This window comes from Psychrobacter sp. 1044, assembly GCF_904846525.1.
Lineage (GTDB): Bacteria > Pseudomonadota > Gammaproteobacteria > Pseudomonadales > Moraxellaceae > Psychrobacter.
In genome coordinates, this window is the sequence record NZ_CAJHAZ010000009.1 from 115,344 (window position 1) to 172,180 (window position 56,837).

Consider the following 56,837-nt stretch of genomic DNA (forward strand, 5'->3'; position numbering starts at 1 on the left):
AACGCACAGCGCTTGCCTTTTACTCAAGCACAAGTATTCCGCTATTTGTTGGTTCCAGTCACTGATACGCTCATGCATCCTGGAAAAAAGACTGCAGCAGCTCACATCATTGATGATCAGCTGACCACGCGCTTGCGTCATGACTTGACCGAAGCTTATAACGATACTCGTCAAGCGAGCAGTACTGAACGCTTGGATATTGTCGATTGCCATATTTTATCAGTCGGTCATATGCTACGTACCCACAAGCTTGCCTGCTTTGATATGGATTCCACCTTAATCGAGCAAGAAGTCATCGTTGAGTTGGCAAAAACAGCGGGCATCGGCGAAGAAGTCGAAGCCATTACGGAAGCGGCAATGCGCGGTGAAATGGATTTTGATGAGTCTTTTGCCCAGCGTGTAGCCTTATTAAAAGGTATCTCGACCGATGTGCTGGATGATATCTGCAGCCGCTTAACGCTATCAATGGGCGCTCGCACTACCATCAGTGCACTAAAGGCTTTGGGCTACCATACCGTACTGGTATCAGGCGGCTTTACCTACTTTGCGCGCTATATCGCTGAGCAATTAGGCATTGATGAAGTTCACGCCAACGCCCTAGATATCGACGAAGGGGAAGTCACTGGTCATGTACAGCTGCCCATCGTCAATGGCGCCAAAAAAGCGGCTATCGTTGAGCATACTGCGGAGCGCTTAGGCATCGAGATTTCACAAGTGGTCTGTATCGGTGACGGTGCCAATGATTTACCGATGATGGCCATTGCAGACCTAGGCGTCGCCTATCACGCCAAGCCCATTGTCCAAGCACGTGCTGATGCCGCCATCAATGTCACAGGGCTTGAAGGCATACTTTATGCCCTTGGTTATCCAGCACTTGCGCCCACGGAGTAACGACTACACTCGCAACACCATACCATGGAGCTAGGTTAGTGTTTTTAACATTAATCTGGCTTTTACGTCTTATTACATTGCGACATTGCGACATTGCGACATTGCGACAGTCAATTTTCGCATCACTGTCCTAGCATACTTAGCGGCATCGCATTAACTTTCACTGTGTTTTCAAATAAAAAAGGATTGTCCATGACGGCATCACCATCACCGCGGCAAAATGAGCCGTCAGCGCCACAACCACTGGATAAGAGCAGCACTGCTGTATCCTCCGATAGTCCAAAGCAACTATTTGGGGTTTATATCAGAGGAATGGCCATGGGGGCAGCGGATATCGTACCAGGTGTCTCTGGCGGTACCATTGCGCTGATTGCCGGTATTTATGAGCGCTTAATTAATGCCCTGAGTAGCATCGGCCCCAATCTCTGGCAGATATTTCGACAGGAAGGCGGAATCAAAGGCTTGGTTGCGGTGTGGCGACAAGTTGATGCCACTTTTTTGTTATTTTTGTTATTGGGAATCGCCACCAGTTTTGCTACTTTAGCAGGTATCATCAAACACCTATTAGATAATCAACCGTTATTTATTTGGTCGTTCTTTTTTGGACTGGTTGTCGCAACGGTATTTATATTATTGAGTGAGATTCAGCGTTGGAATATAGGGCGGGCAGCACTATTCGTGACTGGTCTTGTTGCCGCTGTGGTCATTAGCAGCTTACCATTGCTCACGACCACACCAAGCTTGCCTTATTTGTTTTTTGCAGGGGCAGTCGCTATTTGTGCCATGATACTGCCCGGCATATCTGGGTCTTTTATCTTATTGCTATTAGGTGCTTATGACGCAGTATTAGAAGCCGTGCATAGCCTTAACTTTACGATAATCTTCACGGTCATTGCGGGTATGGCAACAGGATTGTTATTATTTACTCGCGCACTTAAATGGTTATTGTCTCGCTACTATCAGGCAACTTTGGCCTTGCTCACAGGTTTTATCGCAGGCTCGCTTGTGAAAGTATGGCCATGGAAAGTAGATGCGTTAGGCGCGCTTAATAGTAACGCGATAAACAACGTGATGCCATGGCAATATCCTACCGGTCCACATTGGCTAACCACTGTAGGACTGATGCTGCTAGGCGCGATTTTAGTTTCACTATTGTCTTGGTGGGGCACTCGTAGCAATCGCGCTTAACCCTACCTTAAACCTGCATCATTCTCTTTTTAAAACCCAAAAATCTTTCTCTCTACTCTTAATAATAAGCGCCCATCCTTGCGGCGCTTATGCTTAAACCTTGCCATACAAAACCATCAAAATGTGCTAAAAAACCAAACGTCAACGGTTGTCGCAAAGTCGCCTGTCCCCTCTTTAGCTTTGTTCCCCAAACTTTCATAATGACCCTATTGGAATTCACCTTATGAATAGCGAGATGAATGATGTTACTGACTATATTTTCGGTTATTGGTATAGAAACGTGGAGCACGGCGGCACTGCTTGGTTATAGCTTGCTGGCAGGCTTGATTTTAGCGCTTGCCTTATCCTCACAGCGCTGGCTGCTCTGGTATCTATTTGGTGGTATGGCATATTGGCTAGCGGTTGAGGCGATTCAAAGCATTGTAGCGGGTCGTCCTATGCTATCAGAGCTGTCAGAATGGCACAGCTATATCATCGCCATGGGTATCAGTTGGTTGCCTTTAGCGGGCTGGGTGCTGTATCGGGCACTACGTTACGAGGATGTCAGTCAATCCGTTCAGCAGCAGCGTCAATTGCAAGCGGCACGTTATATCGAGCACACGCCTGTTTATGATGACGACTACCAACCGCGCTTCCACTGATAGAGTCGCGCCTATATCAATAAGCGACGCTGTTAGGTTGGCTCATTCTCTACTTACGGTACTTTCACTTGCCTTTTATATAGCCTGTATTACATTATCTTTATCCGACTGTATCTCGTCCAAAAAGTACGATTAACCTGCCGTCAAATTCGCTCAATCTAGCATAAGTAGTGCGAGCATTCATTTTCGTTGCTATTCTCTTTTCTACTGTCATTTTTATAAATATTAACAACTTGTTTTAATCAAGATGAGGTCATTGGATGTTACAAGATACTTAACGCTCTCTACGTAACTCCTAAAGAATAGCAACCTCTCTATCGTTTATAATCTAGTTATATATTTGTCACAAAAATTGTTATAAAGTACGCATTATTTTGCGTCTCATTCTTTAGGAGTTCGATTATGTTTACTGTTCCTGTATTAGATATTAAATCTGATCCGTTAGATGTGCTATTGGCTGTGATTGGCTATCGTTTGTCCATGCTTGCTGATAGTGATAACGAAGATGTGAAAGCACTATTTGCTGATCGCAATGTTACGATTGAGCTTGCCAGCACTGAAGCGGATATCGCCCGTTATTTTGTTTTTGATAATGGTAGCTTCAGCCAATACAGTGGTCATGCTGAAAAAGCAGACCTCACCATCAATTTCAAAGATTCGATGACAGGTGTTAAGCTTTTGACCAAAGGCAATCTTCCTGCCTTTATGACTGCTGTACAAGAAGGCAACCTCAGCATCGAAGGCGATTACAGCCTAATGATGTGGTTCAATAAACTTGCTAAGCATATCGTGCCAGCTATTCCAGAAGAATGTAAACCTTATATCCAAAAAGCCAAGCCTTATGCTTATAAAGCACAAAAACTTGCCAACCATTGGATTGGGGTTGCTAAGCACAAACTTGGCAAATAATGACGTAAATAGATCGACATAAATAAAGAAAACAGATCACGATTATTTAGCGCTCAGTTACTTTACTCTTTCGCAGTGTTCTGATTTTCTAAAAGGTTGCGGTATACTATATCGCAGCCTTTTTTATTACCTAAAATTTTATGGCTTTACACACAACTCTTTTAACCCCTATTCTCTTAAAAATGATTGTTTTAAAAACTATTATAAAAGGAATTATATGATGGCAGGATTACTTAACATCTCAGAGCCTAATGCCAGTAGCCCCACTGACACGTTCAATAATAAAAATAACAGCCACAGCGGCTTGAATAATGACTTTTTAAACAACTTAGCAATGGATGCCACCACAGCCAGCCAACAAATGGCCCATAAGCATAGCCGCGAAGAAATCGCCGAACTGTTTGATTTGCCATTGATGGATTTGTTGTTGCAAGCGCAAACGATACATCGGGCGCACTTCACTGCCAATGAAGTACAAATCAGTACTTTGTTGTCGATCAAAACAGGTAACTGCCCCGAAGATTGTGGCTATTGCTCACAATCCGGTCACCACCGCGACACGACTAAATTACAAGCAGAGAAGCGCATAGAGGTCGATAAAGTCATTGCTGCGGCCAAACGTGCCAAAAACAGTGGCTCGTCACGCTTTTGTATGGGTGCAGCATGGAAACATCCAAGCGCCAAAGACATGCCCTATGTGGTTGAGCTGATCAAAGAAGTCAAAGCGTTAGGGCTTGAGACCTGTATGACCCTTGGTATGCTAGATACCAATCAAGCGACGCAACTGGCGGATGCTGGACTCGATTATTACAATCATAACCTAGATACCTCACGTCGTTATTATGAGCAAGTCGTTAGCACGCGAAGCTATGACGAGCGCTTAGATACGATAGATAACGTGCGTAACTCAGGCATCAATGTCTGTAGTGGCAATATCGTCGGTATGGGTGAAAGCCGTGATGACCGTATCGATTGGGTACATGAGCTGCTAAAAATGCCCAAAGCGCCAGAGTCAATTCCGGTCAACTTACTCGTCCCTATTGCTGGCACACCAATTGGCGATAAAGTCTTGGCAGAAGGTCAACTGTCAGTGATTGAGTGGATTCGTACCATTGCCGTAGCACGTATTTGCTGCCCGACCAGCTATGTGCGTTTGTCTGCTGGCCGCGAAAGCCTATCCGACTCTGAGCAAGCCTTGGCCTTTATGGCAGGTGCTAACTCATTTTTTTATGGCGATAAACTGCTGACTACTGGCAATGCAAGCCAATCAGGCGATGACAGACTCATGCGCGAGCTTGGTCTAACAAAGCAATTTGCCGCGCCAAGAGCGCCCAAAGTATTGCCTGTGATGGATGCGATGAGTGGTCATCAATCGCAAGTGGTGATGGCAGAGTAGCGTTTTTTATCGCTACCATTATTGGATAATCTGCGCTAAGCTTGCCGACATTATTGATGATAAAATATTAAATCGTAAGAGAGAATGTGATGGCAGATTATTTCAATTGGATTAAAGCGGCGCATATTATATCGATGGTCTGCTGGTTTGCTGCGATATTTTATTTGCCACGCTTGTTTGTCTATCATGCGATGAGTGACGACAGCATCAGCCACGAACGCTTTGCTATTATGGAGCGTAAGCTCTATCGCGGTATTATGACGCCATCGATGATAGCCACATGGGTCTTCGGTCTATGGATGTTGGGGCTAGGCTGGGAGGTGTATAAAACCCAAGGCTGGTTACACGTCAAGCTATTATTAGTGGTGCTACTCTCTGGCTATCACGGTGCTTGTGGCTTTTATCGTAAAAAGCTAATGGATAATCCGCATTATAAGACGCATAAATTTTGGCGCTGGTTTAACGAAGTACCAGTGTTTGCATTAGTCATTATCGTCATCTTAGTAGTAGTAAAGCCCTTCTAAAATTCAGTAAACAGGCTATTAACTGATTTTTAGATCTGAACACCTCTAAACTAAAAGCGTCCGTTACTTATTAAAGTAACGGACGCTTTTTTTAGGACATCATAAATATGAAAGCTTAAACACTAGGGCGCATGATTTGATAGACATTACTCAAATCATAAACACGGTAACGCGCAGGTTCGCGGCGGTTTTCGCCCGCATAGCTGAGGATCAGTGCTTGCTTTGCGCGCTCATCAACCCAGCCGACAAACAGTCCACTATGCTCGACGCCATTATAGCCATGATTGATATAATAGAGCCAATCCCCAACTTCAATTTCGCCACTATTGGCATACGGACCTTGACCATAAGTACCTTTATGAATGGTATCGCGTGTCACCCCGGCGCGTTTAAACACGGCATTGAGATAGTCCCAGCAGCCACCTTGAATGATCGCACGCTCGTTCAGCGCCATCTTGCGGGCGGTGCTAACCACTTCACGTGCAGCCAAACTACTCTGCATCTCCGCACTGCTCAGTAACGGTAAATACTCGCTATCGACATTATCATAATTACCCGATAAAAAAGCGGGCATCACTGCTGGTGCTTGACGCGCTACTTCAGGATAACGATAGGATGTCTGAATCACTGGTGGAGTACTGGCAGAATTTGAGCGATAAGTTCCTGCACGTTGAATGGTAGAACGCGTGCTGACTTTCGCGGAGGGCACCGCTGAGTATGATGGTGTATAGCGAGCACTAAAATCAGATTGCACAGATTTTTGGGCGATCAGCGCACTCATACTATCGGCATGGGCCTGACCTACTAGGCCAACGGTAAATAATAAAAGACTGCACGACGCGGTAACCGACGACGACATAGACAATGACACAGGCAAACGCGACATGACCAACTCCTTGTCAATAAAATATAAATGACAACATAAACCATAATAATAGGATGTTCTAATCTTACTTATAAACCATTTAGACATGACGCTGCAAGCATTATTCGGCTCAAATAGCCGATAAAAGGTATAAAAACGCAGACTAATGGTTAGATAAGAAGAGCACGTAGAAGAAAGATAAAGAGCTGGCGCTAAATAAAAAGGAAATAGAATAAGCAGTGTTTAGATTAAATACTGCGTAGATAGAGTACTGAGCAGATAAAATATTATCTGAGATAGAAGATTGCTGAAATAAAATACTGCTCAGAGAAAGCCACTTAGGTTTTTTATAGCCCAATCCAGTAGATAATCGGCTAAGAAATAAGCTAATCGTTACTCATTTTGATATTCACATGGCGCTTGCCCAATGCTTGACCTTGCAAAATAGCTTTGGCAGCGGTTGCCTCTTGGATACTATCAAAGCCGCTAATATGGTATTTGCGTATATCATCACAATCAACAATCTGTAATTGCTCACCAATAAGCATGATTTTATCACCGTCGGTTAACTGAATATGCTGACGCTTACCTTGATTGTCATGCACCAGCTCACCCGCACGCAGCCACAAGATGCCGCTACTGATAACGCCAGCCATGGCTTTTTTATGTTGTTGGCGTTTTCGATTAAAGATAAAGCTACCAATAATCAGTAGCGCCAATGCCCCTATAGCCAAGCGCTCAGGCAGCAGACTCATTGCCAAAGCAACCGCCACTGCTCCTATTAATAATGCTGAGCCAAACCAAAACATGCCATCATCAGTCGTTTTTGGCTGATCTTGTAGCGTGATTTTGGCACCATCGTCGGTCAGCTTGAGCATGCATGACTACCTGTTACAGAGTAATAAGAAAGTAAAAGTTTACTGAAAATACGATGAGCAAGTAGTCATCAATAGGACTACCAACCCAAGGCTGTTTTTTGCATAGCAATCAGCTCAGCGATGCCTTTTTCGGCAAGAATTAGCATATCGTCGGCTTGAGCACGAGTAAATGGCTTTTCTTCCGCTGTTCCTTGTAGCTCAATAAATTCGCTTTTTTGGGTCATAACCACATTCAAATCGGTATCACAGCTGGCATCTTCTTCGTAGTTTAAATCTAGATACGCTTTGCCGTCTTTCATACCAACAGAGACCGCAGCGACCAAACCAATCAGTGGATCTGCCTTGAGTTTTTTGCTTTTTTGGATACTTTCTAATGCATCGATAAGCGCAATAGCAGCCCCCGTCACACTAGCAGTACGAGTACCGCCATCGGCTTGCAAAACATCACAATCAAGATAAATGGTATTTTCACCCAGCTTACTCAAGTCAATCATTGCTCGTAAGCTACGACCAATCAAACGCTGGATTTCTTGGGTACGACCTGATTGTTTACCACGTGCCGCTTCACGTTGGTTACGAGTATTCGTCGCGCGTGGCAACATGCCATACTCAGCAGTGATCCAGCCTTTGCCTTTACCTTTGAGCCAACGCGGTACGCCAGATTCAACACTAGCGGTACACAATACTTTGGTATCACCAAAGCTGACTAACACTGACCCTTCGGCATGCTTAGTATAATGGCGCTCAAAGCTGATCGAGCGAAGTTGGTCAAGCTCACGATTGTCAATACGCATAAAAATCCCTAGTACAATGTTTTAAAGGCGGTGTAATAAAATGAGGTGTCTGTCATTATGTGGCGAACCATCATTTATCTAGCAAACTATTAACAATCTAAAATAAATAATGATTGGATGCCATAGCAGACGTAAATATTGAGATATCCTAACGTGGCAGCGGCGCAATAGCAAGATTCGTTCGAGCTATTGCGCCGCTACTTGAGCCAGTCATTGGCTTAACAAAGAAATAGCACCAACTTTATTCTAACCCTTCCATCTTACGCAATTCTTTACGCAGGATTTTACCCACGTTTGATTTTGGTAATTCATCGACGAACTGTATGTGACGCGGACGCTTGTAGCCAGTCAGTTGCTTTTTGCCAAAATCAAGCAACTCTTGCTCAGTCACATCGCCTTTTTTGACCACAAACAACTTTGGCTCTTCACCGCGGTCATCGTTTGGAATACCGATAGCGCCGCATTCTACCACAGCTGGATGCTCGCTCATGGCTTCTTCAATTTCGTTCGGATAAACGTTAAAACCAGAGACCAAAATCATGTCTTTTTTGCGATCAACGATTTTGATAAAACCTTTTTCATCCATGATACCGATATCGCCAGTTTTCAGAAAGCCATTGGCAGTAAACGTTTCAGCTGTTTCCTCTGGACGATTTTGATAACCTATCATCACCTGCGGACCTTTGACACAAATCTCGCCGCGATCACCCAATGCGACTTCATTTTCATCATCATCGATTAGTATTATATCGGTGCTAGAGGCAGGGATACCAATTTTACCCGTGAATTCAGCAATAGTCATCGGGTTAAAAGCAGCCACTGGTGAGGTTTCTGACAAACCATAACCTTCCACGATAGGCAGACCAGTGATTTTATGCCACTCTTTTGCCACGCTTGGCAAGACAGACATACCGCCACCGATAGACGCTTTTAGGTTAGAGAAATCTAAGTCTGCAAAGCCGTCTTTGTGTACTAGACCGTTGAACAAAGTATTCACCGCAGGGATAAAGGCGGGTTTGTATTTGGCCATCTCTTTAATCAAACCATCAAGATCACGAGGGTTTGGGATAAGCAAGCCTGCATAACCTCGGTACATGCCATACATGCCGCAGACCATAAATGAGAATACATGATATAGCGGTAGTGCCGTCAGGATGACATCATTGGCATCAACATCATCATCAAATGCACTGTCCATCAATGCACTAATCTGTAGCATATTGGCAACTAAGTTACCGTGCGACAGCATTGCACCTTTGGCAACACCTGTCGTACCGCCCGTATATTGCAACAATGCCACATCGCTTAAATTCAAATCAGGGCGCTTATATTTGCTGGCTGATACTGCATTTAAAGCGTGCTTAAAACTCACGCTGTTTGGCAGACTATAAGCTGGAATCATTTTTTTGACATGGCGCGCAACGAGGTTAACGACGGCTCCTTTCACTGCTCCTAGCATATCACCAATCTTACAAACGATGACATGCTCAACCTGCCCTTTGTCTTCTGCCTCTTGATAGGTGTTCGCAAAGTTCTCTACGATGAATAGGGCTTTGGTGCCACTATCATGCAGCTGATGCGATAACTCTCGGCTGGTATATAAAGGGTTGACGTTGACCAACACCATACCTGCACGGATGATCCCCAAAGCAACCACTGGATATTGCAGGAGGTTGGGCATCATCACCCCAACTTTATCACCTGTTACCAATCCTAATGATTGTAAGTAACTGGCAATTTGGCGACTGTATAAATCCAATTCCTTAAAGCTAATCGATGCACCCATACAAATATAGGCCGTTTTTTTCCCATAACGGCTAAAGTTACGCTCAAACACATCAAGTAAAGAGGTATTGTCATCAGGCATATCGATAGTCGCATCAATGCCATAACGCTCATAAGTTTTCAACCATGGGCTGTCACTATCTATCGTCGGCATAGTAGGAAATACGCTGTCTTTATTATTCATTGCAGCATTATCGTTTGTGGTCTCTTTATTGATACTGTCGGTCATAATTTTCCCTAAATGTTACCGTTAAAAACGTAGAATAATCTAATGAAAACACCATTATTTTTTGTGATTGATCAATGACAGCAGAAGCTTGTGAATAAAAAACGTGGTAACAAAAAAGGTTTATCATTCACAAGCTTTGTCAATCAAAGCGCAACGTTAAGTCCTTAATAAATAGCACGATAACTCGGCATTTCCGAATTAAAAACCCCTTTATCCCTGATAGTTTTATCAGAGATATAGCGCAAAACTAACGTCATCTCGTCGATAAATAGACAAATATGTCGGTAAGCACTATAGCAGTTTTGCTAAAAATTCTCTATCTCTACCTGACTGGGTCATAGCGACAAAAAAAGCAATAAATACAAAAAATGATAAGGCAGCATAGCAGCAACCTTATCATTTTTGGATCACGACACCCAGTATCACAACCACCACTATCACGACAACTTAGCATCCTGATAGTTTCTTACAGATTTAATTCGTAGCGTTAGTTGGTAGCTTTAGTTTTTATCATTAGTATCGTGGTGACTTATCATAATGACTTTACGAGTGCCTAACAAACAGTAGCAGACACTCATAAAAATACTCTGGCGCTGAAAGCTAGCTGATTAACCGTGGTTCTTTTCTTCCAGCACGCGCAAATCTTTGTGCAAAATCTTACCGACATTTGATTTTGGTAATTCATCGATGAACTCAACATAACGAGGACGCTTATAACCAGTTAAATTCTCTTTGCTATAAGCAAGCACTTCTTCTTTAGTCAAACTGTCATCACTACGCACGACATAAATCTTTGGCACTTCGCCGCTCTTTTCATCTTCGATACCAATGACACCGCACTCCAAAATCTTTGGATGACCTGACATCACATCTTCGACTTCGTTTGGATAGACGTTAAAGCCAGATACCAAAATCATATTCTTTTTACGATCAACGATTTTAAAATAGCCTTCTTCATCCATCACGCCGATATCACCCGTACGGAAATAACCGTCAGACGTCATGACTTCAGCAGTAGCATCATCACGTTTCCAGTAGCCTTTCATCACTTGTGGACCACGAACACAAATCTCGCCGCGCTCACCCAGTGCGACCTCATTGCCTTCTTCATCCAAGATAGCCATGTCTGTTGCTGGCATCGGTAGACCAATATTGCCTGAGAATTCGCCCGTACCTTCTGGGTTTGCTGACGCCACAGGAGACGTCTCTGACAGACCATAGCCTTGTACGATTACATTACCAGTAATTTTTTGCCATTTGTCAGCGGTGTCTTTTAATACTGCCATGCCACCGCCCATCGACATCTCAAGCTTGCTATGATCTAAAGCTTTGAATGGATCGCTATTTGCTAAAGCATTAAACAGCGTATTGACCGCTGGGAAAAACGCTGGTGGATAATCTTTATAAGCTTTGATTAAGCTTGCACCATCACGTGGGTTTGGCACCAGTAGCCCGATACAACCGCGATATAAGCCAAACATGCCGCAAACGGTAAATGAGAAGATATGATATAGCGGCAAGGCGGTCATGATAACTGGCTGCTCATCCATACCTTCAAACTTATCAAAAGCATCGCCAAGATAGGTATCACATTGAATCAGGTTGGCGACTAAATTACCATGCGTGAGCATTGCACCTTTAGCAACACCTGTGGTACCGCCGGTATATTGCAAAACGGCAATATCATCAAGGCAGATGTTATCTGGACGTTTGTAATTTTTGGCTGAGAAGCGATTCAGTGCTGTTTTGAAGTTGGTGCTGGTTTTAAGGTTATAGTCAGGTACAAGCTTCTTCACGTGACGCACGACCATATTGACGATAAAGCCTTTTAATGGACTCATCAAATCACCCATCGACGTCACGACGACATGATCAACCAAGTCCTTACCAATGTCTTCATAGGTTTTGGCGAAGTTTTCTAAAATAAATAATGCTTTGGTATCAGAGTCTGTTAGTTGATGCTCAAGCTCTTTTGAGGTATAAAGCGGGTTAACGTTAACCAAGGTCATGCCAGCACGCAGCACACCCAATACGGCAACCGGTAGCTGCAAAATATTTGGCATCATGACGCCGACTTTATCGCCTTTTTTTAACCCAAGTGATTGCAAGTAGGCAGCAATTTGTTTGCTATAACGATCTAAATCTTCGTAGGAGAGCTTTGCATCCATACAGACAAACGCTGTCTTGCCAGCGTGCTTCGTAAAATTCTGCTCAAATATATCGATTAAAGAAGTATTAGCGGCTGGCATCTCAATGTCGTATTGAATACCAAGCTTTTCGTAAGTTTTGACCCACACTTTATCGTTACGACGAATTAGGTTACTGTGATTTTCCATAATCTTTTCTCTCCTAGTAATAGTACGCTACCGTCAACCCATGCGAATCACAGTGTGATAAAAATATAAAAACTCAGAGCTCAGGCTTGTCATCGTAATGGCAGGCTTGGCTGTGAGGCAATCATATGGTGATGAGCAAAAAATATAGCGGTAAATAGCCCTCTGTTCATTAACATACACACTTTATACAGACTACTCAATATAAAAGATTGCTACTTGAGTTCGCAAACTGTCTTGACGGTCAATAATGTCATAGTTATCAAAACCTTAATAGCGATAAGCGATAATCTTTCAGCGATTTATTAGCGAACATTTATTCATTAATACTCTTTATAGTGTTTTATCGTTAACTATTTTTTACCTTTACTATCAAGGGCAGTAGCAAGCTCTGTTAAGGTCACAAAGTTACGCTGTGTACTCTCTTTATCATTACCCGGCACGTCACGACCTGTCGTCTATTCTGACTTATGCCTTTTTAATTTTGCCAATATCCTTTACGATAGCGCTATCCTATTTGTACGCTTGCACCAATTATCTATACCTATTAAAACTGATAAGTGAACCCTATTTTATGTCCGATGTTATTGATCATACGATTGACCCTATTATTCCTAATGAACCGATGGATACTCGCTCAGTCGCAGAGTTCACTGAGCAGGCCTATCTCAACTATGCGATGTACGTCATCATGGATCGGGCGTTACCAAATATCGCCGATGGCCTAAAACCTGTCCAGCGTCGCATTGTTTACGCCATGAGTGAGCTGGGGCTAAAATCAACGGCAAAAGCGAAAAAATCTGCGCGTACCGTCGGTGACGTCTTGGGTAAATACCATCCGCATGGGGACAGCGCTTGTTATGAAGCCATGGTGCTCATGGCGCAGCCGTTCAGCTATCGCTATCCGCTCATTACAGGTCAAGGTAATTGGGGTAGCCCAGATGATCCTAAATCTTTTGCCGCCATGCGTTATACCGAAGCCAAAATGTCGGCTTATGCCAATACCTTGCTTGCAGAACTCGGACAAGGCACGGTCGATTGGCAAGATAACTTTGATGGCACGATGCAAGAGCCAACTACCCTACCTGCCCGCCTACCTAACATACTATTAAACGGCACAACAGGTATCGCAGTCGGTATGGCAACAGACATTCCGCCACATAATCTCAACGAAGTGGTACGCGCGGCTATTCGTTTGCTAAAAAATCCCGAGCTATCAGTTAAACAATTAACCCAATCGATACCCGCACCTGATCTGCCAACCCCTGCTGAAATCATTACCAGTAAAAAAGACTTGCAAGCGATGTATGAGACTGGACGCGGCAGCTATAAAATGCGCGCGACGTTCCATGTTGACCCCAAAGAAAAGAATCTTGTCATCATTGACGCGCTGCCTTACCAAGTCTCCGGTAATAAAATCCAAGAGCAAATCGCTAAGCTCATGACGGACAAAAAACTGCCTTGGATTACCGATATCCATGATGAGTCAGATCACGAAAATGCTTGCCGTATCGTACTTGAGCTAAAATCAACACGGGTCGATGTGGCTCGCGTCATGAGCCATCTGTTTGCCAGTACGGATCTAGAAAGCAATTATCGCGTCAATATGAATATGATTGGCCTAAACAGTAAGCCGCAAGTCAAAAACCTAAAAGAAATCCTTGATGAATGGCTAATCTGTCGCCGCTCTGTGGTCACGCGCCGTCTGCAATATCGCCTTGATAAAATCGACAAGCGCTTACATATCCTCGCAGGTTTGCTGATTGCTTATCTTAATATCGATGAAGTCATTCGCATTATTCGCGAAGAGGACGATCCAAAATTATCGTTAATGCAAGATTATGACCTCACTGATATTCAAGCGAACGCTATCTTGGACATTCGCTTGCGCCAATTGGCAAAGTTAGAGGAGATTGAACTGCGCCGCGAGCAAGATGAGCTGGCTGCTGAACGCGCGATATTACAAGAGTATCTCGATAATCCGGATAGCTTGACCGCGCTTATGATCGATGAGCTGACAGCCGATATGAAGGAGCATGGTAATGAGCGCGTGTCACCATTGGCAGAACGCGAGGAAGCCCAAGCGTTAAAAGAGTCTGATCTCGTACCGAGCGAACCGATCACTGCCATCCTATCAAGGGCAGGTTGGATTCGTGCTGCCAAAGGTCATGACGTCGATGCCGCTGGCATGAGTTATCGTTCAGGTGACAGCTATCAAGCGCACGTCCGTGGCAAATCCAATGAGAAAATCTACGTGCTCGATAGCACTGGACGCAGCTATAGTATTGATGCGCACAATCTCGCATCGGCTCGTGGTCAAGGCGATCCTCTGACCAGTGTGTTAAAACCACCAGCAGGTGCCAGCTTTGAGCAGCTATTAACGGGTGCTGACAATCAGCGCATCATCCTCGCTAGCTCCGCAGGTTATGGCTTTATCAACACCATCGGCAATCTCGATAGCAATCAAAAAGCAGGTAAAAACATCATTAACCTAGCGGCTGATAGTCGTTTGCTCCCTGTTGCGCGTATCGATGCGCCAGTAGAAACGACTGCCAATACTGACGGTGACAATACCCATGCAAAGGTAGCGCCTGACCATATCGCCGTCGTGACCAATGCTGGATACTTACTGATATTTTCCCTCGATGATTTGCCTGAACAGGCACGCGGTAAAGGTAATAAACTTATCAAATTAAAAGACGGCGAAGAAGTGCTTACAATCACGCCACTCAGTCAGCAAGACAGCCTAATTATTACCGCTGGCAAACGCCATGTGACACTCAAGCCAAATGATTTGGCTAACTATACGGGTGTGCGCGGCAATCGTGGTGGTCAGCTACCAAGAGGCTTTCAGAATGTGACGAGTGTTGAGGTTGGTTGAGACGCATAAAGACCATTGAATATATATTGAAATGAGAAAGTAAGAATGAAAAAATTTGCCGTGCTAATTGACGCTGATAATTCATCACATCGTCATATTGAACCTATCCTAGAAGAAATTGCTAAATATGGTATTGCTAGTGTGAAGCGTATTTATGGGGACTGGAGTATCGAGGCACTACTATCATGGAGGGATAAGCTTTTACCTAACGCTATTACGCCTGTACAGCAGTTTGCCTATGTAACTCAAAAAGATGCTACAGACATGAGGTTGGTGATTGATGCTATGGATATATTATATGCAGGAGATTTAGATGGTTTTTGTATCGTATCAAGTGATAGCGACTTTACCCCACTCGCATCTCGTATCCGTGAAAGCGGTTTATTGGTGTATGGATTTGGCAGACAAAGTACGGTTAAGTCATTTGTAAATGCCTGTGATAAATTCATTTACGTCGAAAACTTATTACCTGAGCCTGAAAGTAAAACTTTAATCGCAGATAATTCATCCTATCAAGTTCATTCGGATACAATCAAAATCGATAGGAAGACAGCAACTTTACAAGCAAACTCCATTGATAACGAAAATACCGAGATTGACATACCTACTCTCAATTTAATTTATAAAGCCATTAAAGATAATTCTGATGATGAAGGTTGGGCAAGTTTAGCAGTAGTAGGAAAATACATTAACAATGTCAGACCGGATTTTGATACCCGAACTTACGGACGTACAACTTTATCAGGTTTATTAAAAAAACTGATAAAGTTTGAATGCAAGGTTGAAGATAGTCATATGTTTGTCAGAAAATTCAACTTTCCCATCTTCATTGAAATAGTTCGCACAACCGTTGATAAGATGGTTAGGAAGCAAGGTGTGAATAAAAACTGGGTTAATCTATCTGAGCTTACTGAGCAGCTAAAATCTCAGATTATTCACCATAAAATACTAATCCATCTTTCAGAACATGAAATTGAACAGAAGATTTTGGTCATTGACCCAAAGTACATTAACTTCAACCGTGATAAAAGTCTTGTCAGTATCAGTGCATGAAACAAAGCTGCTTCCTATAAAGAAGCCGCCTATACACAAGGTATAGACAGCTTCTTTACGTTAATCAGAATAGAGAACTTATCTAAGGCTTATTGGATTCAGCATCTTTAAAAATCGCTGACAAAAAGCTTTTAATCTGAGCACTTGTCATTAGATAGGGATTATAGTCAGAACCTGCTGAGAAGCTTTTGAGGGCATACTCTTCATCTTCAGCGCTTGATGTTAGATGTTTCACTAAAAACCCATTCCATTGACGCGACTCTATTTCCTCTATATTAACAATATTGGGAAAAATGGTTGAATGCTCGTCAAGTATTTTTTCTAAGGCAATATTGATAGCGGGCCTTGTCCCTTGAAAACTTTGAACGAAATAACCTTCACTAATGACTAAAGCTGAAGCTATATTGTTTTCTTCAAAATACCTTCGCCAATACTCAAGTGCGCGAGTTAGCTCGATTCCCGAATCTAGGTCGACATTTTTGGCGATATATATCATGTTGATAAGAATATGCTCGCCATTTATTTTTTTGCTTTCTGGAGTATGGCTTGTCGCTATAGTCATGAGAAACCTTATTTATAAAAACCTGATCTAATTTAAGATAAAGTATAATCAATAAAAAATTTTTTCTTAGTGGTTTTTTGTCATCTAGCATCATTGTATTTCTATAAATAAGCATTGGAATTTTAATGAGTTAGGACGCTGACACTTCTCGGAGTACAATTGTACTATAAAACTTGGCACAATGACTGCGATATCATTATTCTAATAATTAACAAGCCTAATCTTTATTTTCCTATAGCACGGTCTCAACCCTAACATACGACTGACCCACGCTTACTCATGGCTCAGACGTTGCAAACATCAATTACTCTTACCAAAAATCCGTCTATACACGCGGTATAGACGGATTTTTTACGCTCATTAAAACGACCAAGGCATCAATACCGACCCATCTCAACCGTTGTCTCAGCAAGCACACTATCGCCTTGCCATGCCTGCACATCTACCGTATACAGATGGTTTTTGCCACCTGAACAAGGTGGTTTATACGCCCCTCCCGCTTCCCCTGCACGGCTACGATATTCCGCGATCATCTCAAGCCCGACTGGCACTTCATAAGTGTGCCCAAACACACGTGGAATCTCAGCACTCGTAGCACCTTCTGGTAGGGCAAACTCTACAATGCCATGTCCACCATGTTGCATACGTTTATTGCTCACATCGCTGTAAACGAAAACCAAGCTCTCCGCACCCATCGGAATGTTTGAGACCGTCATGCTCGGCGTGGCTGGATTTTTGCCATCATAGTTTAGACACTGCTGCCCTTCAGGTATTTTTTTGCCATTCCAAGCAGCATCGTTAAACTTAACATCTATTGCAAAGGCATTGGAAGATAGTGCCAATGTTGCCAATGCCGTCAAAGTGGTGACTGATTTTAAGATAAAAATTTTCATACTAGCTCCTTTAGATAGCGGATACACTGATAGAAACCGTTCATCATTTTGTTAACTGATATTGATCGTTAATCTTAACCTTATAATAAATAGCCACTCTTAAGTTAATTATATCGTTTAAGATTTTTGTTAACCCTTCGAATAAGCGCAAATCAATCGCACCGCTAGCAAAGCGAATACTGCATTCGTAGCAAAATTTGCATCATCGCAGGTTACTCTATAGGTATTTATCTCTTTGGGTGTGTTGTAGTAGTATCTAAATCATTGGTATTGAAACGACTAAAAAACAATAGGATCATCATGTTTATCGAAGACAAAATCGCCAAAGAAAGTATGACTATCAAGACTCCGACACCCAAGATCATCTTTTTTGACATCGATGATACCTTGAGCCGCAATGGCATCATTGCCGAACACAACAAAGCGACCCTTGAGCAGCTTGCAGGTACTGATATTAAGCTGGTGATTTCAACGGGACGCTCCAAAGCCATATTGCCAGCAGATATTTTAGCCTTGCTCGAAGCTGATGTCTTAGATGCGATTATTTGTATGAATGGACAGTATAGTTTTGATAAAAAGGGTCGGATTAGCCACTATCCGTTGTCCGCTGAGCAAACGGATACCATCGTGCGTCTGTGCCAACAGAGCGAGTTGATTCATAAGTTTGACTCTGCCACCCATATCGCATGGTCAGGTGAAAATGAGCGCTTGCGCGAGTTTAATGCCATCACGCCAAACTCTATCGTTGACCCTGAATACCATAAAGGGAATACCGTCTATCAATGCTCAGTATTTTTTAACAATCAACAAGAGAAAATGCAGGACGTCGATTTTGCCCAGTACGAGTTAAAGCTCGTCCATTGGCATCAGATCGGCGCAGATATCTTACCGATAGAGGCATCCAAGGCGCGAGGCATTAAAGATGTCTGTCAATATTATGGGGTAGATGCCAGTGAGTGTATGGCGTTCGGTGATGGAATGAATGATTTAGAGATGTTTGACTTGGTCGGCTATGCGGTGGCGATGGGTGATGCCAAGCAAGAATTGATTGCGCGTGCAGACTTCGTCACGGGTACGATTGAGGAGCGCGGTATTCAGTCGGTGCTTGAGCAATTTCATATTGCGTCTTAATAATCAGACTTTGCAAATTGCTATTTCTCTAGGACGTGTCCTCATTTTTAAAATAAGGACACGTCCTAGCAAAATCTAACCACGCTTCGTCATTAAACTATAAACCCAACTACCGATTTTATAAAATCCGACAACAATCAAAATAAGCACCACCGCTGCCAGCACATAGGCCAACCAAACAGGCACATTACTCAACCAGCCAATCGTAAATGCCAAACCCATGTACGTTTCAACCGGCCAATTAACGATAGGTGTCGGCGAGCCAGCGTTAAACATAGCCATAAAGGCGACGATGCCAAGCACAGCAGTAATCAGTCCAGCACGTTTACGATTATTCATCTTTTGCCTCTTTTAATTCGAACCATTTAATTAACATTCGATTGTTTTTATTTTATCAGTAATCTTTGCATCTTATAAAAACCACGTTGTAAACTCATGCCTTAAGGGTAAAGCAGCTCTCATCATAGCATGATTATTTACGCTTATTATCTTACTCAAATTCAGCAGTAAATCTCATATTTGTGCTTTTATAGATTCTTCAGCCATTTATCAGTGCCACTTTTAGCAATATTATGAAGAACGAACTTCTTCCTTGCCCTTTAAATTCTTAACAATCATAGCCATAATAGTTTCACAACTGGCTCGATAACTTATATTCAGTATTCAGTATTTAGTATTTAGTATTTAGTATTTAGTATTTAGCTTCCATTATCTATCATTTAACTTTTTACTCATTTGCATCATTCTTATTTAGGAGAGATATTTTGACTCATTTATCATCGCCCCACAACATTGCTCGTCGCGCTCATATACTACCAAAAGCACTATTAGCCATGGCTGTTGGGCTAGCACTTGCTAGCTGTAGTAAGTCAGACAATACGGCGGCTGATGGTACAGCGGCGAGTGCTGAAACGCTCAATCTGTATAACTGGTCAGAGTATATGCCGCAAGAGATTCTCGATGGCTTTACTGAAGAGACAGGCATTCGGGTCAATTACACCACCTTTGATTCTAACGAAGCTATGTACGCCAAGCTTAAATTGCTCGATGACTCTAGCCAATATGACTTAGCCATCCCATCAACATATTATGTCGAAAAAATGGCCAAAGAAGACTTGCTGCAAGAGCTCGATAAATCCAAATTGAGCAATTTTAAGAATCTTGATACGTCTTTTACCAATACCAAGGTCGATCCAGAGAACAAATATTCGATTCCTTATATGTGGGGCAGCACCGGTCTTGCCATTAATGGTGACAAGGTCGATCCTGCAACCGTAAATAGCTGGAACGATTTATGGCGTCCTGAGTATAAAGGGCAAGTGATGCTGATGAACGATATGCGCGAAGTGTTTGGCATGGCGCTATTGACCCTTGGGCATTCAGGTAATAGTAAAAATCCTGACGAAATCAAAGCCGCTTATGAGAAGCTCACGACCTTGATGCCAAATGTGAAGACCTTTAACTCGGATGCCTCGCGTATGCCTTATATGGAAGGCGAAACCACGGTTGGTATGAGTTGGAATGGCGAGGCAATTATCGCCAACAACGAAGGCTTGACCAGCTTGGTTTATAAATATCCAACTGAAGGCGCTATCTTGTGGATGGATAATTTTGTGATTCCGAAAAACGCCAAACAAGTCGATGCAGCCCATAAGTTTATTGACTACTTGCTGCGTCCTGAGAACTCTAAAATCGTCAGCGAAGAGATTGGTTATGCGTCGCCTAATATGGCTGCGCGTGAGATGATGCCAGAAGAAGTGCGCAACAATCCAACCATCTATCCGAGCAAAGACGTACTGGCAAAAGCGGAATTCCAAGAAGATGTGGGCGATGAAGCATTGCAAGTCTATCAGCAGTATTGGGATAAGCTAAAAACTGGTCGTTAATCACTGTTTGTTGATAGCTGTTACCGCAAGAAAACGTTGACTTAATAACGTCAGCGTTTTTTATTTATTCTTTATTTGGCTGTTATTTAACTTTTATAGTCGGTTCAATACAATTTGGATACAAGGAAGGCGAGCAAAATTACTACAAATAGTAGACTAAGCGAGCCTGACACCGTATCTGATTTATATAGGATTTACTAATTTATAAGTGCAAATCGGTTTCACTACCTTTATGCTCGATACGGCGCTGCTCGCGGCGTTGATAGCGCAGACCGGAGGCGGCAAACCATTGCGGCTTAGTCGTTTGCAATAAATCACTGAGCCGCTGCAACTGTACTTGTAAGGTTTGGGTCAGCCAAAAATAGCCTTGCCACTCAAAGCCTAAGTTTTCTACACTTGGATATTCTGATACCGCGATACGCGTAATCGGTCGAAATACTTCATCATTTGGACTACGTAATACCGCCGCCATATGCTGCATCGCTTGCGTCAATTCGTGCTGATAATGAATAAGCAGAATATGGTTTTCATCATCAATCTCAATATTAGCCAAACGCGGTGCGGCACTTAACAGTAAATCAATCGTACCAATAATATTACGATGGGTACGCTGAATAGTCTCTAGTGTTTCCTTTTCAATACCCGATTCGCTAGCTGTCGCTGCGATATGCGGACGCACGGCAAGCAAACGCTTATTAATTTTTTGTAATGCTTTCACCAAGGACTTGTTGACGGGTGTATCTGGTATAGAACTGTTCGATGGATAAATAATACTGGCCGAACTGGTCGCCTGACTATACTTAAACGGCTTGGGCACTAACACTTCCGCATCAATATGATTGCCAACCCCTGCATACAAATTGCTGCACGTCTCAAGATTACTGGCCAACAAAAACCGCCACATCAACGTCGATTTAAGCGGTAAAATTAACGTCGCGGCCACCGCTACTCCTGCACCAAGCAAAATATTGAACGCGCGATATAAGCCATCTTGGGCAATATTGCTGTGGTCAGGACTCGACACAATCATCAGCATGGTAATACCTGTCAGCAGACCGATATAGCCCAATTGCTTGACCGCCACATAACCGATGATGCCACTGATAATGCCAATCAGCCCATAATACAACCACAGCCAGCCACCGATATCTTTAATCAGCCATAAGAAGCTAAGTCCCACCACCACCCCAAGCAAAGTACCCAATATCCGCTCTTTAGCCTTGGTATAAATCGCCCCTTGATATTGCAACAAACCCAAAATCACAAACACAGTAATGGTCGTCCACTCACCATGCGGCAAGTGCGTAAACTCATTTAACAAGAGCGCAATAAGTACAGCCACACCCAAACGTATGGCATGCAAAACATCTGCATGCTGATAACGGGCATAAGGCTCTACAAATGGGGCGGTAAATCGTTGCCAAAAAGTCGGTTTCACGCAGGGTATCTCTTATAAGTGAAGGAAGAAAAAATCGGTTAAATTCTAGCTACTAGCTTAACCACTGATAAAGCGCTGATAAAGTCATGACCAAAAAATAACGCCTTTTACCTATTAAAAGATAAAAGACGCTGAAGGTCAGAACATGCTAGCACATAACGACAAAAAAACACCCTAACAACATCGCATTTGGCTATTGGTAATGCTGAAGGGTGCTCACAAATACTTGCCAGCATCTCCTATATTTACAAGTGTAAATCGGACTCGCCCCCCTGCTCTTTCATTCTACGCTGTTCACGCCTTTGATAGCGCAGACCAGAAGCGGCATACCACTGCGGTTTGGTCGTTTGTAGCAGATCACTTAACTGTTGCAGTTGTGCTTGCAACGTTTGCGTCAACCAAAAATATCCCTGCCACTCAAACGTTGCATACTGTACGCTAGGATATTCTGATAGCGCAATACGCGTAATCGGTCGAAAAGTCTGATCGCTTGGACTGCGTAGTACTGCTGCGATATGCTGCATTGCTTGGGTGAGCTCGTGTTGATAGTGAATCAGTAGTGTATGATTATCATCATCGATATCGATATTCGCCAAACGCGGTGCTGCACTGAGCAATAAATCGATGGTACCGATGATATTGCGATGGATACGCTGAATCGTTTCTATCGTCTCTTTATGAATGCCGGACTCGCTTGCTGTTGCAGCGATATGTGGACGTACTGCGAGTAGTCGCTTGTTTATTTGCTGCAGCGATTTTATCAACGCTTTATTAACAGGCATATCTGCAATAGCGCTACTTTGAGGATAAGACAGGCTAGCTGAGCTTGTCGCCCTAGTATAGACAAGCGACTTGGGAGCCACTATTTCAGCATCGATATGATGTCCGACACCGGCATAAAGCGTACTACAGGCTTCTAAATTATTTGCTAATAAAAATCGCCACATCAACGTCGACATTAGAGGTAAGACCACTGTCACCATGACCGCAATACCTGTACCGATTAAGATATTGAGTGCACGATAGACACCATCTTGCGCCATATTAACTTGATTCAAATTAGAGACGATCATCAGCATAGTAATGCCAGTGAGTAATCCAGTATACCCTAGCCGCCTGACCGAAAAATAACCAATAATCCCACTAATGATACCAATAAGCAGGTACTCTATCCCTAACCAAGCACCCGTCCCTTTATTGAACCATAAGATTGCAAATGCCACTACAATACCCAAAACCGTCCCTAGTACTCGCTCTTTGGCTTTGGTATAAATAGCGCCTTGATACTGTAGCAATCCTAAAATAATAAAGACAGTAATCGTCGTCCATTCCCCATGTGGAAAACGGCTTATTTGATTGGCTAACATCGCAAGTACGATGGCTGCACCGATACGTATGGCATGCAAGATATCAGCGTACTGATAGCGCGCATAAGGTTCAATGAATGGTGCAGTAAATCGTTGCCAAATTTTTGGTTTCACGCACAGGTACTCTTATTAATTGAAGAATATATAGTCAATGAAAAGTAATATCGAACCATCATGTACTGCTGATATCAAAAAAAACGTCTCTTACCTGTTAAAAGGCAAAAGACGTTTGAGATCGAAATAGAGTGGTCAATAATTGGATGTAAACCAAAACCATTATACCTCTAAGAAGTCCAAAATACCTTCAGCGGCCTCACGACCTTCCCAAATCGCAGTCACGACCAAATCAGAACCACGTACCATATCACCACCAGCAAATATCTTGGGGTTTTTGGTTTGGAATTTAAAGGTTTGCTTTTCCGCTGCCAGCACGCGACCAGAGCTGTCCATTGCCACTTGCTGAGACTCAAACCAGTCAGCAGGGCTAGGACGGAAACCAAAAGCCATAATCACAGCATCACATGGGATAATTTCTTCTGAATTAGGAATTGGCTCAGGACGCTGACGACCACGGTTGTCTGGCGCACCCAAATGAGTCGTGACGACTTTCACGCCATTCACTTTACCATTTAAGCCAATGATTTCTGTCGGTTGACGATTGAATAGAAACTCAACGCCTTCCTCTCGAGCATTGACCACTTCGCGGCGCGAACCTGGCATGTTCTCTTCGTCACGGCGATAGGCACAGACTACTTGCTCAGCGCCTTGGCGAATACTGGTACGGTTACAATCCATCGCAGTATCGCCACCACCTAGCACCACCACTCTTTTACCCTTAAAGTCGATATATTCTTCAGGATTTTTTTCCCAATCGTTGCAGCGATTGACGTTGGCAATCAGGTAATCTAGCGCATCATGAACACCGACAAGCTCTTCACCAGCAAAGCCGCCACGCATATAAGTGTAAGTACCCATGCCCATAAATACCGCATCGTACTCGCTTAACAGTTCATCAATACTAATGTCAGTACCGATTTCTGTCTCAAGACGAAACTCCATGCCCATGCCTTCAAAGATGACACGGCGGTTACGCATGACGTCCTTTTCCATTTTGAATTCTGGAATACCAAAAGTCAGTAAACCACCAATTTCAGGACGCTTATCAAACACAACTGGTTTCACGCCGTTTCTAACGAGTATATCCGCACAGCCCAAACCTGCTGGCCCTGCACCGATGATCGCGACTTTTTTATCTGTCCAAACCACATCAGACATATCCGGACGCCAGCCAAGTGCAAAGGCGGTATCGTTGATGTACTTTTCGACATTACCAATGGTCACAGCGCCAAAACCATCGTTTAAGGTACAAGCGCCTTCACATAAGCGATCTTGTGGACAGACGCGGCCGCAGACCTCAGGCAACGTATTGGTGCGGTGACACAATTCAGCCGCTTGAAATATCTGCCCTTCGGTGGCCAATTTGAGCCAGTTAGGAATGTAGTTATGTACAGGGCACTTCCATTCACAATAAGGGTTACCACACTCTAGACAGCGGTGCGACTGCTGCGCAACGGCTTCACTCTCAAAAGGTTTATAAATTTCAACAAATTCCGTTGAGCGCGTGGCGATGTCTTTTTTGGTCGGCTCAAGCCGTGGTACATCTAAAAACTGAAAACTATTTTCTAAGCGTTTTGCCATGGTATTGTCTCTTTAATATGAGGCTTTTTATATCAAGCTTTTTTAAAGTGGGCGGTGACAGTCAACGATGTCTCATTTATCGCAAAATTAAGAGGTTTATATCGTGACCGTCACTTACCTGCTGAAAACCTTTGAGTTAAAAGGCTTTTAAAAGCGGAACATTGGATAATCCAAGCAAAGCTATTGTGGGTCAGCCATGGTGGTTTTGAGAAGGCTCGCAATGTTTGCCGCTTTAGGCTTCACCAAATAAAACTTACGAACATAGTGCTCAAAGTCAGCCAATATCGTCTGACCCCACGCGCTGCCTGTTTTATTAACATGCGCTTCAATCACTTGCTGCAAATGGATACGATGCTCTTCGGTTTGCTCACTTGAGATACGGTTAAGATCAATCAGCTCATGGTTACAACGGTCAAAGAAATCACCTTCCATATCAAGCACATAAGCGAAGCCACCTGTCATACCTGCCCCAAAGTTGAGACCCGTACGCCCAAGAATAGTGACAATACCGCCTGTCATATATTCACAGCAATGATCGCCTGTGCCTTCGATGACTGCGTGCGCGCCAGAGTTACGCACTCCAAAGCGTTCGCCAGCAGTACCAGCTGCATATAGTTTGCCGCCCGTTGCACCATATAAGCAGGTATTACCAATGATGGCGGTCTCTTGCGCCGTAAAGCTTGAGTCTTTTGGTGGATAAATAACAATCTCACCGCCAGCCATGCCTTTGCCTACATAGTCATTGGCATCGCCTTCTAGCTCAATATTTAGACCACCTGCATTCCAGACGCCTAAACTCTGCCCAGCAGTACCAGTCAGATGCAGCTTAATTGGCATATCACTCATGCCAAGGTTGCCCCATACTTGCGCAATCTCACCAGAGATACGCGCGCCGATAGAGCGATCACAGTTACCGACATAATAGCTATAATCGCCGCCATTACCTTGACGAATATTGAGCAGCATATCACTAATCATCTGTTCAGCGAGTAAGCCTTTATCAAACGGCTCATTACGCTCAACCTGACAGGTTTGGGCTTTACCACTACTGGCCGGATGGCTAAATAATAATGGCGTTAAATCCAAATGACGCTGCTTATCCGTGTTGCCTTCTAATACTTCAAGCAAGTCAGTCCGTCCGACCAACTCTTCCATACTACGCACACCAAGGGCGGCAAGCCATTCGCGCGTTTCAGTTGCTACAAATTTAAAGAAGTTAATGAGCATCTCTGCTTCACCAATGAAATGCTCATCACGTAGCTTGGCTTTTTGCGTCGCAACTCCAGTCGGGCAATTATTAAGATGGCAAATGCGTAGGTATTTACAACCAACGGCAATCATTGGCGTGGTACCAAAGCCAAAGCTTTCTGCCCCAAGAATAGCGGCTTTTACCACATCAAGACCAGTCTTTAGACCACCATCAGTTTGAATACGAACTTTATGACGCAAGCCATTTACTCGTAGTGATTGGTGGGTCTCAGCCAGTCCTAACTCCCATGGTGAGCCTGCATGATGGATAGACGATAGCGGAGAGGCTGCTGTGCCACCATCATAGCCTGAGATAGTGATTAAATCGGCATAGGCTTTTGCCACGCCAGTCGCGATAGTACCAACGCCCGGACGTGAGACTAGTTTCACCGATACCAAGGCATCTGGATTGACTTGTTTTAAATCAAAAATCAGCTGCGCCAAATCTTCGATAGAATAAATATCGTGATGCGGCGGCGGTGAAATCAACGTCACACCCGGTACAGAATAACGTAAGCGCGCAATCAAAGCATTGACTTTGCCACCCGGCAGCTGACCTCCCTCACCCGGCTTGGCACCCTGTGCAACTTTGATTTGCATCACTTCTGCTGAACGCAAATACGCTGGGGTGACGCCAAAACGACCCGAGGCAATTTGTTTGATCTTTGAGTTGCGCAGCGTGCCATAACGTACTGGATCTTCACCGCCCTCACCAGAGTTTGAACGTCCACCGATGGTATTCATCGCCATGGCAATCGCTTCATGGGCTTCGGGTGACAATGCCCCCAACGACATGCCCGCCGAGTCAAAGCGCGTCAGAATGGATGAGATATCCTCTACGTCATTCACATCGATAGAGTTATCTGTTTTTAATAGCAATAAATCACGCAAGGTCGCCACAGGACGGCTATTAACCAAATCGGCATAATGACGATAATTGTCATAATCGCCCGTACGAACTGCGGTATGTAGGCTATTAATGACATCTGGATTAAAGGCATGATATTCTTTATTGAAGACAAACTTCAGCAAGCCACCTTGATCGAGTGCCGCGCGGCGCTTGAAAGCATTCGCCGCTAGCTGTGCTTGATCGGCAGCTAAGTCAGCAAAGGTCGCACCTTTAATACGACTCTGTACGCCTTTGAAACACAGGCTCACCACCTCTTCAGAGAGACCCACTGCTTCAAATAACTGCGCACCGCGATAAGAGACAATGGTCGAGATGCCCATTTTTGATAAGATTTTTAGCAAGCCTTTATCCAAGCCTTTACGGAAATTAACCCGCGCTTGAATCGGATCGCCAAGCAGCTCGCCAGTCGCTACTAAGTCATCAATAACATCATAAGCCAAGTAAGGATAAATGCAGGTCGCACCAAAACCAATCAATACTGCCACTTGATGCGAGTCGCGCGCCAAACCAGTCTCAATGATTAAATTAGCATCAGTACGAATACCTTGACCAATCAAATAATGATGCACCGCACCCGTTACCATGATGGCGTTGGCTGGTACTTTATCGGCATCGATGTGTTTATCAGACAACACAATCAAAGTGTGACCCGCTCGGATGCTGTTAGCCACTTGCTCGCAGATAGCCATGATGGCTTCTGATAACTCAAGGGTGCGATCATAGTTTAAATCAATACGCGCCATTTTAAAGGCTGGATCACCCAAGGTCTCAAGCTGCTGCATCTTGCTGGCTGACAGTACAGGCGACGATAAGATAATACGGTGTGCATCTCGCGCTGATGGCGCAAACACGTTAGTTTCAGCACCGAGGCAGGTCTGCAATGACATCACGATAGATTCACGCAATGGATCAATCGGTGGATTGGTCACCTGTGCGAACTGCTGGCGGAAAAAGTCACCGACATGGCGGATTTGCTGCGACAGCACTGCCATAGGCGTATCATCACCCATTGAACCGACAGGTTCTTGACCATTTTCGGCGTTGGGGCGGATAATTTCAGTACGCTCTTCATTGGTGATGTGATACATTTTTTGCAGTGTTTTTAGCTCATTACCACGGCATGTTTGCGCTGCTAACTCTTCCTCTAAACGCTCATCATCACGGATACGGGTTGCTTCTTCACGCAGCCATTTACGGTACGGATGGGCTTTTTTCAGTAACGTCGCAATCGCTTTAGTATCTAAAATTTGACCCGTTAAAGTATCAATAACGAGCATTTGACCAGGGCCAACGCGTCCTTTTGCCAACACATCTTTTGGCGAGTAATCCCACACACCAACTTCAGAAGCAACGGTGATATAGCCGTTCTTAGTTGTCACCCAGCGCGATGGGCGTAGACCATTACGATCAAGCATACAGACCGCATAGCGTCCATCTTGAATCACCAAACCTGCTGGACCATCCCACGCTTCCATGTGCTGCGAATAAAACTCATAAAAGGCGCGCAAATCCATATCCATGCTATCGACATTCTGCCAAGCAGGTGGCACGAGAATCGACATCGCATGGAATAGATTCATACCACCTGACATGAGGACTTCAAGCATATTATCTAAGCTTGATGAGTCAGAGCCCGTACTGTTCACCAGTGGCGTCAATTCATTCAAATTGGGCAGTTTGTCTGATTTTAGTTTTGGCGTCCGTGCCTCAGACCAGTTGCGATTGCCTGTGATGGTGTTCAACTCGCCATTGTGGGCAAGATAACGAAACGGCTGCGCCAAGGGCCAACGCGGCAAGGTATTGGTGGAGAAACGTTGATGAAATACCACGATATGCGATGCCAAACGCGCATCTTGTAAATCCAAGAAAAATGCTGGCAAGTCTGATGGCATCACCAAACCTTTATAAATGATCGTCTGACAGCTTAATGAGCACACATAAAACAGCTCATCATCAGCCAAGCGCTGCTCTGCTTTTTTGCGTGCGACAAACAGTTTACGGTTAAAGTCATCCGCTGCCAAATCATCGGGTGCGTTGACAAACACTTGTTTGAAATCAGGTAAAGTCTCACGGCCAATGTCACCGACGATGCTCAAATCAAGCGGCACATCACGCCAGCCAGCAACCTCTAGTCCTTGGGCGACAATCTCATCGCTAAGCACTTGCTGGCTATCACGAGCTTTTGTCTCATCTAAATTGACAAAGATCATACCAACTGCAAAGTTTTCAGTAATCGTGAACCCTTGCTCAGCAGCAATGCCTCTAAAAAACTCAATAGGCGTCGCCAGTAGTAGACCACAACCATCACCCGTTCTACCATCAGCAGCAACACCGCCGCGATGGGTCATACAGCTTAGACTATGAATAGCAGTTTTTACCAAATCATGGCTGGCTTGTCCCTCAATATGAGCGATCAAACCAAAACCACAGTTATCAGAAAAATCATCTGGCGTGGCCAGGTGGGTTTGCGAGGAAATCATTGACATGGCTAGTCCTTTTAGGTGAACGGGCAATTTATGCATCCAATGCAGATCATAAACTGAAGACCGTAAGCAGAACGGGCTAATAATTAATATTCGTATATCCGAATTAATAAATGGTGTGACGCTCATAGACATCATACTTTGAGACTAAGGTGAAAGCTCTGGCACTCCCAGTCATTGAATGATGTTTCAATAGATCATTAACATGTTAAAAGATAGTAAACGGTCGCCCTTGGCAATGACATACAGCCCTGTATACCCGTTACCTAATCATCAATAACGCAATGTCGCTATCTTGAGTGTCACTTGTTATCACACCATGCCTAGCAATCCAGACTGATTGACTACGCATGTAATAACCGTGCATTTGATTAATTTTGAATATCTGACGCTCTGTAATCAAGCGCTTCATTCACTCTAAAGAGAGCGATAATAAGAGAGGTTGCGCCACTTGCGATAGCTTAATTATAGATAGCAAGTGACAACGCTTGAGACAAAAAATTTTAGTAACGTATCTTTTAAATGATAGAAGTTTACCAATTCATTGTTAAAAAACAATTTTTACGATAACTATACAGAGCGTCGCCCACAGTTATATTAGTTAATGACGGACAAAAAATCTAGTCTTTTCTATCGATTCACCCACCATATTTTGTAAGAGAACTTATTACTATTGGTTATAGGATGATTAAATGTTCTATGCAAATTTTGATACATAGTATCTGTGACAAGGCTTAGTTGAGATACTTAATTAAGATCAACTTCTTTTGGAAATGTATTTTTAGCACTAATTATATGCTTTATGATGCTCCACAAAAAACCCCACTAACCAGCTTGTCAGTGGGGTTTTTTAGTCATAGTGGTAACATAACTATCAACGATATGGTCAAAGGACAAACACACTCTAATTACTTTTGTCTTCTATCAGTGTTTTTATGCTGTCGTTATTGCTCTTAGGAGGATTGGTATTCTTGCTAGTAGCGTTTGCGCCAGAATTTGTGCTACTGGTACTACTTGGCGGCTTTGGTGTTGCGACTACTGGGGGTTTTTTAGTGGTATTTTCAGTGCCTGATGTCGCTGGTTTTTTATTCTCTGGTTCAGACTTAGTTCCACTACCTTCATTTTTAGGCGTGGTGAGAGATGAGACTTCCTCTTCATTGCCAACAATACGCTCTTCAGTGACCGATAAAGTATCAGAGGTGTCCGCTGACTGACGGATACTTTCATTGTCGCTGTTACTGGCAGTTTCTTGACTGCTACGACCAGCATTGTCCCCATTATCCGTTTCTGGTAGTGGCTGGCGCACTGGCACTTCGCGCTTAGTCGGCTTCAGATCAACAGAACGTGTGCGTCTGGTGCTCAAATCTTTAACTGGATCAGGTCGCTCATAATTATCGATGATACCGACATAACGGTTGATCTCTTCTGGCAACACACGCACATTGGCTGGCAACTTAAAATCTATCAGTTTTGCCGCGCCCACCGCTTCTTGTGGACTACTCATGAGCCCATAAGTTAACATATAGCGGACTTGATTTTCATCGTCAAGATAACGGAAATAAGCAAATTTATTACGGTCTGCGCGGCCTTCTAGATAACTGACAATCACATCGTTTTCGGCGACATTCATCACCTGCACTGTCCACTTACCTTTGTTCGCCAACAAATAACGTTTGTCTTTAAACTCAGCAGGATAATTGCGCAAATCTCGCACCGTCGTATCAAAACTAATGGGTTGCACGTCGGTATCAAGCTCGTGTAACGACTCTATTTTTAAGGGCTGCTCAAGCTCAGCACTCAATGGTTGCGGTGCTGATATGGGGGCATTTTCAATTTTGGCACCCATCGCTGGCGTTTGACTAAACATCCAAATCAGAGCCGTGACCACACCCAAAAGCAAGGTCATTATCAGCCAAATCAACGCTTGACGGCGATATGACTGGCTAGCGGTACGCGGCGTCGATCTTGAAGCTGCCATGGGAGTATCCTTGGTGAAAATAAAGTTGACCGCGTTCAAGAAATGCGCAGTAAGTAGAATGGCGGCGAGCCAGTCTGCTTTAAACCGTTGAGTTCAGTGAGTATTCACGAGCACTAAAGCTTTAAGACATTATACGCGGTGTTGTGACAATACCTCGTGCAAAAGATCTTCATCGAAATCATTGGTCAATACGGCCTGACCTAGTGATTTTAACAAAATCAGGCGGATTTGTCCGTGTTTCACTTTTTTATCATGTCCCATCAAACTTAGCGCCGTTTGTGTATCAATGCGTGGCGGGGTGATAGGCAAATTTGCCAAGGTTAAAATACGCTTAATACGAGCAACGTCTTCGACCGTTAACCAACCCATTCTTTGCGATAACTCTGCGGCTTGTACCATGCCAGCAGCGACTGCCTCACCGTGTAGCCAATTACCATAGCCTTCATGTGTTTCAATGACATGACCAAAAGTATGACCAAAATTTAACAATGCTCGCACGCCTGACTCTCTTTCATCTTGCGCGACGATATCGGCTTTATACTGACAGCAGCGTTTTACAGCATCACCAAGTACCGCTAAATCCAAATCCATCATCGCCGGCAGATTGACTTCCAGCCAATCTAAGAACGTGATATCCATAATGAGTGCATATTTAATAACCTCAGCCAACCCAGCTGACAACTCGCGCGCTGGCAAAGTCTTGAGCGTACTCATATCAGCAAGTACCATTTGCGGCTGCCAAAAAGCGCCAATCATGTTTTTGCCTTGAGGATGATTGATGCCCGTCTTACCACCAACGCTCGAATCCACTTGTGACAGTAGCGTGGTTGGAATCTGGATAAAATTTACACCACGCATAAAGCTTGCAGCAGCAAAGCCCGTCATATCGCCCACAACGCCACCACCTAAAGCAATAAGCGTAACGTCACGATTGAAATGCGCTGCCATCAATACATCGTAAATTTGATTGATACTGCTCTGATGCTTATATTGCTCACCATCTGGCAATACGCAAACACGCACAGTGAACTGCTCTGTTAACTCTTTTTCTAAAGCGTTTAGGTATAAAGGCGCAACAGTATCATTAGTGACAATCAATACTTGGCGACCACGAATGTAAGGTGTGATCAGCTTTGCCATACTGTTGCGATCTATCGCTGCTTTTTCAGTAATGACGATTGGATAGTCATGGCTTTGCGTATGAACCGTTAAACCGTCATGAAACAGTGGCGTTGCCATTAAACACTCCCTAAGCATTTTGAATGAGATAAAAGTAGCTGAGCTTAACTAGGGCGCGTCCTGATTTTTATCGCCATTTTTAAATGAGGACACGCCTTGATAAAGTTTATCATTATGGTTAATTTTCTTTATCTTCTGGTGCTATAGCAGTCGAGTCAGTAAATGACTCTAGTTGCTGTAAGAGCTGATTGACCATATGACGCGGATAAGTATGACCAGTTGGCATAATAATATGAGCGACTTGGCGATATAAGGGATCACGAGTGCTATATAAATCTTGCAAGATTTTTCTAGGATTTGGCTGCTGTAACAGTGGTCGTGATTTGTCTTTAGCCGTGCGAGCCATTTGCACATCAACTGGCGCATTTAAATAAACCACGATGCCGCGCTGATGCAAAAACGCTCTGTTTTCAGCACACATCACAGCGCCACCACCGGTCGCTAAGACGATTTGGTCTTTTTGAGTCAACTCATCGATGGCGCGCGTTTCACGCTCACGGAAGCCCGCCTCGCCTTCTTTAGCGAATATCCAAGCTATATCAGCCCCTGTCTGCGATTCAATGTACCAATCGCTGTCTACAAAGGTGCGCCCCAACTGCTTAGCCAGCAATTTACCGATGGTTGTCTTCCCTGCTCCCATCGGCCCTACTAAAAACACCGACGGCAATTCCTCCACCATAATACTTACTCAGCTAAATTAGCTATGATACAACGTCATTGATATTCTGGCTAGTAATGAGCGTTGATTATTGTTAGTAAAATTCAATCAATATGAAAATTTTCCCATAAAAAAAGCAAGCGTTGATGCTTGCTTCTTTTGAGCGAAAACCAATCAATAAAGGATTAATCCAAGCGGCTAATACCATCATTGATTAATTTTGGCGTGATAAATATCAATAACTCTTCTTTCGAATTACTACGCACGTCTTTACGGAAAGCGCGACCAATATAAGGCAGGTCTCCTAAGAACGGTACTTTATCGACACCATTGCTGGTACGATTCTTAAAGACACCACCCAACACAACCGTTTGACCATCTTCAACAATAACATTGGTCGAAATAGAATCTTCAGCAATAGCAACCTGATTGTTAATTATGGTCGGCGTACCGTTAGTGATTAACAATTGTAAACCGATTTTGCCATCTGGGGTGATATTTGGTGTGGCCTCTAAACTCAATGCTGCTTCTTTAAAGCTAGTAGTGGTTGCTCCACTGGCAGACGCTTCTTGATAAGGAATCTGCGTCCCTGAAGAAACTTTCGCCGTTTGCTTGTCTGCTGTCAGAATCTTCGGCGTAGAAATCACTTCACCGCGATTATCCGCTTGCAGTGCTGACAATTCAAGATCAAGCATCACATCTGACATACTCAGCAAGCCAAAGGCAATACTACCAGCAGGGTTGGCAACCCCTAAATCGACGTTTAAGTTATCAGGACGAGTAATATCGTATGAAGGATAAGAAACCGTTTGACCATTTACCGTCGTCGTTTCTACATCGAAGTCTTTTAAATCCCATAGCGTTTGATTACTACCACCGACCAATAAATTACGGTTGTTAGCAGCACCATTTGATAAGATACCCCAACGAACCCCAATCTCTTTACTAAAGCTATCACTAGCACTCACAATACGCGCTTCAATCATAACCTGACGGACTGGAATATCAATTTTACCAATCAACTTATGGATATTCTCGATACTGTCAGCCACATCTTTAATAATTAAGGTATTGGTACGCTCATCTACCGTTACCGTTCCACGATTAGACAATAAGGTATTGTTATCAGCAGCATTTGCATTGCTGCCACCTGATGAGCCACTGCCTTGAGAAATAAGTGTCAAAACATCTGGCGCTTTTGCATAGCTAAGACGAATATATTCTGTGCGTAATGGCGCAAAAGACTCAACTGCTTGCTGTGCTTCAAGCTCACGTGCTTCTTGCTCAGCAAGCTCGGTGGAAGGCGCAACCAAAATGACATTGCCATTTTCACGCTTACCAAGATTCTTACTCTTTAGAATAATATCTAGCGCTTGATCCCATGGGACATTAATCAAACGTAAGGTGATATTGCCCGCGACTGAATCACTAGCCACAATATTCATTTCTGTGAACTGCGCTAGGATATCTAAGACACTGCGAATCTCAACGTCTTGAAACTCCATAGATAGCGCTTCACCGCTATAGACTTTTTCTTCAAGCGTTGGCTCACGTAGTAGCTCAGGTTTTCTGATACTAATATTCAGCTGATTGCCTGATTGATAAGCCTGATACTCATAATCTTCTTTGACATTAATAGTAATTACACCATTTTGACCTTGGTTTTTAGTATCAATACTATCAACCAGACCACTATTAATATTCAAACGGCGCAATAAATTTCTTGGCACGGTGCTACCCGTTAAGCGTACCACTAGCTTGTTGCCTTGACGTTGGACATCAACTGGAATGGCTTCATTGGTAAGTGCGATGCTAACGTTGCCACCACCATCATTTACTGCGGCAAAATTGACGGCACTCAAACCATCATAGCTATATTGCTTACTCACTTGCGATGCAGCAAGTTGTGGGCTTAATAATGGGTTAACTCTGACCACCATGGTATCAGCAGGCACTTGATTTTTAACTACCGTTTTACTGGCTATATTGACTGCCGGTGCACTACTGGTTTCTACAATCGGTGTAACGACTGCTGTCGTCGTGATCGCATTATTGTCATTGAGTACGTCTTGGATAGGATCATTGGTCATTACTGGACGATTAGGATCAGTAATGGTCAATAGTAAATCGTTACCTTCAATCGATGTCGTATAGTTACCTGCCTGTTTTAGCTCAACAATCAGGCGCGTGGTACTGTCACTATTCAACGTCGTGACCTTATCAATCATACCAATATTGTATTCATTAAAGCGACTAGCAAGTCCATTCTGCACTTTTTCAAAATCTAGTACCAAACGGCTAGGGTTATCAAGCTGATAGGCAGCAGGTAACACTGGTAAACCGTCAAATCCCAAACGCATTTGCGTCACTGCTGGTGCAGTTTGTACCACAGAAACTTCGTTAATGCGCTGTGCGGCATGGGCACTATTACTCACTGCTACCATGCTGATTGCCAATGCTGAAATGGCAAAAGCAGAAGATACGCGGTTGCTCATCATCGTTACCTTGTTATTGCGTACTGTCATTATTTATTCCTCAAAAAATCTGCCGACTTAGCTTATGGGTGAAACCAACGACTGGGGTTTTTCAACAAACCCAGCGCGGCTGTCTGGCACAATTTCAATCAAGTTAATCTGGGTCGGCGTGATTTCAACAATACGGCCGTCATTTAGTCCAAGATAATCACCTACTTTAACACTCGCGACTGAACCATCAGGGCGTTGTACCAACGCATATCGCTGACCTTCAGGTGAAATTACGACACCACGAAAAATCAGTTGCGATAGCTCATATTGCTCAAGAGGTTCTTTCACTCTGGTAATGTCAGGACGCACACCATCGATGGAGGTGGTGGGACCTTGGACATTGACTAAACTCGGTGGTAAGAATGGACTGCGCTGGGCGCTGGCACTATAAACAAAGTCTTCTACTAGCTCAGCTTTGGGCGGTGGTTCAATAGGCTGAGCTGGCTGATTACGGATATCGGTCATTGATTGCTCTGCCATACCAATGCGATCCGCACATCCTGTCATGGACAATACAGCCATGCTTAAAACCAATAGCGTAGGCAGTTTTTGAATATTCATTAGTTGCCTCCTGCATTATCAGTGGTCGCAGCGTCAGTAACAGCAACCGTTTCATCACCCTCAGGGTCAGCTTCTTTTGAACGATACGTTTTGGTTTGTAATACCAAATTAAGCTCCGGTAAGACATCCAATGTCGGCTGCGGATTACTGACCTCAAAATCATGCATAGTAATGATTCGTGGTAAGGCGGCAAGACCACTAATAAAGCTACCAAACTGATGATATTCGCCCAAAGCAGCAATGCGGATAGGTTGCTCAATAAAAAATTCGTTTTCAATCTCAGGCTCTACTGAAATGTCTTGGAAACGTATATTGCTGCCGACACCCGTCATGTTAATGCCTTCTACCAGCTCTGATACACGAGTATCTTTTGGTAACTGATCGAGTAAGGTATTGAACTCAGCTTCCATTTGGACAACTTGCTCTTGGTAAGCTTTTAAATGACGCGCGCGTGATTCTTTTTCACGATAGCTGTCAAGTAACGTTTGTTGCTGACTCTCAGCAGCATTGATCTCATCGATCTTACTACTAATCGGTAAAGCCCATGCCAACGCTGCGATGAGCGTGATGATAAGCCCTATTACCGTTACCTTTACAGGTAATGGCCAGCTGCCGTAGTTTTCAGAGTCTAACGACTCAAAACTGCGGCGAAATTCCTGTAAATCAAACTGTTGCTTTGGTTTCAAGGCTGTTTTTTTGGTTTTAATCAGGCTTTTTTTACGGTTAAGCTTCATAACTCACCTCCAGGTACAGTGGTACCGTCAGCACCTTCTACAGGAACGGCTGTTTCCGACTGTACTTTGGTCGTGATCACAAACTGTACATAACTGTCTTCAGGATAAATAGGACGCGGTTGTTCGCCAGCGGTGACCGTATTATTAAGCACTGGTGCAGATTCATAAGCACTGATATTTTGTTGGATATTACTAACGGCTGAATCACCCATCCATTTACTATCATCAAGATTACGAATCAAACTTGATACAATATTAGGATTATCAGCTCGACCTGTCAGCGTCAAAACATCGCCTTCACGTTTGAGGTTATTCAAATAGAGTGCCGGCGGGATGGCTTTAGCTAGATCATCCCATAAACGAACAGGCACAGGACGTCGACCCTGCAAGTCTTGAATGACTTGCATACGTGAAATAATATCCTCACGGCGCTGCTCCAGACTATCAATTTCAGTCAAAGCCGTATCTAAAAGCGCATTTTCTTTTTCAATCAATGCGTTCGCATCAAGTTGTTCATCAAGCTCGTTGTTAAAGTAGCTCCATGAAGCAAATGCAGCCAATAAAGTAAGCAAAGTCACTGCCACTACTAACGTGAGAAATTCTTTATTGCGACGCTCGCGCTCTTCTTGGCGCCAAGGTAATAGGTTAATACGAGCCATTAGTCGAAGCTCCTTAACGCAAGACCGCATGCAGCCATTAAACTTGGTGCATCAATGGCCAGTTGCTCATTATCGATATTTGGTGCAATAGTCATATTGATAAAAGGGTTGGCAATACTAACAGTCACCCCAAGTTTTTGCTGTGCCATGCCAGCAAGACCAGCAATAGAGCTACTACCACCAGCAAGAACCACATGATCGATACTACTGTATTGGCTTGAAGAGAAGTAAAATTGCAATGAGCGAGTAATTTGTTGAATGGTATTCTCAATGAAAGGCGTCAATACATCAAAGTAGTAGTCATCTGGTAAGGTACGCTCACGCTTACTGATAGCCGCTTCTTCAGAAGATAGTCCATAACGATTTTGTATCGCTTCTGTCAACTGAACACCACCAAATAGTTGTTCACGGCTATAGATAAACTCACCGTTCTTAGCGATATATAAAGTCGTTTGATTATGACCAATATCTATCAAAGCCACTAACTCAGGGGCATTTGGTAAGTTATTTACCATGAGTCCAAAAGCACGCTCTATCGCATGGGATTCAATATCCATGACCTTCGTTTGAAGACCACCAAAGGTTAAGGCATCAACTCTTTGGTCAACATTCTCCGAGCGTGATGCGGCAAGTAAGACTTGCACCATGTCATCACTTGCTAAAGAAGGCCCTAAAACTTCAAAGTCTAGGTTGACGTCTTCTAATGGATAAGGTATGTATTGATCAGCATCTAAACGTATCTGCGCTTCACGCTCAACGTCGCTTAGCGCAGCATCCATATCAATAATTTTAGTGATTACTGCTGACCCTGACACGGCAGTTGCAGCACTACTACCAGCGACATGACAACGTTTAGCTAAGTTAGCAATAATATGACCAACCGCTTCAGTATCTACAAGAAGTTTATCGACGACTATACCTTCTGGCAGTCTTTCAATACCATAAGATTTTAGATGAAACATGCCCTGTTGGCGCTGTATGTCAACCAACTTTACTGAAGTGGCACAGATATCCACACCAATTAAATTCTGACTTTTGGAAGTAAATAGCCTCACAAACTCTATACCTTATATTAAGTGTACAATCTGATAGTTATTTGTAATAATTCAGTACAATACTTTACTTAACAGATAGATTCAAGCATTTAAACAGGTTATTAAGGTCAACTTACACATTTATTATGACCTGCTGATTTTGTTCAAGGTATAATGTTTTATCTGTTGCAAATTTTAATTGATAAGTCTTCTTATGACCAAAAAAAATGCTACCGCCCGTCTCATTCACTTTTTGGTGGGGCTTGTTATTGCCTGCTTGGCATTGGCAGTTATCTTAGCACTTGCTGTGCCCATTGGTTTTTATGGGATGGCGATGTATTTATCGCCTACCCTGCCTAGCATTCAAGAGATTAAAACAGCAAATTTAGAGATGCCATTACAGATATATAGTAGTGATGACAAACTCATTGGCCAATATGGTAACCGTTTATCTTTACCCGTTACTTTTGAAGATATTCCTGAAAATTTGACTCATGCTTTTTTAGCAGCAGAAGATGCGTCCTTTTTTCAGCACAGCGGTATTAGTATTAAAGGTCTTGGTCGCGCAGTGACAGAAGTAGTGACTGACGACGACAGCCAAACGGGCGGCTCTACCATTACCATGCAGGTTGCCAAAAACTACTTCTTAAGTCCAGAGCGCACCTTAAATCGCAAATTGGTCGAGCTATTTTTAGCACGTAAAATAGAAGATGAGCTCAGTAAAAATGATATCTTGACGCTTTATGTTAACAAAATCTATCTAGGCGAAGGCGCTTATGGTATCCGCGCCGCGGCCAAAAAGTACTATAGTAAATCCCTAGAAAACCTCACTATTGCTGAAACAGCAATGTTGGCAGGTCTACCCAAAGCCCCTTCTAAATATAATCCTGTTGCCAATCCAAGTCGCGCCCTCACTCGCCGCAACTGGATCATTGGACGCATGCACGAGTTAGGCTATATCACTAAAGCACAACGCGACGAAGCGATCAGCTCACCAGTAGGCATTAACCTCTATAAAGAGAAGCTCGACGTCAATATGCCGTATTTGGCAGAAATGACACGCTCTACCTTAGTTGATCGCTATGGTGAGCAAGTGATGCATAGTGGATGGCGGGTACGCCTTACCGTTGATAGCAAAGCACAAACAGATGCGGAAGCGGCGGTACTGACAGGTTTAGTGGCTTACGAACATCGTCATGGTTGGCGCGGGGCTGAAGCAAATGATGAACCGCTAGAAAATTTCCGACGCTATAGCAATATGACTCCTGCCAAAGTCACCAAGGTTAATGCTCGCAGTTTTGAGGCGACAATGCCTTCTGGTGAGAATGTGACCGTTGGTTGGTCTGGGATGAGCTGGGCACGCAAGTATATTTCTGCCAATCGTATCGGTTACTTTCCTGACAACGCCCGCCAAATTGTCAATAAAAACGATATCATTCGTTTGATACCGACCGCGAATGGTAATTGGCAGTTGGGACAAATTCCCAAACTACAAGGAAGTCTGGTCTCCTTGAATCCAGAAACTGGCGCTGTTAATGCATTGGTCGGTGGCTTTGACTTTAATCACAGTAAATTCAATCGTGCTCTACAAGGCTGGCGTCAACCAGGCTCAACCATTAAACCGCTTGTCTATACTGCTGCTCTAGAAAAAGGCTATCGCCCAGATAGCATTGTTTCGGATCGACCGATTCAAGTGGGTGACTGGAAACCGAAAAATTCTGATCAACGTTTTTTAGGCGAAATCACTTTACGCCGTGGACTGTATTTATCTCGTAACTTAGTCTCTATTCGTCTCTTACAAGCCATTGGTATCTCTGATACGCGCGACCTATTAGATGAATTCGGACTTGATAAGGAAAAGCTACCGACGACTTTGTCGTTAGCGTTAGGTGCAGGACAAGCAACGCCGTTACAAATGGCAACAGCCTATGCCACGTTCGCGAATGGTGGTCACCGTGTACAGCCGTATTTTATCGAACAAATTTATAATTATAATAATAACCTCCTCTTTCAGGCAAACCCACGTCAAGCGTGTGCCACCTGCTTCAATGAAAAACTTGAAGACCTCAATAGAAATCTCATCGAAGATTATAAGAAATCAATTGAAAATGAAGACAGTGCTATCGATGATGAAGTGACGGTTAAAGAACAAAACTTAGAAAACAATGATGATATTGATAACATTGAACAAAACGATAAAGCGCTAAATTTAAAGGTTTATGATGCTAGCCCACAGGCCGATCGCTTAAAAGCACCAGCGGTTCAATATGCACTGGCTAAGCAAGCACCTCGAATCTTACAACCCAGAGTCGCTTTTGAGATGGCAGATATTTTACGTGACGTCGTACAGCGTGGTACGGCAGTACGAGCAAAGGCTTTAGGACGTGATGATATTGGTGGCAAGACTGGTACCACCAATGAAGCAAAAGACGCTTGGTTTGCAGGTTTTCATCCTACCAATGCAACTGTCGTATGGATGGGTTTTGATCAACCATCAACCATGGGTCGTCGCGAATATGGTGGTGTGGCAGCTCTACCCGTTTGGATGGATTTTATGAAAGCCCAACTTAAAGACACGCCTCATCAATGGGTGTCTATCAATAACCGCGCCAAATCGAAAAAACAAAAGCAAAAAATTATAGAAATGACTGATGATGGTATTCTGGCCGATGATGAAGATACGGATAGCAGCGAATCAGAAAAACCAGTTAAGACGCAGACTCAACAGCGTAAATCACCACCAGCTGAGCCTGTTGAAGTACAAACTAGCTCTCAAGCAGCCAAACCTAGTAACAGTCGTAGTAATGATAGTGTGCCGCAAAACCCTTTATCGGTAACACCCGTTGAGCGCATGCCACCGATACCAGAGTAGACAACCATTAATAATATAAACTTATGACGCAAAAAAAGGCTTATTTGGCACTCGCTAAATAAGCCTTTTTTATACTTAATATTTTGCTCAATACCACTCTATTAAAGGACAGTCATCAGTCAACTAGGACATGTCCTCATTTTAAAAATGGTGATAAAAATGAGATAAAATTTTAATAACTATTTTTAGAACTCAACCATACCAGCACGTAGTTGCTCAATCAGCTCTAAAAACTGCTGACGCCATTCTCGTATGGTCGTCTCATCTGGCAGCCATTGATTCGACAAGGTCACAACGTTAACAATAAGATCAGGTGAGGCAGTATTGCTTGGTGTTTGATCTGCGATAGTATCTGGCGGTACGGCGTACAGACAACGCTGATACGCCCGCTCTATATTGGCCAAAAAACCCTGCTGCTGTAACTGCTGTAATCGCTGAATCTCAGGCGATACTTGGGTACGCTCGCTCAATGCTTGCTCAATATCTGACAATGTTGGTGCGCTCAGGTTTAAACTATAAAAATAACCTAGCTCTTGGGTAAATGCGAGAAAGGCACCGTATAGATGAAAAATAGCAGTTTCACAATGGGCTTGGTATAGCTGCTTATCATCGGTACTTCCCGCTGCTTGGCAGGATAGACGACAGAAATACAGTTTTTGATTGGTTCGATCTGCTTGATATTTGGCAACGCGGGTTTTACCTGACATTTGTAACTTATCCTTATATGAAGTGTAAATTAGGGCATATTTTCCAGTGTACTATTTTTTCAGATAACAGTACCATGCATTTCTCACTTTATTGCACACACAAAAAAGCCAGCAACTTAGGCTGGCTTTTTATCAAATTAACAATAAATCAAAGACGCTTAATACTATTAATTATCCTGATTAAGCTCTTGTGCAAAGGCTTCATCAAAGCTTGCAAAGTCTTTACTGTCCGTGCTCGCTGACATATCAAATGCTGCATTATCAAACCCTGCTTTAAGATCTTTATCTAGCAGTTTTTGCTCCGCTTTCTCTTTGCGTGCTTTATGATAAGCAAGACCAGTACCAGCAGGAATCAAGCGACCAACGACCACGTTTTCTTTCAGACCACGTAGCTCATCCACTTTACCAGTCACGGCAGCCGCAGTTAGTACACGGGTCGTCTCCTGGAACGATGCTGCTGAAATAAAGCTTTCTGTAGCCAGACTTGCTTTGGTGATACCTAGTAATTGACGCTCGAACTGTACTGGGAATTTATCTTCCGCTTCCAGCTTCGCATTCAATGCTTTGATATCAGAGTACTCTGCTTGATCGCCTTTGAAGTGGTTTGAATCGCCGCCATCGGTAATTTCAACTTTGCGCAACATCTGACGAATAATCACTTCGATATGCTTATCGTTGATTTTTACACCCTGCAAGCGATAAACGTCCTGTACTTCGTTAACGATGTAATCAGCAAGTGCAGTCTGACCTTTCAAACGTAAGATATCATGTGGATTCTGTGGACCATCAGCGATCACTTCACCACGTGCTACCGTTTCGTTTTCAAAGACGTTGATTTGACGCCATTTCGGAATTAGCTCTTCATGAATCTCACCATCTTCATTGGTGATGATGAAGCGGTTTTTACCTTTAGTCTCTTTACCAAAGCTAACCACACCTGTCATTTCTGCCATGATGGCATGATCTTTTGGACGACGTGCTTCGAACAAGTCAGCAACACGTGGTAGACCACCGGTAATATCTTTGGTACCTGAAGAGGCTTGTGGTACACGACCCAAAATCGAACCGGCTGCTACTTTTTCACCATCGCTGACGCGAATGATGGTTTCAGCTGGTAAGAAGTAAACCACTTCTTTACCTTCGTCAGTGTTCAAGATAATCGCAGGACGTAAGTCTTTTGCTGAACTTGAACGGTCACGAGTAGCAAGAATCTCAAATGAGCTCATACCCGTCGCATCATCAACTTTTACGGTAGCAGTTAAGCCATCAGTAATCTCACTGAAGCGTGCAGTACCAGCAAATTCTGTGATAATAGGATGCGTGTGCGGATCCCATTTAGCGATGGTTTGACCAGCATCTACCTGATCTTCGTGTTTCACAAGCACGCTAGAACCATAAGGCACTTTATAACGTTCACGCTCACGACCAAGCTCATCGGTCAAGGCAATTTCAGCTGAACGCGATACGATGACTAAGTGACCATCGGTATGTTGAACCGTTTTCATGTTTTCGAAATGCGCTTGACCAGCACTACGAACTGAGATGCTGTTATCCACTGATGCTGAGCTTGCTGCCCCGCCCACGTGGAATGTACGCATCGTTAACTGAGTACCTGGTTCACCGATAGACTGAGCCGCCATAACACCGACTGATTCGCCGATGTTCACTTTATGACCACGAGCCAAATCACGACCATAACACTGTGAACAAACACCATGCTCAACATTACAAGTAATAACTGAGCGTACCCAGATATCATCAATCGCATTGTTATCAAGCACGTTTACCCAATGCTCGTCGATCAAAGTACCTGCTGGAATCAATACCTTATCGGCATCATCGTTATAAGTCACATCACGAGCCGTCACACGACCTAGTACTAGCTCGCCTAACTTCTCAATGATTTCACCACCTTGAATATGTGGTTTCATGAGCAAGCCTTGCTCAGTACCACAGTCATCACTGGTAATAACCAAATCTTGTGCCACATCAACCAAACGACGCGTCAAGTAACCTGAGTTAGCCGTTTTGAGTGCCGTATCCGCAAGACCTTTACGTGCACCATGCGTTGAAATAAAGTACTGAAGTACGGTCAAGCCTTCACGGAAGTTTGCTTTAATTGGCGTTTCGATGATTGAACCATCTGGCTTAGCCATCAAACCACGCATACCAGCCAACTGACGAATCTGAGCCGCACTACCACGAGCACCAGAATCTGACATGATAAAGATAGAGTTGAATGACTTCTGCTCTTCTTCTTCACCTTTGGCGTTCATGATTTTATCAGTGGCTAAGTTGTCCATCATCGCTTTAGCGACTTTGTCATTGGTACGTGACCAGATATCAACCACTTTGTTATAGCGCTCACCAGCGGTCACAAAACCTTGCTCGAATTGATCTTCGATTTCGCGAACTTCGCCTTCTGCCACTTCGATGATTTGCTTTTTCAGTGGTGGAATGACCATGTCATCAATACCGATAGACACACCAGACAATGTCGCTTGGGCAAAACCAAGATACATCAATTGGTCAGCAAACATGACACTTTCTTTAACGCCAACTTTACGGTAGCAAGAGTTGATCAAACGAGAGATGTTTTTCTTCGTCATCTCTTGGTTACATTCATCAAAAGACATACCTTTAGGCATGATGTTCCAGATCAATAAACGACCTGCAACCGTTTCTTTTAAGCTGATTTCTTTAGTCTCATTGCCATCTTCATCAATATGCGTCTCGGTGACACGCACTTTGATCTTAGCGTTTACATGTAAATCGTTTGAACCAATCGCACGCAATGCTTCATTAACGGTGGCAAAAATCATGCCCTCGCCTTTAGAATTGATTGATGAGCGGCTGATGTAATATAAACCCAGTACAACATCCTGTGACGGTACGATGATTGGATCACCGTTCGCAGGCGACAAGATGTTATTGGTAGACATCATTAGCGCACGTGATTCAAGCTGTGCTTCTAGCGTCAATGGCACGTGAACGGCCATTTGGTCACCATCAAAATCGGCGTTGAACGCGGTACAAACGAGCGGATGCAATTGGATTGCTTTACCTTCGATAAGTACTGGTTCAAATGCTTGCAAGCCCAAACGGTGAAGCGTTGGTGCACGGTTAAGAAGCACTGGATGCTCACGGATAACCATGGCCAGCATATCCCACACTTGCGGCTCTTCACGCTCTACCATCTTTTTGGCAGCTTTAATTGTCGTAGCTAAACCATGAGACAATAATTTGTTATAAGTAAATGGTTTGAATAATTCAAGTGCCATTTTCTTTGGTAAACCGCACTGATGTAAACGTAGCGTTGGACCAACAACGATCACCGAACGACCAGAATAATCGACACGCTTACCAAGTAAGTTTTGACGGAAACGACCTTGCTTACCTTTGATCATATCAGCCAAAGATTTCAATGGACGCTTGTTACTACCAGTGATCGCACGACCGCGACGACCGTTATCAAGCAAGGCATCCACTGATTCTTGCAACATACGCTTTTCGTTACGTACGATGATATCAGGGGCGCTCAGCTCAAGCAGACGCTTTAGACGGTTATTACGGTTGATCACGCGGCGATATAGATCGTTTAGATCTGAAGTCGCAAAACGACCACCTTCTAGTGGTACTAGCGGACGCAAATCTGGTGGTAGTACTGGCAAGATGTTCATCACCATCCACTCAGGCTTGTTATTAGAGTCACGGAAGGCTTCTAATAATTTAAGACGCTTAGACATCTTTTTAAGCTTGGTTTCAGAACCCGTTTGCGGAATCGCTTCGCGCAAATCATCGATTTCAAGATCCAAATCGATATCTTTCAATAGGTCTTGAACCGCTTCAGCACCCATTTTGGCAGTGAATTCATCGCCAAATTCTTCAAGGGCTTTATAATAGTCTTCATCATCAAGCAGTTGATACTTCTCTAGAGAAGTCAAACCTGGCTCAGTAACAATATAACTTTCAAAATACAGAACGCGCTCGATATCACGTAGCGTCATGTCTAACAATAGACCGATGCGGCTTGGTAATGATTTTAAGAACCAAATATGCGCCACTGGGCTGGCTAAGTCAATATGACCCATACGATCACGACGTACTTTCGCAGTCGTTACTTCTACGCCACATTTTTCACAGATAACGCCTTGGAACTTACGGCGCTTATATTTACCACATAAACATTCAAAGTCTTTTACTGGACCAAAGATTTTGGCACAAAATAGACCATCACGTTCAGGCTTAAACGTACGATAGTTAATAGTTTCAGGCTTTTTCACTTCGCCATGTGACCATGACTTAATGACGTCAGGTGAGGCTAAAGTAATTTGAATGCTATCAAACTCTTGATTACCGTTGCCGGTAGGGCTTTGCATGATATCGAGTAAATCTTTCAAGTTGCTTCTCCGTTATCTTTATAATCATCTGATAGCGTATTATTGACGCAAATAAGATGAATGAAGGCAATGAATAGGGTTGAGACAAATCACTAAAAGCAGCAGCTATGCGCATACTGCTTTTAGGTTGACCACTAAGGATAATAATCAACTGAGACCATGTTAACGATAGTCTCAATCAGCCGTGCTTAATGGGTTTGTTTTAACTCAATATTAATACCCAATGATTTGATTTCTTTGGTCAGTACGTTAAACGATTCAGGCATACCTGGATCCATATACTGCTCACCATCAACGATGTTTTTGTACATACGCGTACGGCCTTCAACGTCATCCGACTTCACAGTCAGCATCTCTTGTAGCGTATAAGTCGCGCCGTAAGCTTCTAGTGCCCAGACTTCCATCTCACCGAAGCGCTGACCACCAAACTGAGCTTTACCGCCGAGTGGCTGCTGCGTCACAAGTGAGTAAGAACCAGTTGAACGTGCATGCATTTTGTCGTCAACCAAATGGTTAAGTTTCAGCATGTACATATAACCAACGGTTACTTTACGGTCAAACTTCTGACCAGTACGACCATCATACAACGTCTGTTGACCATCGCGATCCATACCAGCAAGCTCTAGCAGGTCTTTAACTTGGCTTTCTCTTGCACCGTCAAACACTGCTGTGCCCATTGGTACACCAGCGCGCAAGTTATCTGCTAGCGCCATGATGTCATCATCACTCAGGCTATCAAGATCAACTTGCTCACCGCCGACTTGGTTATAAATTTTGTCTAAGAAGTCACGTAAATCTTTGATCGCTGCTTGCGATTTGAGCATACCATCGATCTTCTCGCCCAAACCTTTCGCTGCCATACCCAAATGCGTTTCTAGAACCTGACCGATGTTCATACGAGATGGTACACCAAGCGGGTTCAAGACGATGTCAACGGTATTACCATTTTCATCATAAGGCATATCTTCAACTGGCATAATGCGCGATACCACACCTTTGTTACCATGACGACCCGCCATTTTATCACCAGGCTGAATACGACGCTTAACCGCTAGATATACCTTAACGATTTTTTGTACGCCATGTTGTAAGTCATCACCAGCGGTTAATTTGCGTTTTTTCTCAGCAAACTTCACATCGATGTCTTTTTGCTTATCAACCAAATACTCAGCGATTTGCGTTAGACGCTCAGAGATTTCTTCTTCAACTGGTTGGATATCAAGCAAAGTCTCAAGGCTCATATCTTTCATATCGGCCAATGCCATCACTGTACCGGCTTTTAGACCAGAACCACCGCTGACTTTTTGACCATCAAGCAAGTTACCGATACGACCACGAGCCGCTTCTTCAAAGATACGTAGCTCTTCTTTTAAATCTTTACGATAGCTATCAAGCTGTGATTTTTCAATTGCTCTTGCACGTGCATCTTTTTCAACGCCGTCACGAGTAAAGACTTGCACGTCAATAACCGTGCCTTTACTTGATGTTGGTACACGTAGCGACGTGTCTTTAACATCAGCCGCTTTTTCACCAAAGATAGCCCGGAGCAATTTCTCTTCTGGCGTCAGTTGTGTTTCACCTTTTGGCGTCACTTTACCAACTAAGATATCACCAGCGTCAACTTCAGCACCGATATAAACGATACCAGCTTCATCAAGGCTTGATAGCGCCGCTTCGCCAACGTTTGGAATATCCGCAGTAATCTCTTCGGTTCCAAGCTTGGTATCACGTGCCACACAAGTCAATTCTTGGATATGAATAGTAGTAAAACGATCTTCTTTCACCACTTTTTCAGACAGCAAGATTGAATCTTCGAAGTTATAACCATTCCACGGCATAAATGCGATGCGAATGTTCTGACCTAGTGCAAGCTCACCAAGATCCGTTGACGGACCATCAGCTAAGATATCACCTACAGCAATAGCATCACCTTGGTTGACGATAATACGTTGGTTGATACAAGTATTTTGGTTAGAACGCGTGTATTTAACGAGGTTGTAGATATCAATACCAGCTTCACCAGCAATCATCTCATCTTCATTGACACGAACCACAACACGTGAGGCATCAACATCTTCGATCACACCGCCACGCTTAGCGATCACACAAACACCTGAGTCACGCGCAACGTGACGCTCCATGCCCGTACCTACTAACGGCTTATCAGCACGTAGCGTAGGAACTGCTTGACGCTGCATGTTCGAGCCCATCAAGGCACGGTTAGCATCATCATGCTCTAGGAAAGGAATTAGGCCTGCTGCAACTGATACAACCTGACTTGGCGACACATCCATATGCGTCACTTTTTCTGGCGGCATACGGACGAATTCACCATAGCTACGCACACTGACCATCTCATCAGATAACGCGCCTTCTGCGGTTACTGGTGAATCAGCCTGTGCAATGACCGTACCTACTTCTTCAATCGCTGATAGATACTCAATGACATCAGTTACTTTACCATCAACCACACGGCGATAAGGCGTTTCTAAGAAGCCAAAGCTGTTGGTCTTTGCAAAGGTCGCTAATGAGTTAATCAAACCAATGTTTGGACCTTCAGGAGTCTCAATCGGACATACGCGACCATAATGGGTATCATGTACGTCACGTACTTCAAAGCCTGCACGTTCACGGGTCAGACCACCAGGTCCTAGTGCTGATACACGGCGTTTATGGGTAACTTCAGACAATGGGTTGTTCTGATCCATAAACTGCGATAACTGGCTTGAACCAAAGAATTCTTTGACCGCAGCAGCAACAGGTTTTGAGTTAATCAAATCTTGCGGTGACAAGTTATCAGATTCCGCTGAGCTTAAACGCTCTTTGACTGCACGCTCAACACGCACTAGACCAACACGGAATTGGTTTTCTGCCATCTCGCCGACCGAACGAATACGGCGGTTACCTAAATGGTCGATATCATCGACTTCGCCGCGACCATTACGAATCTCAATCAATTCTTTTAGGACATTAACGATATCGGCATTGGTCAATACACTACGAGCGCGTTGGATGTCTGGATCATCAGTATTATCAAACTCTAACCCTAAACGACGGTTAAATTTCATACGACCGACATTTGATAAGTCATAACGATCCGCGTTGAAGAACATGCTGTCAAATAGTTTTTCAGCGGTCTCAACCGTTGGTGGCTCACCTGGACGCATGACTTTATAAATTTCAATCAAGGCTTCTTCGCGGCTTGAGGTGCTATCTGCACGTAGCGTATCGGCAATATAACTGCCTTGATCGATATCGTTGGTGAACAAAATGCTGAACTCTTTGATAGACTCGCTGGCTTCAAATGCACTTAATTTAACCAATAATTCATGGTCAATTAGAGTATTCGCTTTAGCGATAACTTCATCATTTACCACGATATCTTCAGCTAAAATACGCTCATAGAGATACTCATCAGGTATCGCAATCTTCGTCATACCTGCTTCTTCAAGCTGACGAATACGGCGTGCATTAATACGCTTGCCCTGCTCTACGATAACATCACCTTCTGGTGATACGATATCGAACTGAGCCATCTCACCGCGCAAGCGATCAGCAACCAGATCAATCTCGAATTGCTCTTCACCTTTATATACGGCTACTTTATCAAAGAACAAATCTAAGATTTCAGACGTTGTTAGACCAAGCGCACGTAAAATAATTGAAGCCAATAGCTTACGACGACGGTCAATACGAGCAAAAACTAAGTCTTTAGCATCAAATTCAAAATCTAACCATGAACCACGGTAAGGAATGATACGCGCGTTATAAAGCACTTTACCACTTGAATGCGACTTACCTTTATCATGATCAAAGAACACACCAGGTGAACGATGTAGCTGAGATACGATAACACGCTCAGTACCATTGATAATAAAAGTACCGTTAGCTGTCATCAACGGCATCTCGCCCATATAGACGCTTTGCTCACGGATATCTTTAATAGCCGCTTTGCTGTCTTTATCTTTGCTGTCTTTGTCTTTGATGATCAAACGGATTTTGACACGCATAGGCGCAGCAAATGTTGAGCCACGCAAGATACACTCACGCTCGTCAAATTCAGGCGTGCCTAAATAATATTCAACGAATTGTAGCTCTGCGTTACCAGAGTGACTCTCAATTGGGAAAATAGAGGAATACGCAGCTTGCAAACCAGTATTCTCACGAGCTTTTGGCTTTTTGTGCTCTTGCAAAAATTGCTCGTAAGAATCTACTTGAATAGACAGTAAATAGGGAATGTCCATCACAGTGGGCAATTCAGCAAAACTTTTGCGAATACGCTTTTTTTCAGTATAAGAATATGCCATCGAGAGTCCTTACAGTAAACGTGGAAACAAATTAAAAGCGTGGCCAGCGTGCATAAATACGATGCAAACTTGGCGACGTAAACGATAATATAAAACAGGTAATCGTGTTCAGTTGATATCTTTTGTCAATTACTACTTCTGCTATCAGTGCTTACTTAGCACCCTTACTTTCATTTTATGATCGGTATCTAAGTCAGTCTATATGACCACTCAGACAACCAAATTCAATATCACATCATCTAAAACATATTGCTTTTAAGCAAAACTTACTCATAGAGGTAAGAAAACATGACTCGTTCAAGGGTATTTCTAAGTTATCTGCTATCAAAACTGATTGTATTTAGTCATTTTTCTTTCAAAAAACCAGCTCTTTCAAAACCAACAATTCTATCAAAACTAATATCGTCGCTGATATGTACCGTCTATAAGCCTAACTACTGACAGTAATACTCTGCGAAACGGACAACCTAAACTTAATAGCTTTTCAGAATTAATAATAATCGGGGTAACTATAACTTTTAGAATCAGTATAAACTATAGTGTTAATGGGAAAGCATGCAGACACAAAAAAATGCCAAACATCTATGGACGTTTAGCTTAAATTAACTGATTTCAAAAACTGGCATGTGTGCTTGCATGTATATCGTCTGTCCTTTTGATGGGTATCCACCGTGATGTTGCATACGTATGTTGGCAGACACAAAAGGTCAAGCTACGAATTATAGTAAAAAAAAGCTGGCAATGCAAGGCATTACCAGCTTTTTTTGTACAACACTAAGATAAGCGAAGCTTATTTTAGTTCAACAGTTGCACCAGCTTCTTCAAGTTTCTTTTTCAACTCTTCAGCTTCAGCTTTGTTAACGCCTTCTTTGATTGGAGCTGGAGCGCTTTCAACCAAATCTTTCGCTTCTTTCAAGCCAAGACCAGTAGCTTCACGTACGGCTTTAATTACGCCAACTTTCTTCTCGCCAAAGCTGGCAAGAACTACGTCAAACTCGTCTTTTTCTTCAGCAGCAGCAGCAGCAGGGCCAGCAGCAGCAGGTGCAGCAGCAACAGCAGCTGTTACGCCGAATTTTTCTTCCATAGCGCTGATTAATTCAACGATATCCATTACTGACATTTCAGCGATTGCGTTTAACACGTCATCTTTAGATAGTGCCATGAGAACTCTCCGTTATCTGATAAAAATTAATTGATTTTAAAATCGCTTGGATTGCTTGCCAAATTTTCAAATAGTGTTGGCAATAAAGTGCAATCGGCGATGTCAAAGTTACGTTAAAACAAGCAATTATGCCGCTTCTTTTGCGTCTTTGATTGCTGCTACCGTGCGAACAAGCTTACTAGGAACAGCGTTCATAGTTTGAACAAGCTTGGTAACTGGTGCATTCATAGTAGCCATCAAGATAGAGATTGCTTCGTCGCGAGTTGGTAGCTTCGATACGCGCTCTAGCTCTTCTGGACCATAAACAACACCACCAACTGATACCAATTTGGTCTCTAAAGCTTTGTGATCTTTACTGAACTCGAAAACAACTCGAGCAGCAGATCCCAAATCTTCCATAGAGAAAGCCAAAAGTAATGGACCAGTCATACGGTCTGACATGCTCTCAAACTTAGTGCCTTCAAACGCACGTTTTGCTAGGGTATTTTTTACCACTTTCAAAACGACGCCTTTTTCACGGGCTTGTTCGCGCAGCTTAGTAAGCTTTGCAACACCAATACCATGATATTCGGCAGCTACTGCTGAGTAAGCATTAGCAGCAACTTCAGACACTTCAGCCACAACTTGTTGTTTTTGCTCTAGCGTTAATGCCATAAGTTGACTCCTTTAATCTTATCAATCAGCTGAATATTTAATCATTTAAACCTAAGCTTTTAAGCATTGGCATTCAATAATTAAACGAATCGCTTAGACTGACTTGATACGACACGTTATCAGCATATTTATTAAAAATAAATTTACTCATAACGACTGATTACGGCACCGTTATCAGAATGACATCAAGTGATAGATTGAACTATCGGCTCTTATCAACAACTGGGTGGGTCACCGTCTGCGTAGGACAACTAAGATTTTCATCTTTCGTCGATTAACAAAAGCAGCTCGTTGTTATTACTAATGATCCGAAAACAATTAATAAAAACGTAAAACCGCTTTCTACCTACGGTCTTAGACAGCATAGCGTTTGCTACGCTGACCTAATTCTGTAAAATATTTTTGCAGCCTTTATTTAAAATCGTCAAATAAAGGCACATATCTAATTATTTTGCTGTGCGATATGGAACTGGATCAATACTTAGACCAGGACCCATCGTGCTAGACAAGGTAATTTTCTTAATGAAAGTACCTTTAGAAGTAGCAGGCTTAGCACGTCTTAAATCTGCAATCAGTGCTTCAGCATTCTGGATTACTTGCTCAGCAGTAAAACCAACTTGACCGATAGTCGTGTGGATGATACCTGCTTTGTCTACACGATACTGTGCTTGACCGGCTTTAGCGTTAGTAACCGCTTCAGCAACGTTAGGCGTAACCGTACCGACTTTAGGGTTAGGCATTAGACCACGTGGACCTAAGATAGTACCTAGTTGACCAACAACACGCATTGCATCAGGAGCAGCAATAACGATATCAAAGTCCATGTTACCAGCTTTGATTGATTCTGCTAGGTCTTCAAAACCAACGATATCTGCACCAGCTTCTTTGGCGGCTTCAGCAGCAGCACCTTGAGCAAATACAGCAACGCGTTTGGTTTTACCAGTACCAGCAGGTAGGTTGGTAGCGCCACGAACCACTTGATCAGATTTACGTGGGTCAACACCCAAGTTAATCGCAATATCAATTGACTCTTTGAATTTAAGAGGTGGTAAATCGTTTAGGATTTGAACCGCTTCTTCAACTGTATACTGCTTTTCATGTACGATACGGCTTTGAATTTCTTTTTGACGTTTGGTTAGCTTGCTCATTTACACACCCTCCACGGTAATACCCATTGAACGTGCAGTACCAGCGATGGTACGAACAGCAGCATCAAGATCAGCAGCAGTTAAATCTGCATCTTTGGTCTTAACGATGTCTTCTAGTTGTGCGCGGTCAACTTTACCGACTTTAGCGGTATTTGGTGTACCAGAACCTTTAGCGATACCAGCAGCCTTACGTAGTAAGTATGCAGCTGGTGGTGACTTCATGATGAAAGTAAAAGACTTATCGCTATATACAGTGATCTCAGTAGGAATCGGTAGACCCGGCTCTTGGTTTGAGGTCGCAGCGTTAAATTCTTTACAGAACGCCATGATGTTCACGCCTTTTTGACCCAATGCTGGACCAATCGGTGGTGAAGGATTTGCTTTGCCTGCAGGGACTTGTAGTTTGATGTAACCATCAATCTTCTTAGCCATGATTCTCTCCTAAATGGGTAATAGCGCCAAATCAATATTGTATATATACGTGATTGATTAACAGCTCCCCGGTTGATGAACTTTTTTGCTGATTTAGTCTAGCTTTTCAACTTTACTAAATTCAAGCTCGACCTGAGTCGGTCTATTAAATACGTTTACCGTTAAATGTAGTTTAGACTTCTCGTAATCCACTTTTTCTACCAACCCTTTAAAGTCAGTAAATGGACCATCGATAACCAACAGCTCTTCGCCCGGCTCAAATAGAGTCTTAGGACGTGGGTCGGTTTCAGTCTGATTCAAACGGTTTAAAATACGATCTGCTTCTACTTGCGTAATTGGAGCTGGTGTTTCAGGTGTACCACCGATGAAACCCATAATACGTGGGCACTCTTTAACGATATGCCAAGTATTGTCGTTCATTTCCATCTGGATCAATACATAACCTGGAAAGAACTTACGCTCACTCTTACGCTTTTTGCCGTCTTTCATTTCGACGACTTCTTCAGTAGGAACCAATACGTCACCGAATGATTCAGCAAAGTCACTACGATTAATACGATCAGTTAATGAACGCTGTACTTGCTTTTCATATCCTGAAAACGCTTGGACAATATACCAACGCATATCACGCTCCTGATCATTATAAGTAAATTTTGGGGTAAGACTCACTAATACGTGCGACTAACCAATAAAGATGCCAACGAACCAATTGAAAAAGTTATCTAATAACCAAACCAGAAAACCAACAATGGCAATCATGACAATGACCTGCCAGGTATATTGAAACGTTTCATCTTTACCTGGCCATGTCACTCGGCGCAATTCAACAGCAGCGTCTTTCAATAATATTTTAAAAGCGCGGCCTTGATGCGTTAATGCCAAGCATACTAAGGCAAATACAATAAGGGCAACGATAATACCAATACGTACCCAGACATCATTGGCAGGTTGCCAATAGCCAGGTAAATACTGATTAACTAACGTCGCCCCGATTAATACTGCTGCGGCAAGTAGCCACAGTACCACATCTTTTATTGAACCTGTTTTAGCCACTTCAACAGCAGTTGTTTGATTGCCCGCTGAGATGTGCTTACCTTTAGACAGCATTCCACCAGCACCCGCCTTGGCATCAGATAACTTAGTCTCGAGGTTATCTTGATCATTGCTCATAAAGAACTCGCTTCGGAGATGGTGAGGTATAACAAAGATGTGATAAGAAGATGGCAGGCGATGTAGGACTCGAACCTACAACCCTCGGTTTTGGAGACCGATGCTCTACCAATTGAGCCAATCGCCTATGGGTGTAAAGGACAGCATTATACAATATTTGATATAAAATGCAAGCCTTTAGCGATAAAATTATTACTTTTACCTAGTTTTGCTCTTATTTGAATGTGCTACTAAATCATCATTACTTTAACAAAGTGAAAATATAAGCGGCTAATAAGAAGCAGCGTTAATATAGCAAGCTCCGCTTAGAATTACAATAGATTGGAAAGTAAATTATAAACGTTATAGGTATAACTGGCTAATCATGTTGCTAAGACAACGAAAGGTGTGTTCATACTATCGAAGAATAACCATATTTCCTGATCATTTGATCTAAAAAAAGCCACCCTTGATTAAGGATGGCTTTTTCATGACTAACTCACAATCTCATTACTGAGAATGACAGATTAGTTTAGTACGTTAGCAACAACACCAGCACCTACAGTACGGCCGCCTTCACGAATAGCGAAGCGAAGACCTTTGTCCATAGCGATTGGGTGGATAAGCTCTACGCC

At 43.3% G+C, this 56,837-nt stretch carries 40 protein-coding genes, 1 tRNA gene and 1 pseudogene (1 of these 42 only partly in view); 11 read left to right on the top strand and 31 right to left on the bottom strand.

The annotated features are described in order from the left end of the window. From serB to hemJ, 6 genes are all read left to right on the top strand, one after another. Nucleotides 1-891 carry the 3' portion of a phosphoserine phosphatase SerB gene (gene serB / locus JMX82_RS08085; RefSeq protein ID WP_201540146.1) on the top strand. 300 nt of this gene lie to the left of the window's left edge, so 891 of the gene's 1,191 nt are visible here — the last part of the coding sequence; its start codon lies beyond the left edge, outside the window; it ends in the stop codon at nucleotides 889-891. Nucleotides 892-1,083: 192 nt separating this feature from the next. Beyond that, nucleotides 1,084-2,079, top strand: a complete 996-nt coding sequence (locus JMX82_RS08090) for a DUF368 domain-containing protein (RefSeq protein ID WP_201540147.1) — start codon at nucleotides 1,084-1,086, stop codon at nucleotides 2,077-2,079. A gap of 239 nt (nucleotides 2,080-2,318) precedes the next feature. Further along, nucleotides 2,319-2,720: an AciT family ciprofloxacin tolerance protein gene (gene aciT / locus JMX82_RS08095; protein WP_227676010.1), complete on the top strand. Its 402-nt coding sequence runs from the start codon at nucleotides 2,319-2,321 to the stop codon at nucleotides 2,718-2,720. A 402-nt stretch (nucleotides 2,721-3,122) separates the two neighbouring features. After that, nucleotides 3,123-3,629, top strand: coding sequence for an SCP2 sterol-binding domain-containing protein (locus tag JMX82_RS08100; RefSeq protein ID WP_201540148.1), 507 nt, complete (start codon nucleotides 3,123-3,125; stop codon nucleotides 3,627-3,629). Nucleotides 3,630-3,963: 334 nt separating this feature from the next. Next, nucleotides 3,964-5,025: a biotin synthase BioB gene (gene bioB / locus JMX82_RS08105; protein ID WP_413786764.1), complete on the top strand. Its 1,062-nt coding sequence runs from the start codon at nucleotides 3,964-3,966 to the stop codon at nucleotides 5,023-5,025. An 89-nt stretch (nucleotides 5,026-5,114) separates the two neighbouring features. Beyond that, nucleotides 5,115-5,549, top strand: coding sequence for a protoporphyrinogen oxidase HemJ (gene hemJ, locus JMX82_RS08110; protein ID WP_045453451.1), 435 nt, complete (start codon nucleotides 5,115-5,117; stop codon nucleotides 5,547-5,549). 115 nt (nucleotides 5,550-5,664) lie between these two features. Here the strand turns inward: hemJ and JMX82_RS08115 are convergent, their stop codons facing one another. The 5 genes from JMX82_RS08115 to JMX82_RS08135 form a co-directional block, all read right to left on the bottom strand. Then, nucleotides 5,665-6,435 carry a hypothetical protein gene (locus JMX82_RS08115; protein ID WP_055124810.1) on the bottom strand — a complete coding sequence of 257 codons (771 nt, stop codon included), beginning with the start codon at nucleotides 6,433-6,435 and terminating at the stop codon, nucleotides 5,665-5,667. Between the two features lie 365 nt (nucleotides 6,436-6,800). Beyond that, nucleotides 6,801-7,292: a hypothetical protein gene (locus JMX82_RS08120; protein ID WP_201540150.1), complete on the bottom strand. Its 492-nt coding sequence runs from the start codon at nucleotides 7,290-7,292 to the stop codon at nucleotides 6,801-6,803. 77 nt (nucleotides 7,293-7,369) lie between these two features. Then, nucleotides 7,370-8,086: a ribonuclease PH gene (gene rph / locus JMX82_RS08125; RefSeq protein WP_201540151.1), complete on the bottom strand. Its 717-nt coding sequence runs from the start codon at nucleotides 8,084-8,086 to the stop codon at nucleotides 7,370-7,372. A 241-nt stretch (nucleotides 8,087-8,327) separates the two neighbouring features. Continuing rightward, nucleotides 8,328-10,100: an AMP-binding protein gene (locus JMX82_RS08130; protein ID WP_201540152.1), complete on the bottom strand. Its 1,773-nt coding sequence runs from the start codon at nucleotides 10,098-10,100 to the stop codon at nucleotides 8,328-8,330. Between the two features lie 608 nt (nucleotides 10,101-10,708). Next, nucleotides 10,709-12,436 carry an AMP-binding protein gene (locus JMX82_RS08135; RefSeq protein ID WP_055124813.1) on the bottom strand — a complete coding sequence of 576 codons (1,728 nt, stop codon included), beginning with the start codon at nucleotides 12,434-12,436 and terminating at the stop codon, nucleotides 10,709-10,711. Between the two features lie 571 nt (nucleotides 12,437-13,007). On the opposite strand from JMX82_RS08135, the gene parC reads away from it, so the two are divergent. Both parC and JMX82_RS08145 read left to right on the top strand, forming a co-directional pair. Further along, nucleotides 13,008-15,314: a DNA topoisomerase IV subunit A gene (gene parC, locus JMX82_RS08140; RefSeq protein WP_201540153.1), complete on the top strand. Its 2,307-nt coding sequence runs from the start codon at nucleotides 13,008-13,010 to the stop codon at nucleotides 15,312-15,314. Nucleotides 15,315-15,359: 45 nt separating this feature from the next. Further along, the gene (locus tag JMX82_RS08145; RefSeq protein ID WP_201540154.1) at nucleotides 15,360-16,367 is read left to right on the top strand and encodes an NYN domain-containing protein; all 1,008 of its coding nucleotides are present in this window, start codon (nucleotides 15,360-15,362) and stop codon (nucleotides 16,365-16,367) included. A gap of 82 nt (nucleotides 16,368-16,449) precedes the next feature. Here JMX82_RS08145 and JMX82_RS08150 read toward each other — a convergent pair whose 3' ends face one another. Both JMX82_RS08150 and JMX82_RS08155 read right to left on the bottom strand, forming a co-directional pair. After that, nucleotides 16,450-16,929 (bottom strand): BLUF domain-containing protein, encoded by a 480-nt coding sequence (locus JMX82_RS08150; RefSeq protein ID WP_045453424.1) that lies wholly within the window; start codon nucleotides 16,927-16,929, stop codon nucleotides 16,450-16,452. Between the two features lie 377 nt (nucleotides 16,930-17,306). After that, on the bottom strand, nucleotides 17,307-17,822 hold the full coding sequence (locus JMX82_RS08155; protein WP_201540155.1) for a hypothetical protein: 516 nt from the start codon (nucleotides 17,820-17,822) through the stop codon (nucleotides 17,307-17,309). Between the two features lie 300 nt (nucleotides 17,823-18,122). Here JMX82_RS08155 and JMX82_RS08160 point away from each other — a divergent pair, with 300 nt between their 5' ends. Further along, nucleotides 18,123-18,953 carry a Cof-type HAD-IIB family hydrolase gene (locus JMX82_RS08160; RefSeq protein WP_227676485.1) on the top strand — a complete coding sequence of 277 codons (831 nt, stop codon included), beginning with the start codon at nucleotides 18,123-18,125 and terminating at the stop codon, nucleotides 18,951-18,953. Nucleotides 18,954-19,028: 75 nt separating this feature from the next. Here the strand turns inward: JMX82_RS08160 and JMX82_RS08165 are convergent, their stop codons facing one another. Further along, complete coding sequence (locus JMX82_RS08165) at nucleotides 19,029-19,292, bottom strand: hypothetical protein (protein WP_201540156.1); 264 nt, start codon at nucleotides 19,290-19,292, stop codon at nucleotides 19,029-19,031. 425 nt (nucleotides 19,293-19,717) lie between these two features. Between JMX82_RS08165 and JMX82_RS08170 the strand changes: the two genes are divergently transcribed. Next, nucleotides 19,718-20,839 carry an ABC transporter substrate-binding protein gene (locus tag JMX82_RS08170; protein WP_201540157.1) on the top strand — a complete coding sequence of 374 codons (1,122 nt, stop codon included), beginning with the start codon at nucleotides 19,718-19,720 and terminating at the stop codon, nucleotides 20,837-20,839. A gap of 202 nt (nucleotides 20,840-21,041) precedes the next feature. Here JMX82_RS08170 and JMX82_RS08175 read toward each other — a convergent pair whose 3' ends face one another. From JMX82_RS08175 to JMX82_RS08230, 12 genes are all read right to left on the bottom strand, one after another. Then, complete coding sequence (locus tag JMX82_RS08175) at nucleotides 21,042-22,277, bottom strand: FUSC family protein (protein ID WP_201540158.1); 1,236 nt, start codon at nucleotides 22,275-22,277, stop codon at nucleotides 21,042-21,044. 245 nt (nucleotides 22,278-22,522) lie between these two features. Next, entirely contained in the window at nucleotides 22,523-23,758 is a 1,236-nt protein-coding gene (locus tag JMX82_RS08180) for an FUSC family protein (protein ID WP_201540159.1), read from the bottom strand. 162 nt (nucleotides 23,759-23,920) lie between these two features. Then, on the bottom strand, nucleotides 23,921-25,342 hold the full coding sequence (locus JMX82_RS08185) for a glutamate synthase subunit beta (RefSeq protein WP_060491863.1): 1,422 nt from the start codon (nucleotides 25,340-25,342) through the stop codon (nucleotides 23,921-23,923). Between the two features lie 180 nt (nucleotides 25,343-25,522). After that, nucleotides 25,523-29,986, bottom strand: coding sequence for a glutamate synthase large subunit (gene gltB / locus JMX82_RS08190; protein WP_201540160.1), 4,464 nt, complete (start codon nucleotides 29,984-29,986; stop codon nucleotides 25,523-25,525). Between the two features lie 901 nt (nucleotides 29,987-30,887). Further along, a complete protein-coding gene (locus JMX82_RS08195) occupies nucleotides 30,888-31,961 on the bottom strand; it encodes a hypothetical protein (protein ID WP_201540161.1) in 1,074 nt (357 codons plus the stop codon). A 129-nt stretch (nucleotides 31,962-32,090) separates the two neighbouring features. Continuing rightward, complete coding sequence (aroB, locus tag JMX82_RS08200; protein ID WP_201540162.1) at nucleotides 32,091-33,200, bottom strand: 3-dehydroquinate synthase; 1,110 nt, start codon at nucleotides 33,198-33,200, stop codon at nucleotides 32,091-32,093. A gap of 118 nt (nucleotides 33,201-33,318) precedes the next feature. Continuing rightward, a complete protein-coding gene (gene aroK, locus JMX82_RS08205; protein ID WP_045453412.1) occupies nucleotides 33,319-33,879 on the bottom strand; it encodes a shikimate kinase AroK in 561 nt (186 codons plus the stop codon). A gap of 164 nt (nucleotides 33,880-34,043) precedes the next feature. Further along, entirely contained in the window at nucleotides 34,044-36,383 is a 2,340-nt protein-coding gene (gene pilQ, locus JMX82_RS08210) for a type IV pilus secretin PilQ (RefSeq protein WP_201540163.1), read from the bottom strand. 27 nt (nucleotides 36,384-36,410) lie between these two features. Beyond that, complete coding sequence (locus JMX82_RS08215) at nucleotides 36,411-36,944, bottom strand: pilus assembly protein PilP (RefSeq protein WP_055124829.1); 534 nt, start codon at nucleotides 36,942-36,944, stop codon at nucleotides 36,411-36,413. After that, nucleotides 36,944-37,678: a type 4a pilus biogenesis protein PilO gene (locus JMX82_RS08220; protein WP_045453405.1), complete on the bottom strand. Its 735-nt coding sequence runs from the start codon at nucleotides 37,676-37,678 to the stop codon at nucleotides 36,944-36,946. The genes JMX82_RS08215 and JMX82_RS08220 overlap by 1 nt, the downstream gene beginning before the upstream one ends. Next, complete coding sequence (locus JMX82_RS08225) at nucleotides 37,675-38,337, bottom strand: PilN domain-containing protein (RefSeq protein WP_045443917.1); 663 nt, start codon at nucleotides 38,335-38,337, stop codon at nucleotides 37,675-37,677. The genes JMX82_RS08220 and JMX82_RS08225 overlap by 4 nt, the downstream gene beginning before the upstream one ends. Then, nucleotides 38,337-39,392 (bottom strand): pilus assembly protein PilM, encoded by a 1,056-nt coding sequence (locus JMX82_RS08230; RefSeq protein WP_201540164.1) that lies wholly within the window; start codon nucleotides 39,390-39,392, stop codon nucleotides 38,337-38,339. Before JMX82_RS08230 ends, JMX82_RS08225 begins: the two co-directional genes overlap by 1 nt. 193 nt (nucleotides 39,393-39,585) lie before the next feature. Here JMX82_RS08230 and JMX82_RS08235 point away from each other — a divergent pair, with 193 nt between their 5' ends. After that, nucleotides 39,586-42,243, top strand: a complete 2,658-nt coding sequence (locus JMX82_RS08235) for a penicillin-binding protein 1A (protein ID WP_201540165.1) — start codon at nucleotides 39,586-39,588, stop codon at nucleotides 42,241-42,243. A 185-nt stretch (nucleotides 42,244-42,428) separates the two neighbouring features. On the opposite strand, the gene JMX82_RS08240 is transcribed toward JMX82_RS08235, so the two are convergent. The 11 genes and pseudogenes from JMX82_RS08240 to JMX82_RS08290 form a co-directional block, all read right to left on the bottom strand. Further along, entirely contained in the window at nucleotides 42,429-42,950 is a 522-nt protein-coding gene (locus tag JMX82_RS08240; protein WP_055124833.1) for a DUF6586 family protein, read from the bottom strand. Nucleotides 42,951-43,117: 167 nt separating this feature from the next. Continuing rightward, entirely contained in the window at nucleotides 43,118-47,350 is a 4,233-nt protein-coding gene (gene rpoC, locus JMX82_RS08245; protein WP_201540166.1) for a DNA-directed RNA polymerase subunit beta', read from the bottom strand. Between the two features lie 188 nt (nucleotides 47,351-47,538). Further along, nucleotides 47,539-51,657, bottom strand: coding sequence for a DNA-directed RNA polymerase subunit beta (gene rpoB, locus JMX82_RS08250; protein ID WP_087814768.1), 4,119 nt, complete (start codon nucleotides 51,655-51,657; stop codon nucleotides 47,539-47,541). Nucleotides 51,658-52,447: 790 nt separating this feature from the next. Beyond that, the gene (gene rplL / locus JMX82_RS08255; RefSeq protein WP_011514491.1) at nucleotides 52,448-52,819 is read right to left on the bottom strand and encodes a 50S ribosomal protein L7/L12; all 372 of its coding nucleotides are present in this window, start codon (nucleotides 52,817-52,819) and stop codon (nucleotides 52,448-52,450) included. Nucleotides 52,820-52,945: 126 nt separating this feature from the next. Further along, nucleotides 52,946-53,473, bottom strand: coding sequence for a 50S ribosomal protein L10 (gene rplJ / locus JMX82_RS08260; RefSeq protein ID WP_045443904.1), 528 nt, complete (start codon nucleotides 53,471-53,473; stop codon nucleotides 52,946-52,948). Between the two features lie 446 nt (nucleotides 53,474-53,919). Beyond that, a complete protein-coding gene (gene rplA / locus JMX82_RS08265) occupies nucleotides 53,920-54,621 on the bottom strand; it encodes a 50S ribosomal protein L1 (protein WP_045443901.1) in 702 nt (233 codons plus the stop codon). Further along, on the bottom strand, nucleotides 54,622-55,053 hold the full coding sequence (rplK, locus tag JMX82_RS08270) for a 50S ribosomal protein L11 (protein WP_010201717.1): 432 nt from the start codon (nucleotides 55,051-55,053) through the stop codon (nucleotides 54,622-54,624). It abuts the gene before it with no gap. Between the two features lie 93 nt (nucleotides 55,054-55,146). Further along, on the bottom strand, nucleotides 55,147-55,677 hold the full coding sequence (gene nusG / locus JMX82_RS08275) for a transcription termination/antitermination protein NusG (protein ID WP_045443893.1): 531 nt from the start codon (nucleotides 55,675-55,677) through the stop codon (nucleotides 55,147-55,149). A 57-nt stretch (nucleotides 55,678-55,734) separates the two neighbouring features. Then, a complete protein-coding gene (gene secE, locus JMX82_RS08280; RefSeq protein WP_083475710.1) occupies nucleotides 55,735-56,223 on the bottom strand; it encodes a preprotein translocase subunit SecE in 489 nt (162 codons plus the stop codon). 51 nt (nucleotides 56,224-56,274) lie between these two features. Beyond that, nucleotides 56,275-56,350 (bottom strand) — tRNA-Trp (locus JMX82_RS08285). Nucleotides 56,351-56,729: 379 nt separating this feature from the next. Further along, nucleotides 56,730-56,837, bottom strand: a pseudogene (locus tag JMX82_RS08290) (elongation factor Tu); the annotation flags it as partial.

Excerpts from the sequence above, each read along its gene's own strand:
- JMX82_RS08225 (WP_045443917.1), bottom strand. The coding sequence starts at position 38,337 with ATGGCTCGTATTAACCTATTACCTTGGCGCCAAGAAGAGCGCGAGCGT.
- nusG (WP_045443893.1), bottom strand. The coding sequence starts at position 55,677 with ATGCGTTGGTATATTGTCCAAGCGTTTTCAGGATATGAAAAGCAAGTA.
- JMX82_RS08240 (WP_055124833.1), bottom strand. The coding sequence starts at position 42,950 with ATGTCAGGTAAAACCCGCGTTGCCAAATATCAAGCAGATCGAACCAAT.
- JMX82_RS08155 (WP_201540155.1), bottom strand. The coding sequence starts at position 17,822 with ATGAAAATTTTTATCTTAAAATCAGTCACCACTTTGACGGCATTGGCA.
- JMX82_RS08150 (WP_045453424.1), bottom strand. The coding sequence starts at position 16,929 with ATGACTATAGCGACAAGCCATACTCCAGAAAGCAAAAAAATAAATGGC.
- JMX82_RS08090 (WP_201540147.1), top strand. The coding sequence starts at position 1,084 with ATGACGGCATCACCATCACCGCGGCAAAATGAGCCGTCAGCGCCACAA.
- secE (WP_083475710.1), bottom strand. The coding sequence starts at position 56,223 with ATGAGCAATGATCAAGATAACCTCGAGACTAAGTTATCTGATGCCAAG.
- JMX82_RS08120 (WP_201540150.1), bottom strand. The coding sequence starts at position 7,292 with ATGCTCAAGCTGACCGACGATGGTGCCAAAATCACGCTACAAGATCAG.
- rplK (WP_010201717.1), bottom strand. The coding sequence starts at position 55,053 with ATGGCTAAGAAGATTGATGGTTACATCAAACTACAAGTCCCTGCAGGC.
- JMX82_RS08235 (WP_201540165.1), top strand. The coding sequence starts at position 39,586 with ATGACCAAAAAAAATGCTACCGCCCGTCTCATTCACTTTTTGGTGGGG.
- JMX82_RS08220 (WP_045453405.1), bottom strand. The coding sequence starts at position 37,678 with ATGAAGCTTAACCGTAAAAAAAGCCTGATTAAAACCAAAAAAACAGCC.
- aroK (WP_045453412.1), bottom strand. The coding sequence starts at position 33,879 with ATGGTGGAGGAATTGCCGTCGGTGTTTTTAGTAGGGCCGATGGGAGCA.
- aroB (WP_201540162.1), bottom strand. The coding sequence starts at position 33,200 with ATGGCAACGCCACTGTTTCATGACGGTTTAACGGTTCATACGCAAAGC.
- JMX82_RS08185 (WP_060491863.1), bottom strand. The coding sequence starts at position 25,342 with ATGGCAAAACGCTTAGAAAATAGTTTTCAGTTTTTAGATGTACCACGG.
- rpoB (WP_087814768.1), bottom strand. The coding sequence starts at position 51,657 with ATGGCATATTCTTATACTGAAAAAAAGCGTATTCGCAAAAGTTTTGCT.
- JMX82_RS08195 (WP_201540161.1), bottom strand. The coding sequence starts at position 31,961 with ATGGCAGCTTCAAGATCGACGCCGCGTACCGCTAGCCAGTCATATCGC.
- hemJ (WP_045453451.1), top strand. The coding sequence starts at position 5,115 with ATGGCAGATTATTTCAATTGGATTAAAGCGGCGCATATTATATCGATG.
- JMX82_RS08145 (WP_201540154.1), top strand. The coding sequence starts at position 15,360 with ATGAAAAAATTTGCCGTGCTAATTGACGCTGATAATTCATCACATCGT.
- bioB (WP_413786764.1), top strand. The coding sequence starts at position 3,964 with ATGGATGCCACCACAGCCAGCCAACAAATGGCCCATAAGCATAGCCGC.
- rplJ (WP_045443904.1), bottom strand. The coding sequence starts at position 53,473 with ATGGCATTAACGCTAGAGCAAAAACAACAAGTTGTGGCTGAAGTGTCT.
- rplA (WP_045443901.1), bottom strand. The coding sequence starts at position 54,621 with ATGAGCAAGCTAACCAAACGTCAAAAAGAAATTCAAAGCCGTATCGTA.
- JMX82_RS08160 (WP_227676485.1), top strand. The coding sequence starts at position 18,123 with ATGTTTATCGAAGACAAAATCGCCAAAGAAAGTATGACTATCAAGACT.
- JMX82_RS08135 (WP_055124813.1), bottom strand. The coding sequence starts at position 12,436 with ATGGAAAATCACAGTAACCTAATTCGTCGTAACGATAAAGTGTGGGTC.
- aciT (WP_227676010.1), top strand. The coding sequence starts at position 2,319 with ATGATGTTACTGACTATATTTTCGGTTATTGGTATAGAAACGTGGAGC.
- pilQ (WP_201540163.1), bottom strand. The coding sequence starts at position 36,383 with ATGACAGTACGCAATAACAAGGTAACGATGATGAGCAACCGCGTATCT.
- gltB (WP_201540160.1), bottom strand. The coding sequence starts at position 29,986 with ATGTCAATGATTTCCTCGCAAACCCACCTGGCCACGCCAGATGATTTT.
- parC (WP_201540153.1), top strand. The coding sequence starts at position 13,008 with ATGTCCGATGTTATTGATCATACGATTGACCCTATTATTCCTAATGAA.
- rph (WP_201540151.1), bottom strand. The coding sequence starts at position 8,086 with ATGCGTATTGACAATCGTGAGCTTGACCAACTTCGCTCGATCAGCTTT.
- JMX82_RS08130 (WP_201540152.1), bottom strand. The coding sequence starts at position 10,100 with ATGACCGACAGTATCAATAAAGAGACCACAAACGATAATGCTGCAATG.
- rplL (WP_011514491.1), bottom strand. The coding sequence starts at position 52,819 with ATGGCACTATCTAAAGATGACGTGTTAAACGCAATCGCTGAAATGTCA.
- JMX82_RS08215 (WP_055124829.1), bottom strand. The coding sequence starts at position 36,944 with ATGAATATTCAAAAACTGCCTACGCTATTGGTTTTAAGCATGGCTGTA.
- JMX82_RS08115 (WP_055124810.1), bottom strand. The coding sequence starts at position 6,435 with ATGTCGCGTTTGCCTGTGTCATTGTCTATGTCGTCGTCGGTTACCGCG.
- JMX82_RS08165 (WP_201540156.1), bottom strand. The coding sequence starts at position 19,292 with ATGAATAATCGTAAACGTGCTGGACTGATTACTGCTGTGCTTGGCATC.
- JMX82_RS08100 (WP_201540148.1), top strand. The coding sequence starts at position 3,123 with ATGTTTACTGTTCCTGTATTAGATATTAAATCTGATCCGTTAGATGTG.